This is a genomic window from Rhizobium sp. Root1203, assembly GCF_001424945.1.
Lineage (GTDB): Bacteria > Pseudomonadota > Alphaproteobacteria > Rhizobiales > Rhizobiaceae > Rhizobium.
The window spans coordinates 223370-281040 of sequence record NZ_LMCW01000012.1; the positions used below are offsets into that span (position 1 = coordinate 223370).

Genomic DNA, 57671 nt, shown 5'->3' on the forward strand with positions numbered 1-57671 from the left:
GATGGCGGCAAGGGCCAGAAGATCGACTACCTGATGTGCATGCCGGATCGCTGCGTTGCGCAGGTCCAGCTGACGGATGCCATGATCGCGAGCCTCAAGAAGGGCACCGACCTGGTTCTCACCTCGATCAACTTCCGCCGTGCGCCGAACCCCATCAAGATTTCGCTTGAAGGCTTTACCGGCGCGTTCGACGGCGAGGCGGTTTCTGCTTCCAAGCTCGCTGAAAGCCAGAAAAGCCTGCAGGACAGCATGCAGAAGAAGGCCGACGAAGCTCGCAAGAAGCTTGAAGACGCACAGAAGGCTGCCAAGGCTCAGTAATCTGGGGCCAGACGGAATTCATGAGAAACCCGGCCTCGCGCCGGGTTTTTTCATTGGCCTACACCCAAAGAAAAACCCCGCCGCAGCGGGGTTCATCAGTAGGGCCCGACGTTAATGGGTGAGGTTCATCTTGGGTTTGAACTGCCCCGTCGGTGCCATATCGAAAATCTGGTAGACCTGCTCGTTGCGAAGCGGGACGCCGCTTTCGTCGTTGACAAGGTTCTGCTCGGATACGTAGGCAACGTATTCATTCTCGTCATTTTCGGCGAGCAGGTGATAGAAGGGCTGGTCCTTGCTTGGGCGCACTTCGGCGGGGATAGAGTTCCACCATTCTTCCGTGTTCGCGAATTCCGGATCGACATCGAAGATGACGCCGCGAAACGGAAATACCTTGTGCCGGACCACTTCGCCGATACTGAACTTAGCTAGTCTTTCTTTCATGGTACGACTTCCTTTCATCACCCAATTTGGTGATTGGCATCGCTCAAATCAAGATTTGTGCGAGATCGCGTCACATGAATGTCACATCTGCCGGCAGCATAGATGACATCGTGCAGGCAAGAAAGCCCCGGCGCCATGGCCGGGGCTCTCCGATTTTCGTTATGCAGAATAGTACATGTCGTACTCGACCGGGTGTGGCGTCATGTCGAAGCGCATGACCTCGGCCATCTTCAGTTCGATGAACGAGTCGATCTGGTCGTCGTCGAAAACACCGCCGGCTGTAAGGAACTTGCGGTCCTTGTCGAGGCTTTCGAGTGCCTCGCGCAAGGAGCCGCAGACAGTCGGGATCTTCTTCAGTTCCTTCGGCGGCAGATCGTAGAGATCCTTGTCCATGGCCTTGCCGGGATGGATCTTGTTCTTGATGCCGTCGAGGCCAGCCATCAGCATCGCTGCGAAGGCGAGGTATGGGTTTGCCATCGGATCGGGGAAGCGGACTTCGACGCGTTTGGCCTTCGGGTTGGTGCCGAACGGAATGCGGCACGAGGCCGAGCGGTTGCGGGCCGAATAGGCGAGCAGCACGGGTGCTTCATAGCCAGGGACAAGACGCTTGTAGGAGTTCGTCGACGGGTTGGTGAAGGCGTTCAGCGCCTTGGCGTGCTTGATGATGCCGCCGATGTAGTAGAGGCACGATTCAGACAGGCCAGCGTACTCGTCGCCTGCGAAGGTTGGCTTGCCGGCCTTCCAGATCGACTGGTGAACGTGCATGCCCGAGCCGTTGTCGCCGAAAATCGGCTTCGGCATGAAGGTTGCCGTCTTGCCGTAGGCATTTGCGACCTGATGCACCACGTATTTGTAGATCTGCATCTTGTCGGCGTTGCGGACGAGCGTGTCGAACTTGATGCCGAGTTCGTGCTGGGCGGCAGCCACCTCATGGTGATGCTTTTCAACGACGACGCCCATTTCGGACAGGACCGTCAGCATTTCCGAGCGCATGTCCTGGCAGCTGTCGATTGGCGGAACCGGGAAGTAGCCGCCCTTGACGCGCGGACGGTGGCCAAGGTTGCCGGTCTCGTATTCGGTGTCGTCGTTCGATGGCAGTTCGGTCGAATCGAGCTTGAAGCCGGTGTTGTAGGGGTCGGCCTTGTAGCGGACGTCGTCAAAGATGAAGAATTCGGCTTCCGGACCGACGAACACGGTGTCGCCGATGCCTGATGCCTTGAGATAGGCTTCCGCCTTCTTCGCAGTGCCGCGCGGATCGCGGTTATATGCCTCGCCCGAGACGGGATCGAGAATGTCGCAGAGGATGACCATGGTGGACTGCGCGAAGAACGGATCCATGTGAACCGTTTCGGTGTCCGGCATCAACACCATGTCGGATTCGTTGATGGCCTTCCAGCCACCGATCGAGGAGCCGTCGAACATGACGCCATCGGCAAACATGTCTTCATCGACGCAGACGACATCCATCGTAACGTGCTGCAGCTTACCCTTGGGGTCGGTGAAGCGCAGGTCGACGAACTTCACGTCGTTGTCTTTGATTTGCTTAAGAATTTCGCTTGCGGTCGCCATTAAATAGTTCCTTTATTTGAGATGACGATACGTAGGGCTAGATGGCATCGACGCCGGTTTCGCCGGTGCGGATACGAATAACCTCTTCGATATTGGATACAAAAATCTTGCCGTCGCCAATACGGCCGGTTTGCGCGGCCTTGCGGATCGCGTCGATGACGGCTTCCGCATTTTCGTCGGCGAGGACGACTTCCACCTTAACCTTGGGCAGGAAATCGACGACGTATTCCGCGCCCCGGTACAGTTCCGTGTGGCCTTTCTGGCGACCGAAGCCCTTCGCTTCCGTGACTGTAATACCCTGCAGGCCAACTTCCTGAAGGGCTTCCTTCACTTCGTCCAGCTTGAAGGGCTTAATGATCGCTTCGATCTTTTTCATGAGAAAATGACTCTCCGCTTCTCCCGTTACAGCAGGTTCATACCCGCTCGCCGGTATGATGCAGTTATCGTGCCAGTTGGAAAGCGGAATCTTCGTGGAAATGGCCGGAACATCTGGAAAATGCTATGATTTCACGAGATTTCTGCACGGATTCAGGCTGAAATTCTGAAATTAAGGCGATGAAAGCTTCATTTCGGATCGGATTGTGGAATATTCACGTTCTCTGAATAAGCGTAGAGCCATTCATTGTGTGGGTAAAAAATATGCAAACGGCTAAAATTTAGACGCCATGTTTTTCGGAGAAGTGGTTGTTATTTAGGCTGTTTCTGGTTGAATGGGGGAATGACCGAACGTCTTTCTTCCTTGCTTCTCTCGCCCGCTGAAATGGCTGCCGTGGATGCGGCTGCAGCCGCATCCGGCATCAGCAGTTTTGCACTCATGCAGCGTGCCGGGGGAAGCGTCGCCGCAGCACTTCTTCACTATCATCCCGGCGCTGTTCGCGCGGTTGTTTTCTGCGGTCCAGGCAACAATGGCGGAGACGGCTATGTGGCAGCGCGCTGCCTGACGGAGAGCGGTGTGCGCGTTGACGTCTTCCATCTCGGCGATCCCACAACGCTGAAGGGAGACGCGGCGCAGGCGCGCTCGCTCTTCATGGTGCCGACGCTTCCGATCGAGGACTATCGCCCGGAGGCCGGGGATGTTGCGATCGATGCCCTGTTCGGGGCCGGCCTGACGCGTGCTGTTCCGCAGGCTGTCGCCAACCTCGTCAGACTCGTTGCCGACGCCGACGTCCCGGTGCTCGCCGTGGATCTGCCCTCCGGCATAGACGGACGGACGGGCAGGGTGCTGGGCGCGGCTTTTTCGGCCGAACGGACCATCACCTTCATGACAAGGAAACCGGGCCATGTGCTGTTGCCGGGCCGCGAGCTTTGCGGCGATGTGGAGGTGGCCGATATCGGCATACCGGTGCGGATCGTTCGAAGGGAGGCAGGAGGAAGGATCGCCGAGAACGGCCCTGCCCACTGGGCGCACATGGTGCAGCCGCCCGGCCGGGAAACGCACAAATACAAGCGCGGCCACTTGGTGGTGTTTTCCGGAGAAGCCGCCAAGACGGGTGCCGCGCGAATGTCGGCAATGGCCGGGCTGAAGGCGGGAGCCGGACTTGTGACGATCGCGTCGCCAAACGAAGCGGTCTCCGAAAACGCGGCCCACCTGACCGCAGTTATGCTGCACGGGATCGACAGTGAGGCCGATCTCCTCGGCTGGCTGCGCGATGAAAGGCTGCAGACCTTCGTTCTCGGGCCGGGCTTTGGGGCGGGCGCGAAGGCACGGAGTTTCGTCGCGGCGGTTCGACAGCGTCACCTTGTCCTCGATGCCGACGGGATCTCATCGTTTCGCGACGATCCGGCTGAGTTGTTCTCCCTCTTCGCCGGAGGGGAGCCCCGGCTTGTCCTGACGCCGCACGAAGGGGAATTCCACCGTCTCTTTCCCGATATTGCCGATGACGAGACGATGGGCAAGGTCGACAAGGCACAGGCGGCTGCGCTCCGCGCCAACGCTGCAATCATCTACAAGGGGGCGGATACCGTGATCGCTTCGCCGGACGGACGCGCATTGATCAACACCAATGCGCCGATCTGGCTTGCCACGGCTGGATCCGGCGACGTGCTCGCAGGCATTGTCGGAGCGTTGTTGGCGCAGGGAATTCCGGCCTTCGAGGCGGCAGCAGCCGGTGTCTACCTGCATGGCGAAGCGGGAATGCGTGCCGGAAAGGGTCTGACGGCGGAAGACCTCGTATCGTGCGTTCTACCGCCCTGACGAGGAGCCGGAGATTTCTTCCTGCAAGGCGATTGCGCCGAACGGTGCGTTGATCTTTCCTTCGTGAATCATGAAGGCGAAGACGTCGCGAGGTTCCTTGCTTACCTTCCTGCCCTTGTCGATCAAAGGCAGGTCCGCGGGCACGCCGCCTTCCGCCCATGTCTCAAGGCGTTTCCCCCATCCAGCAAGGTCGCCGGGTGGATAGCAGGTTCTGATCTCGTCGGACCCCTTCTGCAGCCGCGCATATACGAAATCCGCGGTGACATCGGCAATCATGGGGTAGTCAAAATGCTCGGCGCAGACTGGCGCCACGCCGTATTTTTCAAGCAGGGCTACAAACTCGGGGACCTTGAAAGAGTCGTGGCGCACTTCGACCACGTGCTTCAGCGGCAGGCTGTCCTGCCTGTCCGGCAGCAGCTTGAGAAAAGCCTCGAAATCATCCGGATCGAATTTCTTGGTCGGCGCGAATTGCCAGAGGATCGGCCCGAGATGAGACCCGAGCTCCGTCAACCCCTGCGTCAGGAAACGCTCCATCGATTCACCCGCTTCCGCCAGCACGCGCCGGTTGGTGACGAAGCGGCTGGCCTTCAGCGAGAAGATGAACCCTTCCGGCACATCGGCTCCCCATTTGGCAAACGTCTCCGGCTTTTGCGAACTGTAGTAGGTCCCGTTGATCTCGATGACCTTCAGCTGGCGGCTCGCATAATGCAGCTCATCCTTCTGCTTCAGGTTGCCGGGGTAGAAATGATCCCGCCACGGCTCGAAGGTCCAGCCGCCGATACCGACCCGTATGTTGCCGGATTTTGTCATTAAGTTCCTCCTCTCAGCATTATTCCGCCGCGGCGACGGCTTTCCTCACCGGACGCCGTTCCAGCAGTTCTTTGAGGAACCGGCCGGTGTAGGAGCGCTGCTCCTTGACGATCGCCTCGGGCGTACCGACTGCAACGATTTCGCCGCCGCCGTCTCCGCCTTCGGGACCGAAGTCGAGGATCCAGTCAGCCGTCTTGATGACTTCAAGGTTATGCTCGATGACCACCACGGAGTTGCCCTGATTGACGAGTTCCTGAAGCATTTCCAATAATTTGGCCACGTCATGGAAATGCAGGCCGGTCGTCGGTTCGTCCAGAATATAGAGCGTGCGGCCGGTCGAACGCTTCGACAGCTCCTTGGCAAGCTTGACGCGTTGCGCTTCGCCGCCGGAGAGCGTGTTCGCCTGCTGGCCAACCTTGATGTAGCCGAGACCGACGTCCTTCAGGGCCTGCAGCTTGTCGCGAACTGCGGGAACGGCAGCGAAGAAATCGACGCCTTCCTCGACCGTCATGTCGAGCACGTCGGCGATCGACTTCTGCTTGAAGGTGACATCCAGCGTTTCGCGGTTGTAGCGCTTGCCGTGGCAGACGTCGCAGGTGACGTAGACATCCGGCAGGAAATGCATCTCGATCTTGATGACGCCGTCCCCCTGGCATGCCTCGCAGCGTCCGCCCTTAACGTTGAAGGAGAAGCGGCCCGGCTGGTAGCCACGTGCCTTCGCTTCCGGCAGACCGGCAAACCAGTCGCGGATCGGCGTGAAGGCACCCGTGTAGGTCGCCGGGTTGGACCGCGGCGTGCGGCCGATCGGCGACTGGTCGATATCGATCACCTTGTCGATATGTTCGAAACCGTCGATGCGGTCATGATCGGCCGGGTTTTCTCGGGCACCCATGACGCGGCGGGCGGCGGATTTATAAAGCGTTTCGATAAGGAAAGTGGATTTGCCGCCGCCCGAAACGCCGGTCACGGCGGTGAATACGCCGAGCGGGATGGCCGCCGTGACATTCTTCAGGTTGTTGCCGCGTGCGCCGACCACCTTGATCTCCTTGCCCTTCTTGGGCTTGCGCCGCTCGTCGGGAACGGGAACGCCGAGCTCGCCGGAGAGATATTTGCCAGTCAGGGACTTCGGGTTTGCCATGATGTCCTGCGGCGTACCATGGGCGATCACCTGACCGCCATGGATGCCGGCCGCCGGGCCGATATCGACCACGTCGTCCGCCGACAGGATCGCATCCTCGTCATGCTCGACAACGATGACCGTGTTACCGATATCGCGAAGGTGCTTCAGTGTGTCGAGCAGCCGGGCATTGTCCCGCTGGTGCAGGCCGATCGAAGGCTCGTCGAGGACGTACAGGACGCCGGTCAGACCCGATCCGATCTGGGAGGCGAGACGAATGCGCTGGCTTTCGCCGCCGGACAGGGTTCCCGAATTGCGCGAGAGGCTGAGATAGTCGAGGCCGACGTCGTTGAGGAAGCGCAGGCGCTCGCGGATTTCCTTCAGAATACGGACGGCGATTTCGTTCTGCTTGGCGGTGAAGGTCAACGGCAGCGTTTCGAACCAGTCGCGGGCGACGCGGATCGACATCTGGGTCACCTGGCCGATCTGCAGAGTGCCGATCTTCACCGCCAGGGCTTCCGGCTTCAGGCGGAAGCCGTTGCAGGAGGGGCAGGGTGCCGCCGACATGTAGCGTTCGATTTCCTCGCGGGCCCAGGCGGAGTCGGTCTCCTTCCAGCGGCGCTCAAGATTCGTGATGATGCCTTCGAAGTTCTTGTGCGTCGTGTACGAGCGTGCGCCGTCGGCGTAGTGAAATTCGATCTTCTCGTCCGTGCCGTTGAGGATGACGTCCCGTGCCGTCTCGGAAAGATCGCTCCAGCGCGCTCCGAGCTTGAAGCCGTAGTGCTTGCCGAGGGCTTCGAGCGTCTGATTGTAATAGGGCGACGATGACTTGGCCCACGGCGCGATTGCGCCGTCGCGCAGCGTCCGCTCGGTTTCAGGCACGATGAGGTTCGCATCGATTTTCTGCTGCGCGCCAAGCCCGTCGCAAGTCGGGCAGGCGCCGGCCGGATTGTTGAAGGAGAAGAGCCGCGGTTCGATTTCCGGAATAGTGAAGCCGGAGACCGGGCAGGCGAACTTCTCCGAGAACAGGACACGCTCATGGGTTTCGTTGAGCGACTTGTTGGCAGAGCCCCCGGCCGCTGTATCCTCCGGCGGCAGCGGCTTGTCGGCGAACTCGGCAACGGCAAGGCCGTCGGCAAGCTTCAGCGACGTCTCGAGGCTGTCGGCAAGGCGCGCCGCGACGTCGGCACGCACGACGATGCGGTCGACCACGACGTCGATGTCGTGCTTGTACTTCTTGTCGAGCGTCGGGGCTTCGGCAATTTCATAGAACTGGCCGTCCACCTTGACGCGCTGGAAGCCCTTCTTCATGAGCTCCGCAAGTTCCTTCTTGTACTCGCCCTTGCGGCCGCGCACGAGCGGCGCAAGGATGTAGAGGCGCGTGCCTTCGCCGAATTCGAGAATGCGGTCGACCATCTGGCTGACAGTCTGGCTTTCGATCGGCAGGCCGGTTGCCGGCGAATAGGGGACGCCAACACGCGCGAAGAGCAGTCGCATGTAGTCGTAGATCTCGGTCACGGTGCCGACCGTGGAACGCGGATTGCGCGAGGTCGTCTTCTGCTCGATCGAGATTGCCGGCGACAGCCCGTCGATCTGATCGACGTCGGGCTTCTGCATCATCTCCAGGAATTGACGTGCATAGGCAGAAAGACTCTCGACGTAGCGGCGCTGTCCCTCCGCGTAGATCGTGTCGAACGCAAGCGAGGATTTGCCCGAACCGGACAGCCCCGTCATGACGATCAGCTTGTTGCGCGGCAGATCGAGGTCGATGCCCTTCAGATTGTGCTCACGCGCGCCGCGGATGGAAATCGTCTTCAATTCGCTCATCGTCTTCTGCTTCTGTGCTGGAACAAGCCCCTTATTTAGTGATGCCGGCGGGCGAGTCGAGGCTGAATGTCCATATGGGTGCAAGGTTTTCGATTCGGTTGACAGGATCATAGGGATAAACTAGAACAAATAAAGAACAAAATTCCTTGTGGATGAACCTGCCGTAAGCGCCCATTGCGCGGCCTCTATGGTTTATGGTGCATCGATTGTTTCAAGCGCCGCCGGGCAGGGCGGCAGGTAGGGTGAGAAGTATGGCTGGTAGCGTAAACAAGGTCATTTTGATCGGAAACGTGGGCGCAGATCCCGAAATTCGTCGTACGCAGGACGGCCGGCCGATCGCCAATCTGCGTATTGCAACGTCGGAAACCTGGCGCGACCGAAATTCCGGCGAGCGCCGCGAAAAGACGGAGTGGCACACCGTCGTGGTCTTCAACGAAGGCCTCTGCAAGGTTGTCGAGCAGTATGTGAAGAAAGGTGCCAAGCTCTATATCGAAGGCGCACTGCAGACCCGCAAGTGGCAGGATCAGCAGGGCCAGGATCGCTATTCGACGGAAGTCGTGCTGCAGGGCTTCGGCTCCACGCTGACAATGCTTGATGGCCGTGGCGAAGGCGGCGGAGCAAGCTCCGGTTCTGGCTTCGGCGGCGGCCGTAGCGGCGGCAGCGATTTCGGCGGTGGCGACGATTACGGCGCTCCATCGCAGTCGTCCGGCCGCAGTGCCGGCGGCAGTGGCGCCGGCACTGGCGGGAACTTCTCGCGCGATCTCGACGACGACATTCCGTTCTGATCGAGAGATCCGTCCGGAGGTTTTTGACGGCGCACCCTGGGTGCGCCGTTTTGATTTGTGGTGTCAGCCAGCCGGAGCCAGGTTCATGACGGACTTGACGCCATCGACCACGAATTGGGTGGCAAGGGCTGCCAGAATGACGCCGAGCAGGCGCGTCAGGATTGCACGCCCTGTAACGCCAAGGAACCGGTCGAGCCGGTCGGCGATGAGCAGCGCAAGGAACAGCAGCAGAAGGCTTACGGCGATGACGATGATCAGCTGTGCCCGTTCGAAAGAGCCCTGCATCGAACCGGATATCAAGATGGTCGCCGAAATTGCACCCGGGCCTGAGATCAACGGGATTGCCAGCGGAAAGACGGAGATATTGTGGATGTGATCGACAGTGATCGCCGTCGTGCTGGTCTTCTCCTTGCGGTCCTGCCGCTTCTCGAAGACCATTTCGAAAGCGATCCAGAAGAGCAGCAGGCCGCCGGCAATACGGAAGGCCCCGATCGAGATGCCGAGCACGCCGAGGACGCTCGCGCCGAAAAGGGCGAAAACGGCAAGAATGATAAAAGCGATGATCGTACCGCGCATGGCGACCTGCTTGCGCTGGCCGCGGCTCATGCCGACGGTCAGCCCGAGAAATATCGGTGCCAGACCCGGCGGATCGATGGTGACGAGCAGCGTCGTGAATGCATTGATGAGTTGGTCGGCGCTTGCCATCGTCTCTCCGTGAGCCCATATAGCGGCTCGGTGTCGGGCGATTGTGATGCGGGGAAATCAAATTTGCAAATGGCTCTGCCCGGATAGCGCGAATGCCGCTCCGAAAGGCTCGATTTGCCCTCGTTTGGCTGCAAAAGCCTGTTCAAAACCCCTGCCAAAATTGGCGTATCAACAGCCTTTCCGTTATAAATCTTCAAGTGATTCTAGAAGAGATCGTGATCTGTTTTGACTGAGCAAACACCCCCCGGCGGCGGGAAGCTCCCGCCAGGCATCGAGCCCATCTCCATTATGGAGGAAATGCAGCGGTCGTATCTCGATTACGCGATGAGCGTCATCGTCAGCCGCGCGCTTCCTGATGTGCGTGACGGCCTGAAGCCCGTGCATCGGCGTATCCTCTATGGCATGTCCGAGCTCGGCATCGACTGGAACAAGAAATACGTCAAATGCGCCCGCGTTACCGGGGACGTGATGGGTAAATTCCATCCGCACGGCAACTCGGCGATTTATGACGCCCTTGCCCGCATGGCGCAGGATTGGTCTCTTCGCCTCCCGCTGATCGACGGGCAGGGCAACTTCGGTTCGGTCGACGGCGATCCTCCGGCGGCCGAACGCTACACCGAATGCCGTCTGGAAAAGGCAGCGCATTCTTTGCTCGACGATCTCGACAAGGAAACGGTCGATTTTCGCGACAACTATGACGGCACGCTCTCGGAGCCTGTCGTGGTTCCCGCGAAATTCCCGAACCTTCTGGTCAACGGGGCCGGGGGTATCGCAGTCGGCATGGCGACCAACATTCCGCCACACAATTTGGTTGAAGTCGTCGACGGCTGTATCGCGCTGATTGAAAATCCTGCGATCGAACTGCCTGAGATCATGCAGATCATTCCTGGGCCCGATTTCCCGACAGGTGCCAAGATCCTCGGCCGCGCCGGCATCCGCTCGGCCTATGAGACCGGCCGCGGTTCGGTCATCATGCGCGGCGTTGCCGCCATCGAGCCGATGCGCGGCGATCGCGAACAGATCATCATCACCGAGATTCCGTTCCAGGTGAACAAGTCGACGATGATCGAGAAGATGGCCGAGCTGGTGCGGGACAAGCGCATCGAGGGCATCTCGGACCTGCGCGACGAATCCGACCGGCAGGGTTATCGCGTCGTCGTCGAGCTGAAGCGCGATGCCAATGCCGAAGTCATCCTGAACCAGCTCTACCGCTATACGCCGCTGCAGACCTCATTCGGCTGTAACATGGTGGCGCTGAACGGTGGCAAGCCGGAGCAGCTGACGCTGCTCGACATGCTGCGCGCTTTCGTGTCCTTCCGCGAGGAAGTCGTTAGCCGCCGAACAAAATTCCTGCTCCGCAAGGCACGGGAACGCGCCCACGTCTTGGTCGGCCTGGCGATTGCCGTTGCCAATATCGACGAGGTCATCCGGGTTATCCGGCAGGCTCCGGATCCGCAGACCGCGCGCGAGCAGCTGATGACGCGCCGCTGGCCGGCGTCCGACGTCGAGAGCCTGATCCGCCTGATTGATGACCCCCGTCACCGCATCAACGAGGATATGACCTACAACCTCTCGGAAGAGCAGGCACGGGCGATCCTCGAGTTGCGTCTCGCTCGTTTGACGGCGCTTGGCCGCGACGAAATCGGCGACGAACTCAACAAGATCGGCGAGGAGATCAAGGACTACCTCGACATCCTGTCATCGCGCCTGCGCATCCAGACGATCGTGAAGGACGAACTGACGGCGGTTCGCGATGAATTCGGCAGGCCGCGCAGGACCGAAATCCTCGACGGCGGCCTTGAGATGGACGATGAGGATCTCATCGCCCGCGAGGACATGGTCGTTACCGTCTCGCATCTCGGCTATATCAAGCGTGTCCCCTTGACGACCTATCGGGCCCAGCGCCGCGGCGGCAAGGGCCGCTCCGGCATGACGACACGGGATGAGGATTTCGTTAGTCAGCTATTCGTCTTGAACACGCATACGCCGGTTCTGTTCTTCTCGTCGCGCGGCATCGTCTACAAGGAGAAGGTCTATCGTCTTCCGATCGGCACGCCGACTTCACGCGGCAAGGCGCTGATCAACATGCTGCCGCTGGAACCCGGCGAACGCATCACGACGATCCTGCCGCTGCCTGAGGACGAAGACAGCTGGGATACGCTCGACGTCATGTTCTCGACGACGCGCGGCACGGTCCGCCGCAATAAGCTGTCAGACTTCGTCCAGGTCAACCGAAACGGGAAGATCGCGATGAAGCTCGAGGAGGAGGGCGATGAAATCCTTTCTGTCGAGACCTGCACCGAACATGACGACGTCCTCCTGACGACGGCGCTCGGTCAGTGCATCCGCTTTGCCGTCGATGACGTGCGTGTTTTCGCCGGCCGTAATTCGATCGGCGTGCGCGGTATCAACCTCGGGGACAACGACCGGATCATCTCGATGACGATCGTTGGCCATGTCGATGCAGAACCGTGGGAGCGTGCGGCCTACCTGAAGCGCACGGCGACTGAACGGCGCCTGGCGACAGGCGACGCTGAGGAAATTTCTCTGGTTGGTGAGGAAGTGACCGAGGAAGGGCAGCTCAGCGACGAGCGCTACGAGGAACTGAAGGCGCGCGAACAGTTCGTACTGACAGTCTCCGAGAAGGGCTACGGCAAACGCTCGTCTTCCTACGACTTCCGGATCTCCGGTCGAGGCGGCAAGGGAATTCGTGCTACCGACACGTCGAAAACCGGCGAAATCGGTGAGCTTGTGGCGGCGTTCCCTGTCGACGACGGTGACCAGATCATGCTGGTTTCCGATGGCGGACAGCTGATCCGCGTGCCGGTCGGCGGCATCCGCATTGCCAGCCGCGCAACGAAGGGCGTTACCATCTTCTCGACGGCCAAGGATGAGAAGGTCGTCTCCGTCGAACGCATCAGCGAGCCGGAGGACGACGTCGAAGACGTCGTGGAGAACGGCGACGACACGGCGGCGAATGGCGATGTCGTCACGCCTGCCGCTGGTGACGAGGCTCCCGAAACGGAAGCGTGATCCGGCTCGGGGTAGACGGTGTCCCCGAGCCCTGACTGAGCAATGACAGCGAACCAGCCTGGGCCATATCCGATGGATTGATCCAGGCTTTTTTGTGCGCTGGGGCAGGGAAAGTACCCTGGTGCAATTTGTCTTGAGCGCGGCGGCCATCCCGTATCATGCGGGGCTGCGATCCGCCGAGCGAAAACATGAGGCGGGACTTGGAGGAATAGGTTTGTGTCCACCCTGAATCTCGAAGAAATCTTGAGCGAGCTCCGTGCACGGGAGCCAATTTTTTATCGTCGGCAGTTCGGGACCAGCCGGGAAGACCTTCTCCGAATGACCGCCGACGATTTCTGGGAGATCGGCGCGAGCGGCAAGATATATGAGCGCGAGTTTGTTATCGCCAATCTTCTGGAGCGCTACAAATCGCCAGAGCCGGACGATTGGACCTGCGAGGAATTCTCTGTGCGCCAAATCGCCGAGGACCTCTACCAACTCAACTATGTCCTGCGTCAGCCCGAGCGCCTCACACGCAGAACGACACTCTGGCGTCAGGAAGGTGGAGGGTGAAGGATCCAATTCCATCAAGGCACTGACATAGCCTAAGATTGGTGCCCCAACGGCACACACGCGCGCGCTGTCCGTCACTGCCGGTGGCGTGTGGTCAACCGGCATGGGATCGAAAAGCCAATCGGCAACCTTCCTGTTTGCGCAGACGTGAGCGCCAGGATGCCTCCTCCCTAGGCAGACAGCTCTGCGAACGCTGGTTGTGATCGAACGCTGGTTGTGATCGCCTTCGCATCAACAGCATCCCATCAGAAAGGCCGTATCGTTTCCGATACGGCCTCTTGAAGTCACTTGGCAATTCCCGTCCGCTTACCGGGCTTCCTCAGTTCAGGCGACCCGCCGCATGCGCGAGCATCGTGTAGACCTTCCCGGTGTCCGATGTGAGGTAGGATTGGGTGATCGTTTTGTCCTGGTCCGTACGAGCGACGTCGGCAAGCAGCTTTTCGAAGTCGGCGATATATCGACTGACGGCGGTGCGGAATTCCGGCTCGCGATCGTACTTGTGCTTGATCTCGTCGAAAGTCTGCTGGCCCTTCAGCGTGTAGAGCCTGCGTGTGAAGACATCGCGTTCGCCGCGCTGATACCGACGCCACAAGTCTACGGACGCGTCGTGATCGATTGCACGGGCAATATCGACGGAGAGCGAGTTCAGGGATTCGACGACGTGGCGCGGATTGCGACTGTCGGTGCCGCGCTGCGCAGCGGGAGCAGGAGCCGCAGCAGATGTCTCGGCCCGCGGCGCGGGTTGACGCGCAGGAGCTTCTTCCGCAGCTTCATCACGCGAAGCGCCACGCAGCAGGTCGCTGATCCATCCGCCGGAGGCCTGCGTCGTGGCAGGAGCAACGGCCTGCGGGCGCTGCTGTGCTGCGGGGACTGAAGCAGGCGGCGTCAGCGTTCCACGCAGGCCGAAACCTTCGATCGCCGCTGTGGGGATCGAGGTGGCGGCCGGCGCCGGCGCCGGTGCCACGACAGGTGCCGGTTGTGGTGCGATGGTCGCCTGAGCTGGACGCGGGGCAGGCTGGGCCTGCGTTGCAGGTTCGGAAACTTCCAGATGCTGTGTGGAGCGACCGACGATGTGGGAAATATCCTGCAGCGCCTTGATCTGTTCCGAAACGGCGCGACGCATCGCGGCAGCGCTTTCCTTTGCTTCTTCCGGAAGATCGAATGCGCCGCGCTTCAATTCGCTGCGGGTCATGTCGAGTTCCTTGCGGATATCGCCGGCAGAGCGGCGAATTTCCTCGGTAGCCCCGGAGAAGCGCGACACGGCTTCATCGACCGCCTCGCGCAGCGATTCACGCAGCTGCTGTGCTGCGCCATCCGATACGCGACCGGCTTCGCCGAACATGCGCTCGACATCCGAAAGGGACGCCGTCAGGCCACCGCGAAGGCGATTTGCAAGGTCGCCGGAGCGACGCTCCGCGTTACTGAAGGTGCTGTCGATCGTCGTATTGGCATCTTCGCTTGCCTTCGCGACGGCGCTGCGCATCGTCTCGGCGGCTTCGGTCGCGCGCTTTTCCGCTTCCGAGAGGGTGGTTCCGATATCGGCGAAAGAGGACTGGATACCCTGTCGCAGGTTGCCGCTGATCTGGCTCGAGCGCTGCTCGGCGCGATCGAAGGCGGATTCGACCATGCCGCCAAGCGCCCGCATCGTCTTTTCGATTTCCTCCGAGCGCTGGACCAGACCGACTGAGAGGTTCTGCAGTGCGGATTCGCGGTCTTCCAGCGTCGAGACGAGGTTGGACTGTGCCGCCGCGAGCAGGCCTGATGCCTGACCGAGCACCTTCGAGTGTTCGTCGAAGCGGCCGATGATGCTGCCGACCTGAGCGAGCGTCTGGCCCGATATATCTGACAGACGATCCACCTTACCTTCGAGAAGGCGGGTCGACGCCGATACCATGTCCGCGGCCTTGGATGCGGATTCGGTGAATCGAGAGGTCGTGTCGCCGAGACGGCCATCGACGGCCGTCAGATCCTCTGCGGCGCGGCTCATCATCTGGCCCATTGCAGCGCTGTTGTCGGACAAGCGTTCGATCAGTCTGTTGACGTTGGACAACAGGCTGTTCTCCATCGCGTCCACCGCGGAGGCGGCGCGCTCCGTGCGGGCTGCGATCGCATCGATCAATGCCGCATTCTCTGTTCGCAGGAGCTCGGCGCTCTGCTGGGTTGCGGCAACGATCTGGGAAGCCGCCTCCTTGCCGGTCTCGGCGTAGCGGTCGATCAACGGGCGGGCGGTTTCATCGATGATCCGCGACAGCTCCGAGGAACGTCCGGCGAGCATCGAGTTGAGCTCGCGGGTGCGATCGTCAAGCGAGGCGCGGATGGAATTTCCACGCGCTTCGAGTGCACGGTCGACCTCTGCCATGGTGGAAGCGATTTCCTGGCTGGCGGTTGAGATGGTCGTCCGAATATCCGTGCCGTGGCTCTCGAACGTTGCCTGCGCGTCGCTCAGGGCATGGGAGATGGCACCGACCTGGCCACTGACGAGCGTCTCGGCTTCAGCGACCTTGTTGATGATCGCGTTCCCGGCCTCAGAGAAGGTTTGCGCAACCGCTGCTGCCTGACCGGCAAGCCGGTTCTGCGCTTCGGAGACGCGGCTGACGATCTGCTCGGAGCGCGCCTCCATCGTGCGTGCGAATTCACTGCTTCTTGAATCGAGCCCTTCGGCGAACTGCTGACCGGTCTGGCTGAGGCTGGCGGCGGCACGCATCGCTTCCTCGTCCATGCCTTGGGTCGTGTCGGCAACCGCGCTGCGAAGCGATGCGGCGAGCCCTGCTGCCTTGCCCTCGATGGTGCGGTTGACGGCGTCCAGGCCGAGGGTCAGCGCGCGGTCCATTGTCGACAGACGCTCGTCGAGATGGGTGGTGCCGCGATCCAATGCGTCGCCGATGCTTGTCGTGCGGGCATCGAGCCCAGCCGTGAGATTAGCGGCGCGGTTGTCGATCTCGGTAGCCAGATTGCGCGCCCGGCCATCGATCGTCTCCGCGAGTTTGGAAACACTGCTGTCGAGTGCTGCCGCGATACGGCCAGTTGCTTCGTCGCCGAGCATGCCGAGACGGGAGACACCGCCGGAGAGCGTTGCGGAGAGTCGCTCGCCCGCAGCGTCGACTTCCAGCGCTACGCCGCCGACGCCATCGCGAATGCGGTTCTCGAGTGTCGCCAGGCCAGCCTCCACGCGCGAGCCCGTCTCGGCGAAGCGACCGGTCATGCTGTCGATCGAATGGTCGAGATGGGAGGCGAAGCTCTCGGTGGAGCGCGAAATCTCGCTTGCCGCATCCTGGAAGCGGCCCGCAATGTGGCCTGTACTGTCGCGAAGGCGTTCCTCCAGCGCCTGTGCGCTGGTGTCGATCGTCGAGCGCAGGGACGCTTCTCGGTCCTCGAGCGTCATTTCGAGCATGCTGACGCTGGTGGCGAACGATGCCCCGATTGTCGTCGCCTGTTCGGCCAGCGTGTCGCTGACCTGGGCATTCGCCTCGTTGAGCGTCAGGGCGATCGCCTGCGTGCGGTCGTCGAGCGTTGCGCGTATGCGATCGTGAGCAGAGCCCAGCCCGTCTTCTATGCGCGCAGCGACATGGCCCGTCAGAGCTTCGAAGCGATCCGCCGCAGCGGCAAGGCCACCCTCGATACGGTGAGCGGCAGCGCCTGTCACGAGGTCGATGCGGTCGGTCCCGCTCGTGAGCGTGCCGGTGAGGGCGGACGCATGATCGGTCAATGCGCGATCGAGGCGGTCCTGGTTTTCGGCGTAGGCATCGCGGATTTCCTGAGCCTTGTCGGTGAATGCGCCGGCAACGCGCGCTTCGGCACCCGCGACGGAATCGAGCAATGCGTTGGTGCGGGCTTCGAGCGCTTCGTCGAAGCTGTTTTGGCTGTCACTGAAGGAGATTGCCAGCGACATCGCCTTCTCGGCAAGAGTGTCCGCCAGACGATCGTGGACCGTAGCGATTGAATTGGTGATCGAATTTGCGCGATGGGCGAGCGTATCGTCGATCCGATTATGCCCTTCGCTGAGAGAGGCCGCCAACGCGGCGGCACGCTGGTCGAGCGCATGCGCGATACGGTCGTGTCCGCTGGTCAGGGAGCTTGAAATGCTGTCCGCGTGGTGGCCGAGGGTGTCCTCCAGACGGGAATGACCCTCGTTGAGAGAGATGGCAAGCGCCATCGCCCTCTCGTCGAGCGCATCGGCGAGCTTTTCCTGGCTGCTTGCCAGGGAGCCTGTCATCGCCGCTGCGTGTTGGCCCAGCGTGTCTGCCAGCCTGCTCTGGCTCTCCTCGAGCGAAATGGCCAGCGTCATCGCCTTTTCGTCAAGCGTTTCCGCAAGACGGTCGTGGCCCGCTCCGATCGAATTGGCAATCGCATCGACGCGGTTTCCGAGCGTTTCTTCGAAACGGCTCTGGCTTTCGTTCAAGGAGATGGCCAAAGCCATTGCCTTGTCGTCCAGAGTATCCGCCAGTCGCTCGTGACTGCCGGTGACGGCTCCGATAATCGCTTCCGACCGGCTTGCCAACGTGTTCTCAAATCGGCTGTGATTGTCCGACAGCGCATCCACGAGGGCTCCGCTGCGTGCCGACATGACGCCGTCAATTCGCTCGTGGGCGGAGTCGAGCGCATGCGTGATGTCTTCCGCCCGCTTCGAGATCATCATGTTCAGATCGTCGGCGCGACCGAAGGCGGAAGTGATCTGCTCCGTACCTGCGGAAACGGCCGTGCTCAAATCCGAAGTTGCCGACAGTAGCGTATCGCGGAATTCGGCAGAGCGGGCCGATAGATTGTTGTGCAGGTCGGACGTGCCGGAGGCCAGCGCCAGCGAGATTTCGGAGGTTGCGTGGGCGAGTGCGGAGGTCATCTCCGTCGTGCGGGCACCGATGGCGCCGGCGACTTCCTCGACCTTGCTGGAAAGGCTGCTCTCGAGGACCTCGTGGCCCGTAGACAGAGCCGTGGTCAGCGCGAAAGACTGATCGGTCAGCGAAGCGCCTATGCGCTCAATGCTCGAGCTCAGAATGCCGTTCAGCGAGTCAGATCCACCGGTCAACGTGTCGTTGATCCGATTGAGGCTTTCCATCAGCTTGCTGTCGAGCGACCCGGCACGCTTGTCAAAGGCACTGGTGAATTCTGCGACGCGGTCATCGAACGAGGTGGAGAGTTGCGCGACGGTTGCCTGAAGCCTTTCGTCGAAGAAGCCCGAGCGCAGGTCGAGATCCATGATCGTGTCATCCACGCTCGCCTGGAGGCTCTGCCGAAATGTCGTGCCGCGTTCATCGAGGGCGTTATTGAGCTTGGCCAGTACGTCGTCCAGCGTGGTGCCGATGGTGCGTTCGCCACCGGTCAGACTCTCATTGATATCGCGGGTGCGCGCGATCAGGATTTCGTTCAGCTGGCGCGCGCGATCATTCAGGGCCGAATTCAGCTTCTCGGCGTTGCTGTCCATGGTGGACGCGCGAGTCTCGAACTGGCTCAGGATCTGGTCGCCGCGATCGCTGAGGGTGGACGTCAGCGAATCCAGCCGTGTATCGAACTCGTTCGTCAACGCGAATCCGGAAGAGGTCAATGTCTGGAGGAGCGAGTCGGTCTTGGCAGCGAGGAGCGTTCCCAGTGACTGGATGGCGGATTCCGACTTTTCGGTAATCGTCGCGGCGCGCGTGTCGATCATCGAGGCGAACGCTTCGCCTGAGGTCGCGAGGCGAACGGAAATTTCTTCGGTTGCGAGGGACAGGTCTTCGCGAAGCTGATCGTGGACGCCGACGATCGAGGTACGAATGCGTTCGGCGTGGTTGACGATGGCCTCGCGTTCCGAGCCCAGTTCGTGGACGAGACCGCGGACCCTCAGTTCGTTGTCGGCGTAGCTGCGTTCGAGCGCGTTGACCTCGGAGTGGACAAGCGTCTCGAGTTCGGAGGCGCGTGCGATCGTGCGCTCGATGCCTTCGTTCATGGCCGACACCTCACGGCGAACGGCCTGTCCGACGGTCATGATGCGCTCGGAGGCGATGGTCTCCGGTTCAGACAGACGAAGGGCCACTTCCGCCATGGAGCGCGCAGCATTGCGCATGTCCTGAGCGCGCGACATCATGATCGCGAATGCGTAGAAAAGGAGTACGGGAACGATGATGCCGACCATACCCGCGATCACGCCGGGTAGCGCAACCAGATCGGCGAACGAGCGAATCTGCCAGATCTGCGGAGAATAGAGCAGAGCCATCAGGCCGAGGCCGCCGACAATCCAAAGAAGCGAAACGACGGTCGCGTTGCGGATCGCGGGGCGGGTCGAGCCGCCGTCCAGTGATTTCAGCAGCGAGGCCGGGGTCACCCGGTTGGCATCGTTGGCAGCGAAGGCGGGCGCACGCGATCCCTGTTCGGGGGGGCGGGGCGGTGCAGCACTGCCGCGCCGGCGCGGTTTTTCATCCTGGCTCTGCTGATTGCGCGTGCTTGGCTTTTCGGACACTGGTGCCTCCGGGGCGTCGGGCTTTTTACCTACAAGAGACGGCGTATTATCGTCCTCGAAGTCGATCTGAAGGGCCTCGTCCAATGCCTTGAACGCCTTGTCCTCGATCGATTCGTTGTACTTGTTATTCGCCATTCCGTTACGCCTCGTTACATCTCAGCCGGTTCAACACGCATCCAGGCTTCCGCCAAGCCTGGATCAAACCTTCGCCTCTGAGCTTATCCGACCAGCTACAGCGCGCCGATAAGCATATCATTTCAGAGTGGATAGCTGCTTTTTCATACAGACGGTATCAAAACACTACCATTATCCACTTGGCGAGCAAAGGTATCTGCCACAGAGCTCGCCCAGTCGTACCGTAGTGACACATCCGGGCCTGCTAGACAATTAATGGCTTAGGTCAAATCACCAGATATTAACGGTTGATTAACACTCATTGCCGAGGCGCGGGCCTTAAAAACCAAGGCTTTAGGAATGTTTAACGGATGTTAACCATAACGCGAGAAATCCGCCCTGAATGCGCCCGAATTTAACGCGATTGCCACTGCGCCCCCGCACCATCAATCCAATTGCGGGATTACGACGGAGAAATGGCATGGCAGCAGTCAGTATTGCGTTCGCGGCGCCCGATAATTGCAAGGGACCAGCCCCTTCGCAACAGCGGCCAGTCGATCTTGTTCACCTTGCAAACCAGACGATGGGCGACAAGACGCTGGAGCTGGAGGTCCTGCAAATGTTTGCCCGGCAGGCGCGCGCTTGTCTTCACGACATATCCTCGGGCGATCTGAAAGCCGTGGCGTCGGCTGCCCATCGGCTCAAAGGCGCGGCCAGCGCCGTGGGTGCATTCCGGGTGTCGCGGGCCGCCGAAGCGCTTGAGGGCAATTGCGGCGACGCAGCCAACATGGCGGCGGTGGGTGTCGCCGTCATCGAGGCTGAAAATTTCATCCTGAAACTCTGCCGCTGATCGCCTCTGTTGCTGGCGGATGGATGCGCCCGCTGATCCGTCCCGGAACAGCGGGTCTTTTTATGCGTGCCTCAGTGGCGCATTTTGACAAGCGTGTCGCTTCTCAATCTGGAATGAATTGACGGCGGCGGTCGATGTTGACTGCCTCGCCGATTTGTTGGAAGTAAAATCCAGACCCTCCCACTGAATATTACCGGAAATCACCATGCCCAAACTGACCATTGTCGCTTTCGACGGCACGCGCTTCGATCTTGATGTCGATCAGGGATCGACAGTCATGGAAAATGCCGTGCGCAACTCTGTGCCGGGCATCGAAGCGGAATGCGGCGGCGCCTGTGCTTGCGCGACCTGTCATGTCTATATCGACGAGGAATGGACCGAGCGCGTTGGCCCGCCGGAAGCCATGGAAGAGGATATGCTGGATTTTGCATTCGACGTGCGTCCGACATCGCGCCTTTCCTGTCAGATCCGCATGAAGGCTGCGCTCGACGGCCTGACGGTTCACGTTCCCGAGCGCCAAGCCTGATCGGCAGCCAAAAAAAGCCTCGCTGGCCGAGAGACAAGCGAGGCGAGGTAGGCGCATTACCTACGGAAGAGGGAGGACCATCCGCGGCTTCGCAACGCGCCAGGAGAACCCAGGAACGAAAGCTCGGGCTAACGGAGCTGAACTTTCGAATGCCTGAATATTAGCGCGTTGTGTTTCATTAAGCTAGGGTGAGAAATAACCAGTAAATCGCTGGGGCGTGGTGGGTTTCGCACAATTTTCATTGTGCGGCTAAACATCAACGGTCGTTTTTCGCTGGAGAATCAGCTATTTTGCGCCGCCTGAAGTTTTCAGCCGGTTGTTGAGCAAGCGAATCATTCGCTTCTGAAAGTTCACTGCCTCGACCTGGTCGAATCGCGCCTGCAGGCGGTCGTGCTCTTCGATTGCGCGGTTCGAAACCTCGGTCACAAGCGCCTGCATTCGTTCGCAGGTCGGCCGTGGCGGCAGGGCGAGTATCTTTTGCTCCATCGCTCGCGCCTGAGCCTTGGCAATCTCCGCATGACGCTCTTCGTGGCGCTTGATATCGCTCGACAGCGCGTCCCAGATCATCGACAGCTGCTTGCTTGCGCCCTTTCGCTTATTCCAGCGCGGCAGGATGATCTTGGTGTGGACCGTGACCCGGGCGCTGCGTACGCGGCAACGCCCGCCTTCCTGCACGTAGGTGGCGTCGCCGCCAAACCGGATCTTCGTCGCTCCGGGATGGCGGGCGGACGATCCGTTGGCGGTCGGTCCGCGAGTGCTTAGCTGTTCGTCGAGTTCGTCGGCGGTTTTGCCCTTGATATCGAAATAGGAATAGCTCTTCGTCGCGACGACGCCTGCGGCGGCCGGACTGCCAACTGAAACCATGGAAAATGCAAGGAGGAGGGACATATAACGCGGCACGGACAGCATTCTGCAAACACTCGTGTTGAAGTTTGCCGGAGCTTGGGGCATAGCCACGACCAGCGCAATACGGGTCGCTGTTTTTTCGATCGATAGGATGAATGCGGTTGACACAGCTTGGGAGCAGGTTCTGGCGCGTCGGGCATGGCCGCGAGATCGAGGTCGGTTCCCGCGCCGTGATCATGGCCATCGTGAATGTGACGCCGGATTCCTTTTCCGACGGCGGACGCTACGAAAGTGCCGATTCGGCCGTTGTTCATGCGCTGCAGGCGGTTGAAGCCGGGGCTGCGATCATCGACATCGGCGGCGAATCCACGCGTCCGGGCGCCGATATCGTCAGCGCTTCGGAGGAACAGGCGCGGGTGCTGCCGGTCATCGAAGCGCTCCGCGCGAAGACAGACGCGCTGATTTCCATCGACACCTATCGCGCGCAGACGGCGCGGCTGGCGCTCGGCGCCGGGGCTCACATCGTCAACGATGTGTTCGGTCTCCAGAGGGAACCTGATATCGCAGACGTTGCCGCCGAGGCCGGTGCAGGGTTATGCCTTATGCATACAGGTCGCGATCGGGACAAGCTTGACGATGTGATCGCCGATCAGTTCTTCTTCCTGGAGCGGTCGCTTGAGATCGCGGCGCGCGCCGGCTTCGCACGCGACCGTATTGTCCTCGACCCCGGTTTCGGTTTTGCCAAGGATACCGAGGAGAATTTGGAACTGATGGGGCGTTTCGGCGAGCTTCATCGCTTGGGCTGCGCTCTGCTTGCGGGCACGTCGCGCAAGCGCTTCGTTGGCGCGATCACAGGGCGAGAAGCCGCGGACCGGGACGCAGGCACGGCGGCAACGAGCATGTTCCTGCGCCTTCACGGGGCCGCGATTTTTCGGGTACACGATGTCGCAATCAACAAGGACGCATTGGCCGTCGCCGATGCTATGCTGGCGGTACGCGACGAGCTTGAGCGGAAAGGCATGGCATGAGCACCGCATATACGATTACCCTGCAGAATTGCGCCTTCTTCGCCCGGCACGGCGTCCACGACGAGGAGGAGTTCCTCGGGCAGCGATTCTTTGTAGACGCCGAACTCGATGTGATCGCCGGAGATGCGCTTGAGAGCGATTCGATCGACGATACCGTGAACTACGGGATTGCGTTCACGGTCATCGAGGAGATCGTGACCGGCAAGCGGCGCTATCTTATCGAGGCGCTGGCCCTCGATATCGCGAAGGGGCTCTGTGAGAAGTTCCCCCAGATCACGCGCGCAAAGATCACCGTGCGCAAGCCGAACGCACCCGTTCCCGGTGTCCTGGATTTCGTCCAGGTGAGCGTCGAACACTTTGTCTGAGGCCGTTTTTCAGACCGCGACGCTCGGTCTCGGCGGCAATGTCGGCGACCCGGTACATGCCATGGCGACGGCGCTGCGCGCGCTTGACGCGCGGGCGGACTGTCGTGTCAGCGCCGTCTCGCGGCTTTATCGCACGCCGCCATGGGGGAAAACGGATCAATCCTATTTTTTCAACTCCTGTGCGCAGGTCGACACGTCACTGGCACCGGAAGCGCTGCTGGACGTCTGTCTCGGCATAGAGCATGGAATGAAGCGGGAGCGTATCGAGCGGTGGGGTCCCCGAACACTCGATATCGATATCCTGACCTATGCGGACGTGAGCCAGGATGCACCGAGGTTGGAGCTTCCGCATCCGCGCATGACAGATCGCGGGTTCGTGCTAATGCCGCTCGCCGATTTTGCCGCCGATCTCCTGGTAAACGGAATTGCGGTTGGCGAGTGGCTGGCACGGACCGATGTCGCGGGGATCGAAGTGGCGGATCAGAATTCAGGCTGGTGGCACGTCGCGTGACGTGGACAGCGGTGAAGACCGCCGCTTGTCCAGATTGGCTGCCTGTGCGGCAACTACTCGACAGAACCTACCGTGATCTCGTCGACCTGGCGCGTAAGCGTCAATCCGATCACCGGGATCATCTGGCTTTCAACCTTGACCGAGACGGTTACGTTCATCGTCTTGTCGTCGCGGATGCGGGCAATCATCGCGCCGTTCAGCTTCGCGCGGTTGAGGCCGACCACAACGGTATCGTCGGTGACGGTGCCCGAAACGACATCGAGGCCCTTGCCTGCAGCGCCATCAAGGAATTTTCCCTTGTAGCTGCTACCCGACTGGGAAATCAACGCGGTCATCGGCTGCTTGAATACGCCGACCCTGCAGCTTCCGTCGAGTTTGATGCCGTTGCCGCCATCTCTCACCGGCTCGCCTATCAGGTTGCAGTTGAACTTCGTACCCTTGTACTTGCCGGCGACGATTTCGCCCGGGCCTTTCCAGCTGCCGGCAACAGACTGAAAGAACGCCCTGTCGCGGGTCGCAGCGGTAGCCGCCGGAGCGGTATCGACGAAAGGCGAAAGGGCAATCGCCGCGAGGCCGAATAAAGAGAGAAACTTGCGCGAGTACATCGATTTTCCTTAGCGAACCGTATCGCTTAACTAATAGCAAGTTTTGCCGAAGAATGGTTAACGGTTGGTTTCTAAAGCGCGGAGATGGGCGCAATTGCGGGCTTTTTGATATCACCCTAGCTAGGGGTAGACGCCAGCAAGGTGTTGAAACAGACACGTGCTCTTCGGTCTTTCTCGCCGACGATCCGCAAGCGTCCAAGAAAGTTCAGCTTTTGTCGCCAGGGTTACGTCGGGACATCGTCGGCGTCAAATCGCCGATGAAGTCGCCGATTCCCGGACGCTTCAAAGCGTGAAACGCCAACGGCCGGCAGAGGTCCATCGCTGCAATGCCTATGCGCGCGGTCATCAGGCCATTGACAACGCCTTCGCCAAGGCGAGCGGACAATCTCGAAGCGAGACCATGGCCGAGGACTTGTTGCACGAGGCTGTCGCCGACCGCGATCGAGCCCGTGACGGCGAGATGGGCGAGAACGTCCCGCATAAGCCGAAGCATCCCGAGCGTACCCGGTCTGCCGCCATAGAGCTCTGCCATCGCACGAACGAGCCTTGCTGCCTCATAGAGGACGTACAGCAGGTCGACGATGGCACGCGGGCTGACGGCGGTGACGATCGAGACGCGTTTGGAGGCATTGACGATCAGGCCGCGCGCCTGCCGGTCCAGTGGCGCAAGGAGCTCCCGCTCCGCCAGCGCGATGAGATGCGGGGCGTCAATGATGTCGCCTTCGGCGGCCTTCAGCGTCGCCCGGCCCCTGGCTGTCTCGGCTTTGCCGGCGAGCAGGGTTTCTAGGCTTTTCACCAGCGCTCGTGCCTTGGCTGGCTTGGTTTCGAGGATCGCCTCCTCGGCTTCCGCCTTGATCGTCTGCACGGCAGCCAGCCGCATCATGCCGGCAGTCTCCCTGACGACGATGGCGACGACAGCCAGGATACCGATCGCCAACGCGGCGAGAGCCGCGTATCCGAGCCAGTCGGCGCGGGTGAAGAGGTTATGGATAAGGCTGTCCGTCCAGAGACCAAAGGCAAGCGAGAACAACACACCGAAGGCGCCGAGCGCGATCTTGCCGAAGGATGTACCGCGCTTGCGGGGCACGGCGACAGGAAGGGGCGGCGTGTCCCTCTCCGGGTTGAGAAACGGGTCGTCCTCGTCGGCGGTCAGGACGATCTGATCGCCAAAGCTTGCTGGCTTGCGAACTGGCCCCTTCGTTTCGGTGCGTAGCGGCTGAGCGTTGTCCTCATAGGCGAAAGCCGCCGGGACGCGGCGCGGTCTCGGCGGCTGATCGGAAGGCGGCTTGATCATGCGAGGCGGTCTCCGAACAGGAATTGCATGGCCCGATCGAGGCGGATATGCGGTACGGAAAGCGTGATGCCGCCTTCGGCCTCCTCGATATGCGGAGGACGAAACCGGATCACGTTCACATCAGGCAACTGGACATCGCGATTGCCCGATTCAATGCTTTCGAAGAGAGCCTCGGGATTTTCGGGAAGGTCGCCTGGAAAAATCGCCGTTTTCTTGAGGCCGTCAAAGCGTTCGCCGGCGATCGTCTCTCCATCCATCGGCGTTCCCACAATGACCGGCAGATCGTGGCCATCGCGCTTGACCGTGGCTTCGCGCGTTGCCCGGACGGAGGCAAGCGCCATGACATCGATGCCGGCGCCCGCCATGCCGATGCGCTGGACGGCGCGGTCGACAAGGCGCCGGGTCAGGGCGTCCAGCCGGTGATGGCTTTCGTGATGCAGATGATCGGCTTTGGTTGCGGCGACGAGAACACGATCGATGCGGCGGCCGAGGATGGAGGACAACAGGGAATTCGTACCGGGCCTAAAGCATGCCAGAACATCCGTCAGCGCGCGTTCCAGATCCTGTACGGCTTCCGGCCCGCGATTGATCGCCTGGAGAGCGTCGATAAGAACGATCTGTCGGTCGAGACGCGCGAAATGCTCCCGGAAAAAAGGTTTGACGACGACTGACTTATAGGCCTCGTAGCGCCGCTCCATCATCGCCCAGAGGGAGCCTTTTTCAGGCCTGGCATCCGGCGGGAGGACAAGAGGCGCGAAGGTGAGGGCCGGAGAACCGTCCAGATCGCCGGGCAGAAGAAAGCGGCCTGGTGGAAGCGTCGAAAGCGAACGTTCGTCTGCCTTGCAGGCTTTCAGATAGTCGGCAAAGGCTGTCGCGAGGTCACGTGCAAGCATTTCGTCGGCCGAGGCTGTGACGTCGCACCGGCGCGTCAGCGCCAGCCACTCCCGCGAGAGTTCGCCGCGGATACCGCTTCCCGCAAGCGCAATGGTCTCTTCGCTGAATGCGCGATAGTCCTTTGCGAGCAGCGGCAGATCGAGCAGCCATTCGCCGGGGTAGTCGACGATATCGATCGACAGCCTGCCAGGAGAGAAGAAGCGGTTCCAGCCGCTTGCGCTCTGATAGTCAAGGGTGATGCGGAGCTCGGAAATCGCCCGCGTCGAATCTGGCCAGACGCGGTTCTTCACCAGGGATCGAATGTGGTCCTCATACTGGAAGCGCGGTACCGCATCATCGGGTTGCTGTTCCAGGCGCACGGCCGAGACGCGGCCCGACTGCACCGGTTCGAACAACGGCAGCCGCCCGCCGTGCAGCAGATTGTGCACCAGCGAGGAAATGAAAACCGTCTTGCCTGAGCGTGAAAGTCCGGTCACCCCCAACCGGATGGTCGGATTGACGAGACCTGTGGCGCGGTCGGAGAGGTTCTCCAAGGCGATGCGCGCGTCGTCTGCGAAGGATGTCAGGCTGGGGGGCAAGGCGAAATCCCGATTGGATGGTAGAACGCCATATAGGAACCGGCATGCGATAGGAAAAGGAGCGCCGTCAGGAGGTCAGTCGATCACGAAGTCGACAAGGCGCCAACCCGTGGCGCCATTGTCACTGTCGAGCACAGCAAGACCGGCCGTGGGAAAACCGGTCGGCAGCGCCTGAGACAGCGCCCGATGCCCGATCAAAGCCTCCAGCGTCTGCTCCATCGTGGGGTTGTGGCCGATGAGCATCACGGAATTTACCGATTCCTGGGCGCCGATGATTTCAAGGTAGATGTCGGGGGAGGCGTTGTAGAGCGCATCGACGAATCGAATATCGACGGTCGATCCCATGGCGCGGTGGATTGCATCGGCCGTGTCGCGGCAGCGCAGCGCGGTCGAACTCAGCACTAGGTCGGGCCGGTACCCCTTGTCAGCTGCTTTGTCGGCAACGATCTCGGCGTCCGCGTAGCCTTGCTCGTTCAACGGGCGATCGAAATCGCTCTGCCCAGGGGCCGCCCAGGCAGCTTCCGCATGCCGCAAAAGATAGATCCGGGACGGCGGAGGCAGGATTGCGGTCATAGGAAAATCCACGCTCGAGGAAGCTTTTTCAGTAGCGGTTGCTTAGGTTCCGCGTCAACCATGCTGGCGAATCCCGAGAGCAAGTTACGGCAAAACCTGTAGTGGCTCCAGCCATATGAGATATGCCTCAAGCAAAATAATGACGCAAAAATAGTCTGTTAGCTCAAAAATGTGACGGATTTAAAAATCTGTTTACCTAGCGTATTGGGCTTGAATCAGACGTGGTGCTCGGGATATACAGCCGCCAGATGAGATGTTCTTCAGGAGAATCGCGTTGAGTGAGAAGATCGATCTTAGCAACTACGTACCCTCGGAAGAGGAAGAGTTTATGAACGGCAATCAGCGGGCCTATTTCAGGTCGAAGTTGGTAGCCTGGAGAAACGACATCCTCAGAGAGGCGCGCGAAACGCTCGACCATCTGGCCGAGGAAAGCGCAAACCACCCGGATCTCGCCGACAGGGCGTCTTCCGAAACAGACAGGGCCATCGAGTTGCGTGCCCGCGATCGCCAGAGAAAGCTGATATCCAAGATAGATGCAGCGCTCCAGCGTATCGAGGACGGCACTTACGGCTACTGCGAGGAAACCGGTGAGCCTATCGGCCTCAAGCGTCTCGACGCCCGCCCGATCGCAACGCTTTCCATCGAGGCGCAGGAGCGTCACGAGCGTCGCGAGAAGGTCTATCGAGACGAATAGGCCCGGCAAATCCAACCTATCAAGAGGCACTGCGGCGATCGCAGTGCCTTTTTTCGTTTCCGGAGTGGCAAAGCGATCTTGCCGAACCTGCTATTTGTCCCGGTTGACGCTCATCTCGCCGAAGATGCGGGCAACCTCGTTCTGAAGGGCTGCGTCGGCGCCGGTGATGGGTGCCATCTCCGGATCACGGCGGGGCAGGTTGCCGGGACCCTGGCCCGGTAAGGGGCGGATTGGCGCAGTCTGGGCAGGAACGATACGCTCTGCCGCAAGCGTGCTTGTCATCTCTTCTTCAAGAACGCGCTGGAAATCGCTCGGCTGTGCTGAGGGGGGGGCCGCCGGCGCGCCAATGGGATTGACTGCCGGTGAGGTGCTGGGCTGCATAGCGGCCGGGTGCCTGTTGGCCGGGCGAATCAGCTGAGGTTCGACCCGTTGGGGAGTGAGAACCCGCTGGCGAGCGGAATCGAGAATTTCGGCTGCGGCCGACGCCTCGATAGGTGGCGATTCCCGCGAGGCGAAGGTCTGCTGCTGTGGGCGCGGCTCAATGGAGGGAGCGGATGAGGGCACAGGACGAGGCGAACGTTCGCCCTCCACGGCTGCCGCTTCCGCCGGCTGGCGCGGCTCTGGAACGGGCGTTGGTTTGATCGCCGCAGGCTCCGGCACATACTCCTCGACGGGAGCCGGGCTGCGGGCCATCGCCGGCTTCGGGGCAGGAGGCGCAACCGGATCTGCGTCGGCGATCATCATCACCGGTTGTTCCTTTTGTTCCGCAGCCGGAACGCGCGCAGGCTCCGCTTCCGATTCGACGCGCGGCAGAATTCTGCTTTCGATCACGATATCGGTCGGCCCGCCGATCATCACCAGGTGCTCGACATCGTCCCGGCGGACGAGAACCAGGCGGCGACGCGCATCCACAGCCGCCGCATCGAGAACCTGCAGCCGAGGCTGACGGTTGCGTCCGCCCCGGACAAACGGCGACGGTGCCCGGCTGCGGATGATCAAGAGCACTACGACGAGGAGCAGCAGTGCGATGCCAACGCCGCCGGCAGCAAGAAGGAAGCGACTGCCATAAGCGCCTATCAGGTCATCGAACATCTTCACGTACTCCCTTCGCGGTTTTCAACCACATGACGACTTTTCCGCTTCGTAAACAAGGGATACGCGCCTTGTCCAGTCAGTCGAACGGCCATGTGGATTAGCACCTGCCTTCCAACAGTGCATTTAAACGGGAAAAGTGGCGCTGTTGCTTGTGAATTCAATCACTCTTCATGGTTAGCGGTGTTTTTGGTGGAGCAGCAAGTTGCTAAGAAGAAAGAAGCGCCTGATTCCTGCTTGTTCCCTATGTTGCGAGGGACGACGGGCAGGCAATGCGAGGGACTAGATGACGAAACCGCGTCAGGCCGACAACTTTAGCGAACCGCTCGTGGAGCGTGGAGGGCGCGCAGGGACGGCGTTGCGCATTCTTTTGCTCGCGCTGGTGCTGATCGGCGCCGCTGCCGCCTTCGTCGTCTTCAAGAATTCGCTCGACAACGAAATGGTTCTGGGCGTCCTCGGGGTGCTGGCCATGGTTGGCATTTTCTTCCTGGTCTCGTCGATCATCGGCTTTATCGAGGTCATGCCGCAACATCAATCCGACAGTCTGGCGCGTGCATTTCTGAACAGCCATCCCGATGGTTCGCTGATTACCGACGAGAAAGGCCGTATCGTTTACGCCAACGCCGCTTACGGGGCGTTGACCGGTGCCCGCAAACCCACCGAGGTGCAGACTCTCGAGGCGCTTTTGTCGCGCCACCGTGAATCGAACGAAGCTCTCTATCGCCTTTCCAACGGATTGAGAGAGGGCAAGGAGGGGCGCGAGGAATTCAGGCTTTTGAGGGCCCTGGGGCCGTCGATCAACGGATCCGGCGCGCATTGGTATCGCCTGAAAGCACGCGTTCTGCAGAGCGAAGAACGCGGCGGCAAGCCGCTGCGGATCTGGCAGATCAGCGACATTACGTCGGAAAGAGACGATCAGGAGCGCTTTTTCAAGGAGTTGCAGAACGCAATCGACTACCTCGATCATGCCCCCGCCGGATTCTTTTCCGCCGGGCGCAAGGGTGAGATCTTCTATCTGAACGCCACCTTGGCCGAATGGCTCGGTATCGATCTCACCAAGTTCATTCCGGGCTCGATGACGATCGGCGATCTGGTGGCCGGCGAAGGGTTGGCGCTTATCCAGTCCGTCCAGGCCGATCCGGGTCTCAAGAAGACCGTGACGCTCGATCTCGATCTCAAGAGATCCACAGGCCAGAGCGTCCCCGTGCAGATCGTTCACAGCGTCACCTCGATGCGCGACGGTGCGCCGGGCGAAAGCCGGACGATCGTGCTGACGCGTCGTCAGGGCGGCGAAGGCGACCAGTCTGCGTCTGCCGCGTCAATGCGCTTTACGCGCTTCTTCAACAATACGCCGATGGCGATCGCCTCGGTCGACGGCAATGGCCGCATCCTGCGGACAAACGCTCCGTTCCTGAAGCTTTTCTCCGGTATCGTCTCCCGCGACGATGTCGAGAACGGCGCGTTCTTCGAGACGATTGTGCAGGACATCGACAAGCCGCGGCTGCAACACGCGCTGGCGGCAGCAAAGGACCGTCAGGGCGATATCCCACCGATCGATTCGAAAACGCAGGCCGACGATTCGCGTCATTTCCGCTTCTATGTGAACGCCGTGATCGATCAAAGCGACGAGGCGCCGGAAGAGGCTGCCATCGTCTATGCCGTGGAGGTGACGGAACAGAAAGCGCTCGAGGCGCAAATGGCGCAGACGCAGAAGATGAATGCCGTGGGCACTCTGGCGGGCGGAATAGCGCATGATTTCAACAACGTTCTGACGGCTATCCTGCTCTCGTCCGACCACCTGCTGCTGCAGGCGCGGCCGGCGGATCCGGGCTTTGCGGACTTGATGGAGATCAAGCGCAACGCAAATCGTGCCGCGGTCCTCGTGCGGCAACTCCTAGCCTTTTCGCGCAAGCAGACGATGCGCCCAACGGTGCTCAACCTGACGGATTTGGTCGGCGATCTCAGGATGCTTGTCGACCGGCTTCTTTCCGGAACGAACGTCAAGCTCGACGTGGAGTACGGGCGTGACCTGTGGCCGGTCAAGACCGATCTTTCCCAGTTCGAGCAGGTTCTCATCAATCTCTGCGTCAATGCCCGGGATGCCATGCCGCAAGGCGGCAAGCTAACGCTGCGCACGAAGAATGTGACGGCAGACGAGGTCGCGGCCTTCAACTATTCCTACATGCCGCACGAGGACATGGTGCTGGTCGAGGTTTCCGACAACGGGACCGGCATCGCGCCCGAAATCATGGACAAGATCTTCGAGCCGTTCTTCACAACCAAGGACGTGGGCAAGGGAACCGGTCTCGGCTTGGCCATGGTCTACGGCATCGTCAAGCAATCCGGTGGCTATATCCAGCCGGAGTCCGAAATCGGCAAGGGCACTACGTTCCGAGTCTTCCTGCCGCGCCACATCGTCGACCCGGCGATCGCCGCAGAGGCGGAGGCGTTGACCCTTGCTGCCGGAACGCTCGTCCAACCGGCGCCGGTGCCCGAGCAGCCCGAAGATCTAACCGGTTCGGCAGTCATTCTGCTGGTCGAGGACGAAGAGGCTGTGCGTCGTGGCGGCAAGCGAATGCTCGAAACGCGCGGCTACACCGTTCATGAAGCGGGTTCCGGTGTCGAAGCGCTTGAGATCATGGAGGAATTGGACGGCAAGGTCGATATCGTCGTCTCAGACGTGGTGATGCCTGAAATGGATGGGCCCACGCTGTTGCGCGAACTGCGCAAGACATACCCGGATCTGAAGTTCATTTTCGTCTCGGGCTACGCCGAGGATGCGTTTGCCCGCAACCTGCCGCCGGAATCGAAATTCGGCTTCCTGCCCAAGCCATTCTCGCTGAAACAGCTCGCCGTCGTCGTCAAGGAGACGCTGGACAGCTAGGGGAGGCGCACCAGCGCCTCCCTGATCGATCAGGCCGTCAGTGCGACAGCGATTTCCGCCGCCAGGCGGGCGTTGTTTTCGACAAGCGCGATGTTTGTCTTCAGGCTCTGGCCGTCGGTCAGATCGAAGATGGTGCTGAGCAGGTAGGGGGTCACGGACTTGCCGCTGATCTCGTCGCGCTCGGCGCTGTCGAGTGCTCGCTCGATGTAGATTTCCATCTCTTCGCGCGCGATTTCGTCCGCCTCAGGCACCGGATTGGCAATCAGCATGCCGCCGTCTATGCCGAGCTGCTCGCGAACTGTCTGGAAATTGGCAATCGCTGCCGGACTGTTCAGCGTCAGCGGGCTGCGCAAGCCCGACGAGCGCGACCAGAAGGCTGGGAACTCTTCGCTTTCATAGGTAACGACCGGGACGCCCGCCGTTTCGAGGACTTCCAAGGTCTTGGGGATATCGAGGATCGCCTTTGCGCCAGCGCAGACGACGATGACACCGGTGCGACCGAGTTCCTCAAGGTCGGCTGATATGTCGAAGCTGTCTTCAGCGCCGCGATGGACGCCGCCGATGCCGCCCGTCGCGAAGACCTTGATGCCGGCGCGCTCGGCCGCGATCATGGTCGCGGCGACCGTCGTCGCACCATGGCGACGTTCGGCGATCGCGAAGGCGAGGTCGGCGCGCGAGACCTTCAGAACGTCTTTCGCCTGCGCGAGCTGTTCGAGCTCTTCGGCTTCCAGGCCGATGTGCAGCGTGCCGTGGATGACCGCGATGGTCGCGGGCACCGCACCCTGTTCACGGATGATCGATTCGACGCTTCGCGCCATTTCGATGTTGCCGGGATAGGGCATGCCATGGGTGATGATCGTGGATTCCAGGGCCACGATCGGGGCGCCGCGCTGCTTGGCGCTGGCGACTTCCTTCGAATAAGCGATCGGCAGGAGTGGGGACACGGGCTTCGTCATTGTATCTTCCATTTCATTCTTTGGTGCTTCAATGCAGAATTCTTGGCTCAGGGACAAGAGCAAGCGTCTGCTTCAGCAGATCAGCGGAGAGATTTTCGTTCACGGCGTGCGGCGATTGAACGGTGAGAGCCGCGGCCGCCGCTCCATCTCGGACAGCGTCCGCGAGCGGCAGCCCACGCATGAGCGCGGCAATGAAGCCGGCGGCGAGCGAATCTCCGGCGCCGGTGACGTCCGCCACATCGGGGACGTCGGCCGGCTGCAGCGCAACGACCCGACCATTGGCAAAGGCGATCAACTCACGCTGCCCGCGGGTCACCACGCCGCCCTTGAGGCCGGTGTCACCGAGCAGTGACGGCCAGTGCGAAGGGTCGTTCGGCCGCTCGCCGGTGAGTGCCGCGGCTTCCGCTTCATTGAGGAAGAGATAGTCGATACCCTGCATGCAGCGTTTCAGCTTGACGACTTTTGCCGGCGAGATCGCGATTGCGCCGACCGGCTTGCCGAGCGCATTGGCGCGGGCGACGATGGCGGCCAGCGTGTCTTCCGGAAGGTTGGCGTCGAAGACGATGAAATCGGCGGCGGCAAAGGCTTCGCGGACCGCGCGGATCGACAGGCGCCGCGGCACGAACATGCGATAGAGATCCATATCCGCGAGCGCAATGACGAGGTTGCCGTCGCGTTCGATGATCGCGGTATAGCTCGGAGTCTTGCGGTCGAGGAAAACAAACGGCCGATCGTCAATGCCGGCATAGTCGGCAGCTTCGCTCACCATTTCGCCGGTCGGGTCGCCGCCGCGCGGCGAGATCATCGTGACGTCGAAGCCCAGTCGGGCGAGATTGCGCGCTGCATTGAAGCCGCCGCCGCCCGGCTCCTCGAACCAGGAACCAGGATTGCTGGCGCCTTCAGAGGTCTCTCCGGAGATGCGGCCGCGCCTGTCGATGTGGGCTCCGCCGAGAACAAGAATCTTCTTTCGCATGTCACCGTCCCCTGCTGCCGGAGGATCCGAATCGTCCGGCAGCATGGTGGAGCGAAGAGCCGGGACGCGCATGCGTAAGCCCTTGCTTTCCATCGATAAAACAAATGTAGAACACGGGACATTTTACCTTTTTCTTTCAATCGGTTGCACGGCACTTGCGGCATGAGAACAAATGCGGTACAAAATCGATATCGGCGGCGACATTGCTTGAGCGGCTTCAATAACCTAAAGGTGGATCGAATGTCACAGAATACATTGCGGCTTGTAGAGGACAAATCGGTGGACAAAAGCAAGGCACTTGAAGCGGCACTCTCACAGATCGAGCGGTCGTTCGGCAAGGGCTCTATCATGAAGCTCGGCTCGAACGAGAGCGTCGTCGAGATCGAGACTGTTTCGACGGGCTCTCTCGGCCTGGATATCGCACTCGGAATCGGCGGCCTGCCCAAGGGGCGCATAGTCGAGATTTACGGTCCGGAAAGCTCTGGCAAGACGACGCTGGCGCTGCAGACCATTGCGGAAGCGCAGAAGAAGGGTGGCATCTGCGCCTTCGTCGATGCTGAACACGCACTCGATCCGGTCTATGCCCGCAAGCTCGGCGTCGATCTGCACAATCTTTTGATCTCGCAGCCGGATACCGGCGAGCAGGCCCTTGAAATTACCGATACGCTGGTGCGCTCAGGCGCCATCGACGTGCTTGTGGTGGATTCGGTTGCCGCACTGACGCCGCGTGCTGAAATCGAAGGCGAAATGGGTGACAGCCTGCCGGGTCTCCAGGCACGTTTGATGAGCCAGGCGCTGCGCAAGCTCACGGCTTCGATCTCGAAGTCGAAGACCATGGTCATCTTCATCAACCAGATTCGCATGAAGATCGGCGTCATGTTCGGTTCGCCCGAAACGACGACAGGCGGCAACGCACTGAAGTTCTATGCCTCGGTCCGCCTCGACATCCGCCGTATCGGCGCGGTCAAGGAGCGCGAAGAGGTGATCGGCAACCAGACGCGCGTCAAGGTCGTCAAGAACAAGATGGCGCCTCCCTTCAAGCAGGTGGAATTCGACATCATGTATGGCGAGGGCGTCTCCAAGACCGGCGAACTGGTCGACCTCGGCGTCAAGGCCGGGATCGTCGAAAAGTCGGGTGCATGGTTCTCCTACAACAGCCAGCGTCTCGGGCAGGGCCGCGAAAATGCGAAGATCTTCCTGCGCGACAATCCTGAGGTGATGCGCGAGATCGAGACGTCGATCCGCCAGAATGCCGGCTTGATTGCCGAGCAGCTTCAGAATGGTGGTCCCGATGCCAACGAAGGGGACGGCGAAGGCTAAGTCTTCCGCTGCCTGCGAATAGTTGAAACCGGCCGCATTCCTTCATCAGAATGCGGCCGGTTTTGTTTGTCTGCTGGACAGTGGTTAACGCGGACGATAAAAGCCACTGACTTTACGTTTTGACCTGCCTTTGGCAGCATTGAAGGGCATAGCATGAGCGGTGTGAATGATATCCGGTCGACCTTCCTCGACTATTTCAAGAAGAACGGCCACGAGATCGTTCCGTCGAGCCCGTTGGTGCCGCGCAACGACCCGACATTGATGTTTACGAATGCAGGCATGGTCCAGTTCAAGAACGTTTTTACCGGTCTCGAGCAGCGTCCCTACAAGACCGCATCGTCTGCACAGAAGTGCGTGCGCGCAGGCGGCAAGCATAACGATCTGGACAATGTGGGTTATACCGCGCGCCACCACACGTTCTTTGAAATGCTCGGCAACTTTTCCTTCGGTGACTACTTCAAGGAACGCGCGATCGAACTCGCGTGGAACCTGATCACCAAGGAATTAGGTCTCGATGCCAAGCGCCTGCTGGTCACCGTCTATCATACGGACGACGAGGCATTTGGCCTGTGGAAGAAGATCGCCGGGCTGTCGGACGACAAGATCATCCGTATTCCGACCAGCGATAACTTCTGGGCGATGGGCGATACCGGTCCGTGCGGTCCCTGTTCGGAGATTTTTTACGATCACGGCGATCATATCTGGGGTGGTCCTCCCGGTTCGCCGGAAGAGGACGGCGATCGCTTCATCGAGATCTGGAACCTCGTCTTCATGCAGTACGAGCAGCTGACGAAGGAAGAGCGCGTCGACCTGCCTCGTCCGTCGATCGATACCGGCATGGGTCTTGAGCGCGTTGCGGCTGTTTTGCAGGGCAAGCACGACAACTACGACATCGATCTGTTCCGAGCCTTGATCGAGGCTTCAGAAGAGGCAACCGGGGTCAAGGCCGAGGGCGAGCGCCGTGCCAGCCATCGCGTCATTGCCGACCATCTGCGTTCCTCGGCGTTCCTGATCGCCGACGGGGTCCTGCCGTCAAACGAGGGTCGCGGCTATGTTCTGCGCCGCATCATGCGCCGCGCCATGCGCCATGCGCAGTTGCTGGGCGCCAAGGATCCGCTGATCTGGCGGCTTCTGCCGACGCTGGTCCAACAGATGGGCCGCGCCTATCCAGAACTGGTGCGTGCCGAATCCCTGATTTCCGAAACGCTGAAGCTCGAAGAAACCCGCTTCCGCAAGACGCTGGAGCGCGGTCTTTCGCTGCTTTCCGACGCTACGAGTACGCTCGGCAAGGGCGACATGCTCGACGGCGAGACGGCGTTCAAGCTTTACGACACCTACGGCTTCCCGCTCGACCTGACGCAGGATGCATTGCGCGCCCGCGAGATCGGCGTTGACATATCGAGCTTCACCGATGCGATGGAGCGCCAGAAGGCAGAAGCCCGCTCGCATTGGACGGGGTCGGGCGACAAGGCGACCGAGACCATCTGGTTCGAACTCAGGGACAAGAACGGAGCGACCGAGTTCCTCGGCTACGATACCGAGAGTGCCGAAGGCGTCATTCAGGCCATCGTCAGGGACGGCGCGTCCGTCGCTTCGGCCGCCGTCGGCGACAAGGTGCAGATCATCGTCAACCAGACGCCGTTTTATGGCGAATCCGGCGGGCAGATGGGTGACACCGGTGTCATCACGTCGGAGACGGCCAAGATTGAGATCATCGACACACAGAAGAAGGGCGAGGGCCTCTTCGTTCATATCGGCAGCGTTGTCGAAGGTTCGGTGAAATCCGGCGACGAGGTGGTGCTGACGGTCGATCACGCCCGTCGTTCGCGGCTGCGGGCCAACCATTCAGCCACTCACCTGCTGCATGAGGCGCTACGCGAGGTTCTCGGCACGCACGTTGCCCAGAAGGGTTCGCTGGTGGCGCCCGAGCGGCTGCGCTTCGACGTTTCGCATCCGAAGCCGATGTCGGCTGAGGAACTCAAGGTCGTCGAGGATATGGCAAACGAGATCGTTTTGCAGAACGCGCCCGTCACGACGCGCCTGATGAGCGTTGACGACGCGATCGCGGAAGGTGCGATGGCGCTCTTCGGCGAGAAATACGGCGATGAGGTTCGCGTTGTCGCCATGGGGCAGGGCGTGCGCGGTCAGAAGGCGGGCAAGGCCTATTCGATCGAACTTTGCGGCGGCACCCATGTCGCGGCGACCGGGCAGATCGGCCTTATCCGTGTTCTCGGTGAAAGCGCGGTCGGAGCCGGCGTTCGCCGTGTCGAAGCGGTCACCGGAGAGTCAGCGCGCGAATATCTGGCCGAGCAGGACGAGCGTGTGAAGTCGCTTGCTGCATCGCTCAAGGTCCAGCCGGGCGAGGTGCTTTCGCGCGTCGAAGCGCTCATCGACGAGCGCCGCAAGCTGGAGCGTGAGCTGGCCGATGCCAAGCGTAAGCTTGCCATGGGCGGCGGGCAGGGCGGCTCAGCGGATGCCGTCCGCGACGTGGCCGGTGTCAAATTCCTGGGCAAGGCGATCTCCGGTGTCGATCCCAAGGATCTGAAGGGACTGGCCGATGACGGCAAGGTAAGCCTGGGTTCGGGTATCGTAACCCTGATCGGCGTTTCCGAAGACGGCAAGGCAAGCGCCGTCGTCGCCGTTACGGAAGATCTCGTCGGTCGCTTCAGCGCCGTCGATCTGGTTCGGGTCGCGTCGGCTGCCCTCGGCGGCAAGGGCGGCGGCGGCCGTCCCGACATGGCTCAGGCAGGCGGGCCCGATGGCTCGAAGGCCGACGAGGCAATCGAGGCCGTGGCGGTCGCTCTGGCGAGCTAATCTGCCGTGTGTAAATTTTTTGAAGGCGGGGCAGGTCCCCGCCTTTTCTTTTTGTTGCCGTCGCATTCCGCAGGATTTGTCAAATCAGGCTATGGTTTTCTGCACCAGATCGAATTTGCATGAGGTTCTGACATGACTGTCGATACGGCATGGGCGCTTTACGAAAACCGTCTGAGGCGGGTTTCAGCCTATATCCACGATCATCTCGACGAAGAGCTCGATATGGAGAAGCTTGCCGAGATTGCCTGCATGTCGAGCTATCACTGGCACAGGATCTATCGTGCGATCCATGGAGAAACGCTTGCGGCCACCGTCAAGCGGCTGCGTCTCCATCGTGCGGCGGGCGATATCGTCGGCACGGGTCTCGATGTCCGCGAGATTGCCAAGCGATCGGGCTATCCCAACGTCCAGTCCTTCAACCGCATCTTCAAGTCGGTCTACGGCATGCCTCCGGCGCGTTACCGGAAAGAGGGAAGCCATGCAGCCTTCGAAGCCTCACCTAACGGAAAGACACAAGCGATGTTCGACATTACCTTACGGAAGATCGAGCCGGTCCAACTGATCGGCGTTGCGCATACCGGCTCCTACATGCAGATCGACAGGGCGTTCGAGACCCTGTTCGGCACGCTTCATGCGCGTGGACTGGCAAGGCCCGGCATGCGAATGATCGGCGTCTATCTCGACGATCCCGATATCGTGCCGGAAGAGAAACTGCGTTCGATCGCCTGTGTCAACAGCGACAGCGCGATCGTCGCGGAGCCGCCTCTGGAACGGCGAGCGCTCGATGGCGGCGAATATGCCGTGCTGCGCCACAAAGGGCCATATGCCGACATGCACAAGTCCTATCGGTGGCTCTATGGGGAATGGCTTCCAAAGTCCGGCCGGCAGCTGCGCGACAGCGTGATGTTCGAGGAGTATCTCAACAATCCGCGCGAGGTACCGCCGACCGAGCTTCTCACCGACATTCACATGCCGCTCATCTGAGCCTCAAGCGCTCTTCTGCAACGTCTTCATGGCCTCGTCGTCGACTGCGGCCGCACGGATATAGCCGGCGCGGTCGGTGACGCGGCCGAGATAATCCATGAAGGCCTGGCGCTTCTCGATGGTGCCGAAGCCCAGGCCCCAGCCGATGTGGGAGCCGACATAGACATCGGCGGCCGTGAAGCGGTTGCCGGCAATATAGGGTGAGGCGCTCACGGCCCTTTCCAGCGTGTTCATTACATCGGCATAGCTGCCATATCCCGCCATCCGACTTTTGTCGGGCGGCGTCTGGAAGCCGAGCGCGCGGTTCGTAACGGCAGCCTCCAGGGGGCCTGCGGTGAAAAACATCCAGCGATAGTAGCTGCCGCGTTCATCGGGTCGCGGCGCGAGCCCGGCGTCGGGGAAGGTTTCAGCGAGGTACGCGCAGATGGCAGCGCACTCCGTCACGACCGTCTTGCCGTGCCGGATGGCGGGCACCTTGCCCATCGGGTTCACTGCCAGGTATTCCGGCGCCTTGATGGTTCCGTCGAAGGTCAGGACCTTCATCGTATAGGGGACGCCGGTTTCCTCCAACATCCAGCGGGCGATACGTCCACGCGACATGGGGTTGGTGTAGAAAATCAGTTCGTCTGCCATTCTCTCCTCCTTGTTCCTGGTCCCGCTCAACCGTTCGCGAGCACCTGCACTGGTCTTGCATGGTGGCGAGCGAGGATAAGGTAGTGCAGTATTCAGGAAATGCTCGTCATCTCACAATGCCTTGCGGTATTGGATGAAGCCGGAGCGCTCGGCGATCCTGTCGTAAAGTCTTCGTGCGGTTGCGTTTGTTTCGTGGGTCATCCAGTAGAGGCGGCCCGCGCCATTTTCGCGGGCAAGGTCGGCGACTGCGTCGATCAGCGCCGCACCCATTCCGAGGCCCCGCTGCGTATCGTCGACAAAGAGATCCTGCAGATAGCAGGTCCATTTTGGAAGCCAGCAGGAGCGATGGAAAATCGCGTGGACTATGCCGACCAGTCGGTCGTCGCCATCGAATGCGCCCAGCGCGTACATCTCTTCCGAGGCATCGTGGAAGCGGCTCCAGGTGAGGTCGGTCGTCTCCGGCGGAATGACGACTTCGTAGAAGCGCTGGTAGCCGACCCAGAGCGGTTCCCAGGCGGCCCGATCGGATGGCTGCAGCGCGCGAATCTCAATGGTCATTTCCGGTGTTTCCCCAACGTGTTGCTGAAAATGAAAACGGCGGGGAAAATCCCCGCCGCCACGTTTGCATATCGTCGATGGCTTATGCCATTGCCTTCTGAAGATTCTCGTCGATCTTGTCGAGGAAGGCAGTGGTGGAGAGCCAAGGCTGATCCGGGCCGATGAGCAGCGCCAGATCCTTGGTCATGAAGCCGGACTCGACGGTGTCGACGCAGACCTTCTCGAGCGTCGCGGCGAACTTCGCGAGCTCGGTGTTGTCGTCGAGCTTGGCACGGTGCGCGAGGCCACGGGTCCAGGCGAAGATCGAGGCGATCGAGTTCGTCGAGGTTTCCTGGCCCTTCTGGTGCTGGCGGTAGTGACGAGTGACCGTGCCGTGTGCCGCTTCGGCCTCGACCGTCTTGCCATCCGGCGTCAAGAGGACCGAGGTCATCAGGCCGAGCGAACCGAAGCCCTGTGCGACGGTATCGGACTGCACGTCGCCGTCGTAATTCTTGCACGCCCAGACGTAGCCGCCGGACCACTTGAGCGCGGACGCGACCATGTCGTCGATCAGGCGGTGCTCGTAGGTGATGCCGACTTCCTTGAACTGATCCTTGAATTCGGTCTGGTAGACCTCTTCGAAGATATCCTTGAAGCGACCGTCGTAGGCCTTGAGGATGGTGTTCTTGGTCGACAGGTAGACCGGCCACTTGCGCATCAGGCCGTACATCATCGACGCGCGGGCGAATTCGCGGATCGACTCGTCGAGGTTGTACATGGCCATGGCAACACCGGCGCCCGGTGCGTCGAAGACTTCTCTTTCGATTACCTGGCCGTCCTCGCCGACGAACTTGATCGTCAGCTTGCCCTTGCCGGGGAACTTGAAATCGGTGGCGCGATACTGGTCGCCGAAGGCGTGACGGCCGACGACGATCGGCTTGGTCCAGCCGGGAACCAGACGCGGAACGTTCTGGCAGATGATAGGCTCGCGGAAGATAACGCCACCGAGGATGTTGCGGATCGTGCCGTTCGGGCTCTTCCACATCTGCTTGAGGTTGAATTCCTTGACGCGGTCTTCGTCGGGCGTGATCGTCGCGCACTTAATGCCGACGCCGTGCTTCTTGATTGCGTTGGCGGCGTCGATCGTTACCTGGTCGTTGGTGGCGTCGCGATTTTCAACGGAGAGGTCGAAATAGTCGATGTCGAGGTCGAGATACGGATGGATCAGCTTATCCTTGATGAGCTGCCAAATGATGCGAGTCATTTCATCGCCGTCGAGATCGGCGACGGGATTTGCGACCTTGATCTTCTTCATGTATCTGCCTCGTTAGATTATAAAGGACTGATGTCCCGGGTGGGTTATATAAAATCCCGAGCGCTATAGCATTGTGAGCCCGGAGTGCAAAGCCGGAAGCAGCCCGGATCGCGCTTTTTGAGGGCATTGCCAAGCGGACGAAAATGGGTAGTCTCCGGCGCGAAACCACTGCCTGGACATTCATCATGAAGAAGATCTCACTCGTTTTCGCAGTCGTTCTTGGACTGAACGCTCCTGTGCTCGCTGCCGACACGACGGCGCCGGTCAAGGAGATCATGGACGCCACCATCAAGAATTGGTCGGGCACGGATGCCGATTGGATCGACATCTTCGACGCGAGCCGGCTGACGCGTCTCTACAGCAAGGATTTCGTCACGAAGTACCAGGCCGCCGTCCAGAATCCCGCAGCCGACGAAGACGGAATCTCTCCTTTCGACTACGACGTTATCGTCAACGGCGAGGATGCCTGCCCCCTGCAAGATCTTGCCTATACACCCAAGCCGGCGGCCAACGGCGCGACCGAAGTGGTCGTGACGTTCAAGAAGGCGACGTGCATGGACGACGGGTCGGACAAGCAGGCGGTGACGACGGTGCGCTTCCAGGTGATCGACGAGGGCGGCAAGCCCGTCATCGACGACGTCATCACTCAGGGAGATCCGGGCCAGCCACCGAATTCGCTCAAGAACACGATGGTGCAGATCGCCAAGGGTGAGTGACAGACAAGATTGATTTGATTTTGAAACCGGCAACGGTATGTGAGCGGTAGGTGTGAGACGCCAATCCTCTGCTGGGGGCCTGACTGCTTGTTTTCCGGTTTTGACTTCCGAGATTGGCTGCTTGCCAACGATCCGGCGCTGTCGCGCTTACGCATGGCGTCGCGCGTCACATTGACGATCGTGCTGTCGTTTGCGGCACTTCTCGCGATTCACTACCTGCTGTTCCCCCTTCCGACGGCGTCATTCGGCCTCGGCATCGTGCTATCCATCGAAGGCGGCGTCGCGGTGCGTGACAAGGGCGATACGCCGCAGCTGGTCACGCGGCTCCTCGGTTGTGCCGCGAGCATTGCCGTGGTCGGTCTCGCCGCAGGCCTGGAGGCGCACAGATACATTTCAGACTGTGTGTTTCTCCTCATAATCTTTCTCGCCGCCTCAGCGCGGGTATTCGGCGCGAGAGGGCATGCCATCGGCATGTTTGCCTTTACGTCCTATTTCATGGGCGCCTACTTCCGGCCAACGATGGCGGAACTTCCGCTGGTCGCGATAGGTCCCGTCGTGTCGGCCCTGATCGGGCATGCGGTCCGCTCGGTGGTGCTTCCGGACGACTGGCGTCGCGATCTTCTTCGCTCACTCGAAAGTGTGCGCGGCCGCATCAACCAAATTCTTTTCAAGATCGCGGCGCTGGCGGTGGACGGCCACGTATCGGAAGCCGACCGCCAGGAACTCAATCAACTCGAGGAGCGGCTGAAGGAAGTGGTGCTGATGGCGGAAAGCTTCATTCCGCGGCCGCCAAGCGGTGTACTCGACGCAGGAACGGAACCGGCCGGTGAGCTTGCGATCCGGCTCTTCGATGTGCACCTTGCCGCCGAGAGCGCGATTGTGCTTTGCTCTCAAAGGCTACCGTCGTTCAGGTCGGTGCATGCGACGATCGAAGGTAAGCCAATCGAGCTGCCGGATGAAGCGCCTGCCGATGATCAGCAGCGGGAAACCTTGCAAGCGCTTGTTCGTCTCGGCGAGGCGCGAGCCCAGCTCGCCAACACGATAATCCAGGGATACGAGACCGGCTTTGGCGAGATTGCCGCGGTGGCCGAAGTTCCGGCGCAGCCTGAAAAGCTCGATTTCTCACTGCGCAATCCCCTGATCCGCTCAGCGCTCCAGATTACCCTTGCGTCAGCTCTCGCGATGACGCTCGGCCTGGCGCTCTCGCGCGAGCGATGGTTCTGGGCGGTGCTGGCGTCCTTCCTGGTCTTCACCAACACGAATTCGCGCGGAGACACCGCGATGAAAGCCCTGCAGCGCTCGATCGGGACGCTTTTCGGCATCGCAATCGGTCTGGTGCTTGCAACTTTGCTCAGCGGTCAGATGGCCGCGGCCCTGGCGGTGACGGGGCTGTCGATCTTCCTGGCCTTCTATTTCCTGCAGACTTCCTATGCGACGATGACCTTCTTCGTATCGATCGCGCTGTGCCTGGTCTACGGCATGATCGGCTCGCTGACCGTCGACCTGTTGCTGCTGCGTATCGAGGAGACCGCGCTCGGAGCGGCAGCCGGGACGCTTGTCGCCTTCCTAGTCTTCCCGGCGCGCACGCGCGGCGCACTCGATGTGGCGGTTCAGAAATGGTTTGCGGATTTGGACGACCTGCTGACAGCTGTCGCCGGTTGCGAAACGAGGAATGCGCTGATCGCGCTGTCGCAAAAACTCGATGCGGCTTATCGGGACCTCACGGCGGCAGCACGACCGTTAGGGTCAACGTGGTCCGTTGTCACCAGGCCGGGACATATCCGGCAGACGCTGGCGATCTTTCTGGCCGCTACCTATTGGGCACGCATCATGGCGAAGAACCACGATCCGTCGGGCAAGGATCCGGACGCCCGGCAGCTGATCGAGGCGGACCTCGCGCGGGCCGCCGCCGCCGCGAAACGTCGGTCCGAATGCTTCTTCGTCAACCGAAAGACGTCCGGGACAACCGGCCGGCATCTGCCGGTGTCGCGCGCCGGATCGCGCCTTGGCGCGGAAATGATAGGTTCGACGCTCGACCGGCTTTACGCCGACGCATAAGCCTTTACGTTTCGGGCAGTCTTGGGTATTTCCGCGCATAGCAAAAGGATCCAGACTTCATGGCAGGCACGAACAGCGAGCGGCAACTTTTGACGGAAGGCCCCGTCATCATTCTGGTCGAGCCGCAAATGGGCGAGAACATCGGCATGGTGGCGCGTGCCATGGCGAATTTCGGTCTTGCCGAATTGCGGTTGGTCAACCCACGCGACGGATGGCCCAACGAGAAGGCTCAGGCCGCCGCATCGAAGGCCGATCATGTCATCGAAGGCACCAAGGTCTACGATACACTCGAGCAGGCTTTGGCCGACCTGAACTTTGTCTATGCCACGACGGCGCGCGAACGCGACGGATTCAAGCCGGTGCGCTCGCCCGTGGTTGCAGCCGAGACGTTGCGCGCACGTTTCCGCGCAGGCGAGGGGACGGGCATTCTCTTCGGTCGCGAGCGCTGGGGACTGACGAATGAGGAGGTGGCGCTGGCGGACGAGATCGTGACTTTCCCGGTCAATCCTGCCTTTGCATCGCTCAATATCGCGCAGGCGGTGCTGCTGATGTCCTACGAGTGGATGAAATCGGGAATGGAGGATGTCGGCGCCGTGCCTTTTCAGGCGATGGGGCAGACGCAATCGACGAAGGATCAACTATTCGGTCTCTTCGATCAGCTCGAAGACGCGCTCGACGCTCGCGGATATTTCCACCCAGCCGGGAAAAAGCCAAAGATGATCGACAATCTAAGAGCCGTCCTCTCGCGTCGCGCTTTCTCCGCGCAAGAAATCAGCGTGCTGCGCGGCGTCATTTCCTCCCTGGATCGCTTCTCGCGCAAGAACCCGCGCGGCGGTCGCTTCCCCGCAGACGCCAAGGAACGGCAGAACGATGACAGCACCGGCGAATGAGCTTAAACCCGTCCTGGTCTTCGATTCCGGGATTGGCGGTCTGACGGTGTTGCGCGAAGCGCGGGTGCTTATGCCCGAGCGCGGTTTCATCTATGTCGCCGACGATGCCGGCTTTCCCTACGGGGGATGGGATGAGCAGGCGCTGAAGGAAAGGGTGATCGAGCTCTTTGCCAGGCTGTTGCGCGACCATGATCCGGAAGTCTGCATCATTGCCTGCAATACCGCCTTCACGCTCGTTGGCGCCGATCTGCGGGCAGCCTTTCCGAGCATGACTTTCGTGGGCACCGTTCCGGCTATCAAGCCTGCCGCCGAACGGACCCGCTCCGGGCTGGTTTCTGTACTGGCGACGCCGGGGACGGTCAAGCGCGCTTATACCCGCGATCTGATCCAGTCGTTTGCACAGCAGTGCCATGTGCGCCTCGTCGGCTCGGAAAATCTTGCCCGGATGGCGGAGTCCTATATTCGTGGTGATCCGGTTTCGGACGAGGCCGTGATCTCGGAGATCGACCAGTGCTTCGTAGAGATGGATGGGCGAAAGACCGATATCGTCGTGCTCGCCTGCACCCATTATCCGTTCATGGCGAATATGTTCAGGCGGCTTGCGCCATGGCCGGTCGATTGGCTCGACCCAGCGGAGGCGATTGCCCGGCGGGCGCGTAGCCTCGTGCCACATGTCGCGGATGCCGTTCATCCGGACAATTTCGACTTTGCCCTGTTCACCTCCGGCAACCCGGATTTCCCGACGAAACGGCTGATGCAGGGATTCGGTCTCAACACCCGCTGAAGGGCGTGCAGTCTGACCCGCGTTTGGGAGGCTTTTCCCGCGTAAGTGCTTTGCAAGCGCTTTATTTCGCCGAGCCGATCGCGCAAGGTTGCCGACGGGGAATCGCTGGCGCGCTTCGGCGCGCCCCGGCGCGACAAGAGGATGTTCCATGCCATTTCAAAGACTTGTTATGTTGATTTTCTTCCTGCAGCCAATCGCTTTTGGAAGCTGGCTGCCGCGCATTCCCGATATTCAGGCAAAGCTTGGCCTTGGGCCTGCCGATCTCGCAATCGCACTGCTCGGCATGCCGGTAGGGATCTTGATCACGCTGCCGTTTGCCGGTCGCTTCGTATCCCGGATCGGCGGGCGGGCTACGATCATCTATGGCTTTGTTGCGTTCCTCGCGGTCGTATCCCTGCCTGTCTTCGCCGAAAGCATCGAAATGCTGTTCGTCGCGCTCATGATCGTCGGCGTCGCGTTGTCGACCCTCGAGCTTGGCCTCAATGTGGAGGCCGATCGCGCCGAGAAGACGACGGGCCTCGTGATCATGAGCCGCTGCCATGGCTTCTGGAGCCTGGGCATCATGGCAGGCAGCCTGATCGGCGCGGGCGCCATGGCACTTCAGGTGTCCGCGCAATGGTCGATTCCCGTGGTCGCATTGCTTGTGCTGCCGTTGGCGCTTTCGATAAGTGCGCAGCTGCCGGCCGAGGCCAAAGCCGCTGCAGCGGCGAGTTCCGCAGCCGCGCCGGTTGCCCCTTTCAAGCTGCCGAGCCTCGCATTGCTGGGGATCTGCGCCTTCACGTTCGGCATCACCATGACGGAGGGCGCAATTGCCGACTGGTCGGCTGTCTACCTGAAGGAGGTTCTCTCCGCCGGCGGTGCTGCCACGGGCCTTGGTTATTCCGTTTTTGCTTGCCTTGTGGCCGCGGGCCGCTTCGGCGGCGACACCATGAAGGCGCGGTTTGGAGCGGTCGCGATTGCGCGCGGCTGCGGCTCTGCCGCGCTGGTCGGTGTGTTGATCGTGTTGTTTGCGCCAAGCACCCTGGTGGCACTGATCGGTTTCGGTGCGATCGGGATCGGCGTTTCCGTCGGCTTTCCGCTTGCCGTCACCGCGTCTGCGGGTCTGACGGACAGGCCCGCTGCCGCGAGCGTCGCCATCCTGTCGTTCATGGCGCTTCTAGGTTTCCTTGTCGGGCCGCCGGTGATCGGTTTCGTCGGAGAGTTCTGGGGACTGCGGACCGGGTTGGCAATTCTGCTCGTTCCGCTCACCATCAGCCTCGTATTTACGAGGATGTTGACGCCGCGCACGGGCGAGAGCGAGGCAGGCGTTCTGGCGGATGAGGCGGCCTGACCGCTTCCATGATTGGCTGTGCGATTGGCTGTGGGTTTCGCTCATCGGCAGCAGCATCTCACCGCGAATCTGCTAAAGGGTGATGTTGCTTTCGTAAGGGGAATTGGACTTGCAGGTTGGTATCGATATGGGAATGGGGTCCGGGGGAAATCCGGCTACGCTCGATATCGAGGAGCTTCTGGCGACCCGCCTGCTTGTGCAGGGCAACTCCGGCTCGGGCAAGTCGCATCTGCTTCGTCGCCTGCTCGAGCAATCTGCCCAGTGGGTTCAGCAGGTCATCATAGATCCCGAAGGCGACTTCGTCACGCTCAGCGACAAGTTCGGCCATGTCGTGGTCGACGGCGAGCGCACGGAGGCAGAGCTTGCCGGGATCGCCAATCGAATTCGCCAGCATCGCGTTTCCTGTGTCCTGACACTCGAGGGCCTTGATGTCGAGCAGCAGATGCGTGCAGCGGCGGCGTTCCTCAACGGCATGTTCGATGCCGAACGCGAGTATTGGTATCCGGTTCTTGTCGTGGTCGACGAAGCGCAGATGTTTGCGCCCTCGGTTGGCGGCGATGTCTCCGAGGACGCTCGCAAGATGTCCCTTGGCGCGATGACGAACCTCATGTGCCGCGGCCGCAAGCGCGGACTGGCGGGAGTCATCGCCACCCAACGTCTGGCAAAGCTTGCAAAGAACGTGGCGGCTGAAGCTTCGAACTTCCTGATGGGCCGCACCTTCCTCGATATCGACATGGCGCGTGCGGCCGACCTCCTCGGCATGGACCGCCGGCAGGCCGAAATGTTCCGGGATCTGAAGCGCGGCAATTTCGTGGCGCTCGGCCCGGCTCTGTCTCGTCGGCCGCTGCCGATCCAGATCGGCACGGTCGAGACATCGGCACGCTCGTCGAGCCCGAAGCTGATGCCGTTGCCGGATTCACCCAATGACGTCGAGGACCTGATCTTCACGCCGGATCCCGAGGAACTCCAGCGGCCCCTGGTGCGACGCGCTCCACCGGCGCCGAGGCCGACCACGGATATACTCGCTGAACTTGCCCGCTCGACGCCGCCGGCGGCGACGCAGCCTGCCGAAGTGCGAACGAGTCAGCCGGAGATGTCCGCCGAGGATCGCGAAGAACGGCTTTCGGCGGTTCTCAGTGAAATTCTCGATGATCCAGGCTCCGGTTTCCGCACAGATTCGGTTCTCTATCAGGAATTCCTCGTTCGCCTGCGCATGCGCCGTGTCCAGGGACCGCCGATGTCGTTGCCGGCTTTTCGTCGGAGAGTCGCCATTTCAAGGTCAGGCGTCGACGCGGTGACCGCGGAGACCGACGCGTGGGCCACAGCACTGGCGCTTTCGACAGGGGTGACCGACGATCTCCAGGGGGTTTTCCTGATCCTGGCAAAGGCCGCGATCTGCGGCGAAGCATGCCCATCGGACGCCCGGATCGCGCGTGCCTACGGAACGCATTCGGCGAGGCGGGCCAGACGTCTGCTCGGGTATTTCGAGGAGCAGGGCACTGTCGTCGTGCACACCGACTTTTCGGGCAAGCGCATCGTTGCCTTTCCCGATATGAACTGTCAGACGGCACCTGGCGATGCCAACGCACCTGACAATGACGAACTGCGGTCAGCCGCTGAATAATCGGATCCAATTCCCTATATTTGGAGGCGGGTGGGCAGACGTCCGTTTGCACCTTCGATGCAGGTTGCAGGAGCACACGAATTGGTTGCTTTTGTCACATGCGTTTCATCTTGCCGCGAGATAAGGCGCGCGTGCCCTTTTGGGGTCGCACGCTTTGTCAAAGGAGATGTCAGCCATGCGAAACAGAGTTCGTCACCATGTGTCACAGGCGCTCGCCGTAGCCTTGCTCGCCACCGTCACCGTTCAACCCGGCTATGCCGGCGATGCAACTGGAAAGCTTCTTGAGCGTGGCGCAAGCGCGGACCTGAGCGTGCCGGGCGGCGCCCGCCGCCTGTCCGGGGATCTGACGGAAGCATTCCGTGCGGCAATCGTCGATGGTCGGCCGAAGAACGTGATCCTGTTGATCGGCGATGGCATGGGCGATTCGGAAATCACCATCGCGCGTAACTATGCCGTCGGCGCCGGCCAGTATTTCCCGGGTATCGATGCCCTGCCGGTAACGGGCCAGTATACGCACTACTCGCTCGACAAGACGACGGGCAAACCGAACTATGTGACGGATTCGGCCGCGTCGGGAACGGCTTGGGCCTCCGGTGTCAAGAGCTACAACGGCGCTATCGGTGTCGATATTCACGAGACTCCGCATGAAACCCTGCTCGAGAAAGCCAAGGCGGCCGGTCTCGGTACGGGCAATGTCTCGACCGCCGAACTCCAGGACGCGACGCCTGCCGTGCAGATCGCTCACGTTACCAATCGCAAGTGCTACGGCCCGGAATCGACCTCCGAGAAGTGCGCATCCAACGCCCTCGAGAATGGCGGTAGGGGTTCGATTTCCGAACAACTGCTCAATGCGCGGGCCGACGTGACGCTCGGCGGCGGCGCGAAGAGCTTTGGTGAAACAGCCAAGGCCGGAGACTGGAAGGGCAAGACGCTTCGCCAGCAAGCGGAAGAACGTGGCTATGTCATGGTTTCGACACTTGATGGGCTGCAGGCCGTGAAAGAGGCGAACGACGGCGCGCCATTGCTCGGCCTATTCGCGGACGGCAATATGCCGGTGCGCTGGGAAGGTCCGCAAGCCAGCTATCACGGCAATGTCGACAAGGAACCGGTCGTCTGCAAGGTCAACGACAAGCGCACGGCTGCGACCCCGACCCTGGCGCAGATGACTGCGAAGGCAATCGAACTTCTGCGCGGCAACGACAAAGGCTTCTTCCTGCAGGTAGAGGGCGCATCGATCGACAAGCAGGATCACGCGGCCAATCCCTGCGGCCAGATCGGCGAGACGGTCGATCTCGACGAGGCGGTCCAGGAAGCGTTGAAGTTCGCCCGCGAAAAAGGCGATACGCTGGTCATCGTCACTGCCGACCACGCCCATTCAAGCCAGATCATCTATCCGGATGCCAAGGCACCGGGCTTGACGGAAGCGTTGATGACGAAGGACGGCGCCGTGATGGCAGTGAGCTATGGCAACTCCGAGGAAGAGGGCGACCAGGGCCACACCGGTTCCCAGTTGCGAATTGCCGCCTACGGTCCGCGGGCTGCCAATGTGACCGGCCTGACCGATCAGACCGACCTGTTCTACACGATCAGCGACGCACTTGGCTTAAAGACTGAAACCATCGGCATGAAGTAGTCCAACGGCATCCAGAAATGCGCGGAACACGGGCGCGCCGGGATGGATTGTCATTGACATTCAACCCACTTCCCCATAAAGACCGCGCCAGCACGGGGCAGCAATGTCCCGTGTTTCATTTGACATGTCCCGTGGATCTTTCCAGTTGGCGTAACTGGAAAATCCTGTCGGGCCTCCCAAAGGGGCCAAAGGAGGGCGTGTTTCCTTCGAGCGATTTGGTAACAAGTCGCCGTAACATTCTGAAAGGAAATACGATGAGCAAGCGCGAATCGTCCAAGTACAAAATTGACCGCCGTATGGGCGAGAACATCTGGGGTCGTCCTAAGTCCCCGGTGAACCGCCGCGAATACGGCCCGGGCCAGCACGGTCAGCGCCGCAAGGGCAAGCTTTCTGACTTCGGTGTGCAGCTGCGCGCCAAGCAGAAGCTCAAGGGTTACTATGGTGACCTGCGCGAGAAGCAGTTCCGTGCGATCTTCGCTGAAGCCGACCGCCGCAAGGGCGACACTTCGGAAAACCTCATCGGTCTTCTGGAATCCCGCCTGGACGCGATCGTTTACCGCGCAAAGTTCGTTCCGACCGTTTTCGCTGCCCGCCAGTTCGTAAACCACGGCCACGTGACTGTGAACGGCGTCCGCGTCAACATCGGTTCTTACCGTTGCAAGGCCGGCGACGTGATCGAAGTTCGTCAGAAGTCGAAGCAGCTCGTTTCGGTTCTCGAATCCGTTGGCCTGGCTGAACGCGATGTTCCCGAGTACATCGAAGTCGACCACAACAAGATGGTTGCTACTTTCGCTCGTGTACCGGCTCTCAGCGACGTACCGTACGCTGTTGTCATGGAACCGCATCTGGTGGTCGAATTCTATTCGCGTTAACGCATAGCTTCGGCAATCGAAATTCGATTGCCGAAAGGCCTATGCGTCTCCAAAGAGCTGCTGCGTCCTTTACGCGTCTTCGACGCTTGGCGCAGTAGAGCGCGAGGCGTTTTCGCATACGGAAAAGCCGCCTCTCGGGGCGGCTTTTTTGTTATCTGGAGAGAGACGATGACGGATTTGCAGGCAGTCCTCGACGGCATTTACACCGAACTCCTGCCGAGGCTCGGCGAGGGCAAGGTGGCGGACTATATTCCCGAGCTCGCCAAGATCGACCCGATGCAGTTCGGGCTGGCGGTGGTCACCGTCGATGGCAAGGTCTACACGGTAGGCCGTGCGGATGTTCCATTTTCCATCCAGAGCGTTTCCAAGGTGTTCATGCTGACGTTGGCGCTTGGCAAGGTCGGCGAGGGATTATGGAAGCGGGTCGGTCGCGAACCATCCGGTTCCGCGTTCAATTCGATCGTACAACTCGAGCATGAGGCGGGGATTCCCCGCAATCCGTTCATCAATGCGGGGGCGATCGCCGTTGCGGATGTCGTCATGGCCGGGCACGCGCCTCGCGAGGCTATCGGGGAGCTGTTGCGGTTCGTGCGCTACCTGGCAGACGACGAGTCGGTTACCATCGACGAAAAGGTTGCAAGATCGGAGACGCAGACCGGGTTTCGGAATTTCGCGCTCGCGAATTTCATGCGCGCCTATCGTAATCTCGACCACCCCGTAGATCATGTGCTGGGCGTCTATTTTCACCAATGCGCATTGTCGATGACCTGCGAGCAGCTTGCGAAGGCGGGGCTGTTCCTGGCTGCGCGCGGGAGCAACCCGGTGACCGGGCATTCCGTGGTCTCGCCCAAGCGGGCGCGGCGTATCAATGCCCTGATGCTGACCTGCGGCCATTACGACGGTTCCGGCGACTTCGCCTATCATGTCGGTCTGCCGGGCAAGAGCGGCGTCGGTGGTGGAATTTTTGCCGTCGCGCCTGGAATCGCATCGATCGCGGTCTGGTCTCCGGGCCTGAACAAGGTCGGAAACTCCCAGCTTGGCGCTGTGGCACTGGAGATGCTGGCCGCTCGCACAGGTTGGTCGGTTTTCGGTGATTGATGCTGGGTTGGGCCGGCGCTTTCTGCTAGAGCAGGTCTGACCCCTGATTGGATGGGAAAATGAACATCGTCGCTGACATTGCCGATGAGCTGGAAACACTGGATGGCCAGGGTGGGATCGCGCATGCGCTTTTTGCCGATGCACCGAGTTCGGTCTCGTTCAACAAGATGCGCAAGCGCCTGCTGCGTCAGGTTCGCCAGGCCTTTGACGATTTTGCCATGCTCAAGGGACAGAAGCGCTGGCTGATCGGCGTTTCCGGGGGCAAGGACTCCTATGGGTTGCTTGCACTGCTTCTCGATCTGCAATGGCGCGGACTGCTGCCCGTCGAGCTGATCGCCTGCAACCTGGACCAGGGGCAGCCGAATTTCCCCAAGCACGTGCTGCCTGACTACCTGACCAGGGTCGGTGTCAAGCACCGGATCGAATACCGCGATACCTATTCGATCGTGAAGGAGAAAGTGCCAGCGGGTGGGACTTATTGCTCGCTCTGTTCGCGGCTCAGGCGCGGCAACCTTTATCGTATCGCGCGGGAAGAAGGCTGCGATGCGCTGGTGCTTGGACATCACCGCGAAGATATCCTTGAAACCTTCTTCATGAATTTCTTCCACGGCGGGCGACTGGCGTCGATGCCCGCGAAACTCCTGAACGACGAAGGCAACCTGATGGTGCTGCGTCCGCTTGCTTATTGTGCAGAGGACGATATGGCGAAGTTCGCGGCCGCCATGCAGTTTCCGATCATTCCCTGCGATCTGTGCGGCTCACAGGACGGCCTTCAGCGCAACGCGATGAAAGACATGCTCGCCGACATCGAGCGACGCATGCCTGGTCGCAAGGATACGATGCTCCGGGCGTTGGCCCACGTGAACCCCTCACACCTGCTCGACCCAAAGCTTTTCGATTTCGCGGCCCTGATGGCCGGGGAACCGACGCCGAAGAGTGAGTAACCAGCGCTCACGCGCATAGAAGGACATCCCATGGTTCCCACGATAGATGTAACGACGCTTGCCGATCTTCTGAGGCGTGCGGCGAAGGCGGAGATATTGCCGCGATTCCGCCGGCTTGGCAGCAACGACGTGCGCGCCAAGAGCGAGGCTACGGATCTGGTGACAGAAGCGGATCTGCAGGCGGAGCGGATGATCAAGGCGGAGGTCGCCCAGCTTTGGCCAACCGCCGCCTTTATCGGGGAGGAATCGGTGGCGGCCGACCCGGCCCTGCTCGGAATGCTCGAGGGCGCGGACCTTGCCGTGGTGGTGGATCCCGTCGACGGTACTTTCAACTTCGCATCCGGCATCCCCGCGTTTGGCGTCATGGCCTCAATCGTGGCGAAGGGCGAGACGATTGCCGGCATCATCTACGATCCGATGGGCGATGACTGGGTGATCGCCGAAAAGGGTGGCGGCACATGGCTTCGGCGGCCTGACGGTGACGCAGAGCGGCTTTCGGTGGCGCGGCCGGTTGAACTCGGGCAGATGGTCGGGATGGCTTCGACCGGATTTCTACCGCTGAACAAGCGCGCTGAGATCCTGGCAAACCTGGCCAAGGTGCGTTTTCTCTCGAACTATCGCTGTGCGGCGCACGAGTACCGGTCGTTCGCAGGCGGGCATGTGCACTACCTCATGTACAACAAGTTGATGCCTTGGGATCACCTTGGCGGTACGTTGATATCCCAGGAAGCCGGTGGCTATGCCGCCCGCTTCGACGGTTCTGCCTATCTGCCGCATCATCTCGACGGCGGATTGCTGATCGCGCCTGACAAGGAGAGCTGGGAGCTGCTGCGCCGTGAGGTTTTCACGGTCTGAGGAGGCTAAGCCCGCCGAGTTGGCGGGCTTTTTTGTATTCAGAAGTGACCTGCACCCGGATCGAGCTTCGGATCGTCGCCGGGGTGCGTGAAGAGCTTGCCGCCTTCAGCCCACAGCGTGGCAGCGATGCTGATGGCACCGAAGAGGGCGAATCCGCCAAACAAGGGCTGCACCGTGCCGTTGAAGAGCTGGCCGACGCCGCCCCCCAGGATGGCGCCGAAGGTCGTCGAAACGAATCCGGTGATCGCCGTCGCCGTGCCGGCCAGGTTGCCCATTGGTTCGAGGCTGATGGCCGTGAAGTTGGTGGCGATGACGGCGAACATCATCAGCAGGACGGTGAACAGCGCGTAGGCAAAGGCGAAGTCAGGTTTGCCGCCCAGCGCTGTTACATAGCCGATCGCAGAAACAATCGTGAACAGGATCATGGCGACGTGGGAGATGCGGCGCATGCCGAACTTGCGCACGAAAAAACCGTTCGCGAAGTTTGCAACTGCGATACCGCCCGCCGTTGCCGCGAAGGCGATCGGCAGCCAGTCGCCGAGTCCATAGACTTCACCGAAAACCTGCTGGACGGAGATGACGTAGGCACTGATGACCGCCGTGAACATCGTCAGGCCGATCATGTAGCCGCAGGTGATCTTGTTGGTCAGAACCGTCTTGAAGCCATCGACTACAGAGGCGGCGGAGAGCGGCATTCGTTCTTCCGGCGGCAGCGATTCCTTGAGACGCAGCAGAGCCCACACGAAGAGTATGGCGCCGACGACGCCCAGCAGAATGAATATCCAATGCCAATTGGCATAGGTGATGATCAGCTGGCCGACAGATGGGGCAACGATCGGCACGATCATGAAGACGATCATGACGTAGGACATCACGCGCGCCATCTCGCGTCCGCCGAAGCAATCGCGCACGATTGCCATGGTGGTGATGCGCACGGCGGCGCCGCCGAGGCCCTGAACGAATCGCATGATGAGGAGCATTTCGAAGCTGCGGGTCGCAGCTGCCGCAAACATGGCGAGGACGTAGACGGCGAGACCGCCGAGCAGAATGTTTCGGCGACCAAATGTATCGGACAGACTGCCGAAGATGATCTGAGACACGCCGAATCCGAGGAAGAAGACAGCGATCACGAGCTGGGTGTCATTGGCATTCACGACGCCCAGCGAATGGCCGATAGCCGGGAGGGAAGGCAACATGCTGTCGATCGCCATTGCGACGCTCGCCGTCATGATCGCGATCGTCACGACGAATTCGATGAAGCCCATGCCGATACGGCGCGACCCCTGATTTTCGGTGTGAAGTTTATGTGGCGGCGTCATAATGAAGATCCTGGGTATGAAATTGCGTCAATCATTCAAACAGACGGATTGTGCGGCTGAAAGAGACGGCCCTTTTCGGCTATCAAAACGAAGAGGAGGCCGATGATCGACACGGTGAAATAGCCTGCGACCATCGGCAGCGCCGTTCCATTGAATGCCTGGCCAATACCGGCGCCGATAAGAGCGCCCCCGACGGTGCTCATGAAGCCGAGCACGGAGGAGGCGGTGCCAGCCACGTGACCGAGTGGCTCCATTGCCAGCGAGTTGAAATTCGAGCCGATCCAGCCGAATTGGAACATCGCGAGGCCGAAGAACCCGATGAAGAACGGGAACGGCATCGGGTGCGGGCCGACGAGAAGGGCCACCAGCCAGATGGTGTTGATGGTGATGAAGCCCAGCAACGCCCCGTGCGAGAGACGCCTCATTCCGAACCTGCCGACAAGGCGCGAATTCAGGAAAGACGACAGCGACATGAAGATCGCTACGCCAGCGAAGGCGAATGGGAAATAGACGCCGAGATCGTAGATTCCGACGTAGATCTGCTGGGCGGAATTGATGAATCCGAACAACGAGCCGAATATGAAGGTGGTGGCAATCGTATAGCAGAGTGCGATGCGATTGGTCAGAACCAGCTTGAATCCGCCGATGACAGCGCGGGCCGTGAAGGGACGGACGTTGGCGGCGTGGAGCGTTTCGGGCAAACGGATGTAAGCCCAAATCGCAATAAGTGCAGCCATTGCAGCGATGAATACGAATATCAAATGCCAGCTGCCGAAGAACATGATGATCTGGCCGCTGCCGGGCGCTATGACCGGAACGATCATGAAGACCATCATGATCAGAGACATGACCTCCGCCATCTGCCTGCCGCCGTAGACGTCGCGGACGATGGAGATGGTGATGACGCGGGTTGCGGCCGAACCGATGCCCTGAACGAAACGGAGAATGAGGAGACCCGCGAAAGATGGGACCAAGGCAATGCCAAGGGCGGAACAGATGTAGATGACAAGGCCGATCAGAAGCGGAATGCGACGGCCGAAGCGATCCGAAAGCGGACCATAGAAGAGCTGCGCCGCGCCGAATCCGAGGAGATAAGTCGAGACGACGAACTGCCGGTGATTTTCGCTTTCCACGCCCAGGCTTGCGCCGATTTGCTGAAGGGCGGGGAGCATGATGTCGATCGCGAGCGAGTTGACCGCCATCAGGAAAGCGGCAAGCGCAATGAACTCACCTTTGCCCATGGGCAATCTGCCCGCGTGCACGGCTTGTGAAGAATCTGTCACAATGAAATTCCCATAAACAGGCCAAGGCGCTGTTCAGCACAGCGCCTCGGACTCGAAATGCAGATTTGGAAACCGGACGGACGCCCGGTGACCGGTCA

General features: G+C 60.7%; 46 protein-coding genes (1 of these 46 cut by a window edge). 26 read left to right on the top strand and 20 right to left on the bottom strand.

Going from position 1 to position 57671, the window contains the following annotated elements; all coding sequences use genetic code 11:
- Window positions 1–318 carry the 3' portion of an invasion associated locus B family protein gene (locus ASC97_RS11630; protein ID WP_057469325.1) on the top strand. 330 nt of this gene lie to the left of the window's left edge, so the window shows 318 of its 648 coding nt (coding positions 331–648); its start codon lies beyond the left edge, outside the window; it ends in the stop codon at window positions 316–318.
- Between the two features lie 111 nt (window positions 319–429).
- On the opposite strand, the gene hspQ is transcribed toward ASC97_RS11630, so the two are convergent.
- The 3 genes from hspQ to ASC97_RS11645 all read right to left on the bottom strand — a co-directional run bounded on the left by hspQ (window position 430) and on the right by ASC97_RS11645 (window position 2704).
- Entirely contained in the window at window positions 430–759 is a 330-nt protein-coding gene (gene hspQ / locus ASC97_RS11635; RefSeq protein WP_037061240.1) for a heat shock protein HspQ, read from the bottom strand.
- A gap of 159 nt (window positions 760–918) precedes the next feature.
- Window positions 919–2328, bottom strand: coding sequence for a type I glutamate--ammonia ligase (gene glnA / locus ASC97_RS11640; protein ID WP_057468507.1), 1410 nt, complete (start codon window positions 2326–2328; stop codon window positions 919–921).
- Between the two features lie 37 nt (window positions 2329–2365).
- Window positions 2366–2704 (bottom strand): P-II family nitrogen regulator, encoded by a 339-nt coding sequence (locus ASC97_RS11645; RefSeq protein WP_018900556.1) that lies wholly within the window; start codon window positions 2702–2704, stop codon window positions 2366–2368.
- 342 nt (window positions 2705–3046) lie between these two features.
- Between ASC97_RS11645 and ASC97_RS11650 the strand changes: the two genes are divergently transcribed.
- On the top strand, window positions 3047–4522 hold the full coding sequence (locus tag ASC97_RS11650) for a bifunctional ADP-dependent NAD(P)H-hydrate dehydratase/NAD(P)H-hydrate epimerase (protein WP_057468508.1): 1476 nt from the start codon (window positions 3047–3049) through the stop codon (window positions 4520–4522).
- On the opposite strand, the gene ASC97_RS11655 is transcribed toward ASC97_RS11650, so the two are convergent.
- Both ASC97_RS11655 and uvrA read right to left on the bottom strand, forming a co-directional pair.
- The gene (locus ASC97_RS11655; RefSeq protein WP_057468509.1) at window positions 4511–5332 is read right to left on the bottom strand and encodes a DUF72 domain-containing protein; all 822 of its coding nucleotides are present in this window, start codon (window positions 5330–5332) and stop codon (window positions 4511–4513) included. The genes ASC97_RS11650 and ASC97_RS11655 overlap by 12 nt on opposite strands.
- A gap of 19 nt (window positions 5333–5351) precedes the next feature.
- Window positions 5352–8276, bottom strand: coding sequence for an excinuclease ABC subunit UvrA (uvrA, locus tag ASC97_RS11660; protein ID WP_057468510.1), 2925 nt, complete (start codon window positions 8274–8276; stop codon window positions 5352–5354).
- Between the two features lie 251 nt (window positions 8277–8527).
- Between uvrA and ASC97_RS11665 the strand changes: the two genes are divergently transcribed.
- A complete protein-coding gene (locus tag ASC97_RS11665; protein ID WP_057468511.1) occupies window positions 8528–9061 on the top strand; it encodes a single-stranded DNA-binding protein in 534 nt (177 codons plus the stop codon).
- 63 nt (window positions 9062–9124) lie between these two features.
- On the opposite strand, the gene ASC97_RS11670 is transcribed toward ASC97_RS11665, so the two are convergent.
- Window positions 9125–9766, bottom strand: a complete 642-nt coding sequence (locus ASC97_RS11670; protein WP_057468512.1) for a MarC family protein — start codon at window positions 9764–9766, stop codon at window positions 9125–9127.
- A 225-nt stretch (window positions 9767–9991) separates the two neighbouring features.
- On the opposite strand from ASC97_RS11670, the gene gyrA reads away from it, so the two are divergent.
- Entirely contained in the window at window positions 9992–12799 is a 2808-nt protein-coding gene (gene gyrA, locus ASC97_RS11675; protein ID WP_057468513.1) for a DNA gyrase subunit A, read from the top strand.
- Window positions 12800–13015: 216 nt separating this feature from the next.
- The gene (locus tag ASC97_RS11680; protein WP_082529976.1) at window positions 13016–13351 is read left to right on the top strand and encodes a DUF4440 domain-containing protein; all 336 of its coding nucleotides are present in this window, start codon (window positions 13016–13018) and stop codon (window positions 13349–13351) included.
- Between the two features lie 319 nt (window positions 13352–13670).
- Here ASC97_RS11680 and ASC97_RS11685 read toward each other — a convergent pair whose 3' ends face one another.
- A complete protein-coding gene (locus tag ASC97_RS11685; RefSeq protein ID WP_057468514.1) occupies window positions 13671–19916 on the bottom strand; it encodes a hypothetical protein in 6246 nt (2081 codons plus the stop codon).
- A gap of 460 nt (window positions 19917–20376) precedes the next feature.
- Here ASC97_RS11685 and ASC97_RS11690 point away from each other — a divergent pair, with 460 nt between their 5' ends.
- A complete protein-coding gene (locus ASC97_RS11690) occupies window positions 20377–20745 on the top strand; it encodes an Hpt domain-containing protein (protein WP_057468515.1) in 369 nt (122 codons plus the stop codon).
- A gap of 205 nt (window positions 20746–20950) precedes the next feature.
- Window positions 20951–21271 (top strand): 2Fe-2S iron-sulfur cluster-binding protein, encoded by a 321-nt coding sequence (locus ASC97_RS11695; RefSeq protein ID WP_037128298.1) that lies wholly within the window; start codon window positions 20951–20953, stop codon window positions 21269–21271.
- Window positions 21272–21556: 285 nt separating this feature from the next.
- Here ASC97_RS11695 and ASC97_RS11700 read toward each other — a convergent pair whose 3' ends face one another.
- Window positions 21557–22180 (bottom strand): DUF922 domain-containing Zn-dependent protease, encoded by a 624-nt coding sequence (locus tag ASC97_RS11700; protein WP_057468516.1) that lies wholly within the window; start codon window positions 22178–22180, stop codon window positions 21557–21559.
- Window positions 22181–22272: 92 nt separating this feature from the next.
- On the opposite strand from ASC97_RS11700, the gene folP reads away from it, so the two are divergent.
- From folP to folK, 3 genes are read left to right on the top strand one after another with little or no spacing between them, the layout of a single operon-like run.
- Window positions 22273–23145 (top strand): dihydropteroate synthase, encoded by an 873-nt coding sequence (gene folP, locus ASC97_RS11705; RefSeq protein ID WP_057468517.1) that lies wholly within the window; start codon window positions 22273–22275, stop codon window positions 23143–23145.
- A complete protein-coding gene (gene folB, locus ASC97_RS11710) occupies window positions 23142–23510 on the top strand; it encodes a dihydroneopterin aldolase (RefSeq protein ID WP_057468518.1) in 369 nt (122 codons plus the stop codon). The genes folP and folB overlap by 4 nt, the downstream gene beginning before the upstream one ends.
- A complete protein-coding gene (gene folK / locus ASC97_RS11715) occupies window positions 23503–24021 on the top strand; it encodes a 2-amino-4-hydroxy-6-hydroxymethyldihydropteridine diphosphokinase (protein WP_057468519.1) in 519 nt (172 codons plus the stop codon). Before folB ends, folK begins: the two co-directional genes overlap by 8 nt.
- Window positions 24022–24074: 53 nt before the next feature.
- Here the strand turns inward: folK and ASC97_RS11720 are convergent, their stop codons facing one another.
- The 4 genes from ASC97_RS11720 to ASC97_RS11735 all read right to left on the bottom strand — a co-directional run bounded on the left by ASC97_RS11720 (window position 24075) and on the right by ASC97_RS11735 (window position 27965).
- On the bottom strand, window positions 24075–24626 hold the full coding sequence (locus tag ASC97_RS11720; protein WP_057468520.1) for a hypothetical protein: 552 nt from the start codon (window positions 24624–24626) through the stop codon (window positions 24075–24077).
- Between the two features lie 205 nt (window positions 24627–24831).
- Window positions 24832–25920, bottom strand: a complete 1089-nt coding sequence (locus ASC97_RS11725) for a YcjF family protein (RefSeq protein WP_057468521.1) — start codon at window positions 25918–25920, stop codon at window positions 24832–24834.
- Window positions 25917–27392: a YcjX family protein gene (locus tag ASC97_RS11730; protein ID WP_057468522.1), complete on the bottom strand. Its 1476-nt coding sequence runs from the start codon at window positions 27390–27392 to the stop codon at window positions 25917–25919. Before ASC97_RS11730 ends, ASC97_RS11725 begins: the two co-directional genes overlap by 4 nt.
- A 75-nt stretch (window positions 27393–27467) precedes the next feature.
- Window positions 27468–27965: a SixA phosphatase family protein gene (locus tag ASC97_RS11735; RefSeq protein WP_057468523.1), complete on the bottom strand. Its 498-nt coding sequence runs from the start codon at window positions 27963–27965 to the stop codon at window positions 27468–27470.
- A 274-nt stretch (window positions 27966–28239) separates the two neighbouring features.
- Here ASC97_RS11735 and dksA point away from each other — a divergent pair, with 274 nt between their 5' ends.
- The gene (gene dksA / locus ASC97_RS11740) at window positions 28240–28659 is read left to right on the top strand and encodes an RNA polymerase-binding protein DksA (protein ID WP_057468524.1); all 420 of its coding nucleotides are present in this window, start codon (window positions 28240–28242) and stop codon (window positions 28657–28659) included.
- 90 nt (window positions 28660–28749) lie between these two features.
- Here the strand turns inward: dksA and ASC97_RS11745 are convergent, their stop codons facing one another.
- Window positions 28750–29751 carry a flagellar biosynthetic protein FliO gene (locus tag ASC97_RS11745; protein WP_057468525.1) on the bottom strand — a complete coding sequence of 334 codons (1002 nt, stop codon included), beginning with the start codon at window positions 29749–29751 and terminating at the stop codon, window positions 28750–28752.
- Between the two features lie 286 nt (window positions 29752–30037).
- On the opposite strand from ASC97_RS11745, the gene cckA reads away from it, so the two are divergent.
- Window positions 30038–32635, top strand: a complete 2598-nt coding sequence (gene cckA, locus ASC97_RS11750; RefSeq protein WP_057468526.1) for a cell cycle histidine kinase CckA — start codon at window positions 30038–30040, stop codon at window positions 32633–32635.
- A 29-nt stretch (window positions 32636–32664) separates the two neighbouring features.
- On the opposite strand, the gene ASC97_RS11755 is transcribed toward cckA, so the two are convergent.
- Together ASC97_RS11755 and ASC97_RS11760 are read right to left on the bottom strand one after the other, a co-directional pair.
- Window positions 32665–33591, bottom strand: coding sequence for a pseudouridine-5'-phosphate glycosidase (locus tag ASC97_RS11755; protein WP_057468527.1), 927 nt, complete (start codon window positions 33589–33591; stop codon window positions 32665–32667).
- Between the two features lie 28 nt (window positions 33592–33619).
- Entirely contained in the window at window positions 33620–34564 is a 945-nt protein-coding gene (locus tag ASC97_RS11760; RefSeq protein ID WP_057469327.1) for a carbohydrate kinase family protein, read from the bottom strand.
- Between the two features lie 240 nt (window positions 34565–34804).
- On the opposite strand from ASC97_RS11760, the gene recA reads away from it, so the two are divergent.
- The 3 genes from recA to ASC97_RS11775 all read left to right on the top strand — a co-directional run bounded on the left by recA (window position 34805) and on the right by ASC97_RS11775 (window position 39682).
- Window positions 34805–35884 carry a recombinase RecA gene (gene recA / locus ASC97_RS11765; RefSeq protein ID WP_057468528.1) on the top strand — a complete coding sequence of 360 codons (1080 nt, stop codon included), beginning with the start codon at window positions 34805–34807 and terminating at the stop codon, window positions 35882–35884.
- A gap of 153 nt (window positions 35885–36037) precedes the next feature.
- The gene (gene alaS, locus ASC97_RS11770) at window positions 36038–38698 is read left to right on the top strand and encodes an alanine--tRNA ligase (protein ID WP_057468529.1); all 2661 of its coding nucleotides are present in this window, start codon (window positions 36038–36040) and stop codon (window positions 38696–38698) included.
- 132 nt (window positions 38699–38830) lie between these two features.
- Complete coding sequence (locus ASC97_RS11775) at window positions 38831–39682, top strand: AraC family transcriptional regulator (protein ID WP_057468530.1); 852 nt, start codon at window positions 38831–38833, stop codon at window positions 39680–39682.
- Window positions 39683–39685: 3 nt separating this feature from the next.
- Here ASC97_RS11775 and ASC97_RS11780 read toward each other — a convergent pair whose 3' ends face one another.
- From ASC97_RS11780 to ASC97_RS11790, 3 genes are all read right to left on the bottom strand, one after another.
- Window positions 39686–40315, bottom strand: coding sequence for a glutathione S-transferase family protein (locus tag ASC97_RS11780; RefSeq protein ID WP_057468531.1), 630 nt, complete (start codon window positions 40313–40315; stop codon window positions 39686–39688).
- Between the two features lie 111 nt (window positions 40316–40426).
- On the bottom strand, window positions 40427–40873 hold the full coding sequence (locus ASC97_RS11785; RefSeq protein WP_057468532.1) for a GNAT family N-acetyltransferase: 447 nt from the start codon (window positions 40871–40873) through the stop codon (window positions 40427–40429).
- An 82-nt stretch (window positions 40874–40955) separates the two neighbouring features.
- Window positions 40956–42167, bottom strand: a complete 1212-nt coding sequence (locus ASC97_RS11790) for an NADP-dependent isocitrate dehydrogenase (protein WP_057468533.1) — start codon at window positions 42165–42167, stop codon at window positions 40956–40958.
- 185 nt (window positions 42168–42352) lie between these two features.
- Between ASC97_RS11790 and ASC97_RS11795 the strand changes: the two genes are divergently transcribed.
- From ASC97_RS11795 to ASC97_RS11845, 11 genes are all read left to right on the top strand, one after another.
- On the top strand, window positions 42353–42883 hold the full coding sequence (locus tag ASC97_RS11795) for a hypothetical protein (protein WP_057469328.1): 531 nt from the start codon (window positions 42353–42355) through the stop codon (window positions 42881–42883).
- 87 nt (window positions 42884–42970) lie between these two features.
- Window positions 42971–44941: an FUSC family protein gene (locus ASC97_RS11800; RefSeq protein WP_057468534.1), complete on the top strand. Its 1971-nt coding sequence runs from the start codon at window positions 42971–42973 to the stop codon at window positions 44939–44941.
- Between the two features lie 59 nt (window positions 44942–45000).
- Complete coding sequence (locus tag ASC97_RS11805) at window positions 45001–45831, top strand: RNA methyltransferase (RefSeq protein ID WP_057468535.1); 831 nt, start codon at window positions 45001–45003, stop codon at window positions 45829–45831.
- Complete coding sequence (murI, locus tag ASC97_RS11810; protein WP_057468536.1) at window positions 45812–46615, top strand: glutamate racemase; 804 nt, start codon at window positions 45812–45814, stop codon at window positions 46613–46615. The genes ASC97_RS11805 and murI overlap by 20 nt, the downstream gene beginning before the upstream one ends.
- A gap of 148 nt (window positions 46616–46763) precedes the next feature.
- Window positions 46764–47945: an MFS transporter gene (locus tag ASC97_RS11815; RefSeq protein WP_057468537.1), complete on the top strand. Its 1182-nt coding sequence runs from the start codon at window positions 46764–46766 to the stop codon at window positions 47943–47945.
- A 109-nt stretch (window positions 47946–48054) separates the two neighbouring features.
- Window positions 48055–49569 (top strand): ATP-binding protein, encoded by a 1515-nt coding sequence (locus tag ASC97_RS11820; RefSeq protein WP_057468538.1) that lies wholly within the window; start codon window positions 48055–48057, stop codon window positions 49567–49569.
- Window positions 49570–49744: 175 nt separating this feature from the next.
- A complete protein-coding gene (gene phoA / locus ASC97_RS11825) occupies window positions 49745–51202 on the top strand; it encodes an alkaline phosphatase (RefSeq protein ID WP_057468539.1) in 1458 nt (485 codons plus the stop codon).
- Between the two features lie 254 nt (window positions 51203–51456).
- The gene (gene rpsD, locus ASC97_RS11830) at window positions 51457–52074 is read left to right on the top strand and encodes a 30S ribosomal protein S4 (protein WP_037061313.1); all 618 of its coding nucleotides are present in this window, start codon (window positions 51457–51459) and stop codon (window positions 52072–52074) included.
- A 168-nt stretch (window positions 52075–52242) separates the two neighbouring features.
- Entirely contained in the window at window positions 52243–53172 is a 930-nt protein-coding gene (locus ASC97_RS11835; protein ID WP_057468540.1) for a glutaminase, read from the top strand.
- 59 nt (window positions 53173–53231) lie between these two features.
- Window positions 53232–54116, top strand: coding sequence for a tRNA 2-thiocytidine(32) synthetase TtcA (ttcA, locus tag ASC97_RS11840; protein ID WP_057468541.1), 885 nt, complete (start codon window positions 53232–53234; stop codon window positions 54114–54116).
- Window positions 54117–54146: 30 nt separating this feature from the next.
- Window positions 54147–54971 carry an inositol monophosphatase family protein gene (locus ASC97_RS11845; RefSeq protein ID WP_057468542.1) on the top strand — a complete coding sequence of 275 codons (825 nt, stop codon included), beginning with the start codon at window positions 54147–54149 and terminating at the stop codon, window positions 54969–54971.
- Between the two features lie 38 nt (window positions 54972–55009).
- Here the strand turns inward: ASC97_RS11845 and ASC97_RS11850 are convergent, their stop codons facing one another.
- Together ASC97_RS11850 and ASC97_RS11855 are read right to left on the bottom strand one after the other, a co-directional pair.
- Window positions 55010–56290, bottom strand: a complete 1281-nt coding sequence (locus ASC97_RS11850) for a multidrug effflux MFS transporter (protein WP_057468543.1) — start codon at window positions 56288–56290, stop codon at window positions 55010–55012.
- Between the two features lie 35 nt (window positions 56291–56325).
- Window positions 56326–57531, bottom strand: a complete 1206-nt coding sequence (locus tag ASC97_RS11855; RefSeq protein ID WP_057468544.1) for a multidrug effflux MFS transporter — start codon at window positions 57529–57531, stop codon at window positions 56326–56328.
- Window positions 57532–57671 lie beyond the last annotated feature (140 nt).

Coding starts and splice junctions, on each gene's coding strand:
- ASC97_RS11780 (WP_057468531.1), bottom strand. CDS start 40,315: ATGGCAGACGAACTGATTTTCTACACCAACCCCATGTCGCGTGGACGT.
- ASC97_RS11805 (WP_057468535.1), top strand. CDS start 45,001: ATGGCAGGCACGAACAGCGAGCGGCAACTTTTGACGGAAGGCCCCGTC.
- ASC97_RS11845 (WP_057468542.1), top strand. CDS start 54,147: ATGGTTCCCACGATAGATGTAACGACGCTTGCCGATCTTCTGAGGCGT.
- ASC97_RS11775 (WP_057468530.1), top strand. CDS start 38,831: ATGACTGTCGATACGGCATGGGCGCTTTACGAAAACCGTCTGAGGCGG.
- ttcA (WP_057468541.1), top strand. CDS start 53,232: ATGAACATCGTCGCTGACATTGCCGATGAGCTGGAAACACTGGATGGC.
- glnA (WP_057468507.1), bottom strand. CDS start 2,328: ATGGCGACCGCAAGCGAAATTCTTAAGCAAATCAAAGACAACGACGTG.
- folP (WP_057468517.1), top strand. CDS start 22,273: ATGCGGTTGACACAGCTTGGGAGCAGGTTCTGGCGCGTCGGGCATGGC.
- ASC97_RS11700 (WP_057468516.1), bottom strand. CDS start 22,180: ATGCTGTCCGTGCCGCGTTATATGTCCCTCCTCCTTGCATTTTCCATG.
- ASC97_RS11760 (WP_057469327.1), bottom strand. CDS start 34,564: ATGCGAAAGAAGATTCTTGTTCTCGGCGGAGCCCACATCGACAGGCGC.
- hspQ (WP_037061240.1), bottom strand. CDS start 759: ATGAAAGAAAGACTAGCTAAGTTCAGTATCGGCGAAGTGGTCCGGCAC.
- uvrA (WP_057468510.1), bottom strand. CDS start 8,276: ATGAGCGAATTGAAGACGATTTCCATCCGCGGCGCGCGTGAGCACAAT.
- alaS (WP_057468529.1), top strand. CDS start 36,038: ATGAGCGGTGTGAATGATATCCGGTCGACCTTCCTCGACTATTTCAAG.
- ASC97_RS11745 (WP_057468525.1), bottom strand. CDS start 29,751: ATGTTCGATGACCTGATAGGCGCTTATGGCAGTCGCTTCCTTCTTGCT.
- ASC97_RS11795 (WP_057469328.1), top strand. CDS start 42,353: ATGAAGAAGATCTCACTCGTTTTCGCAGTCGTTCTTGGACTGAACGCT.
- ASC97_RS11835 (WP_057468540.1), top strand. CDS start 52,243: ATGACGGATTTGCAGGCAGTCCTCGACGGCATTTACACCGAACTCCTG.
- ASC97_RS11815 (WP_057468537.1), top strand. CDS start 46,764: ATGCCATTTCAAAGACTTGTTATGTTGATTTTCTTCCTGCAGCCAATC.
- ASC97_RS11755 (WP_057468527.1), bottom strand. CDS start 33,591: ATGACGAAGCCCGTGTCCCCACTCCTGCCGATCGCTTATTCGAAGGAA.
- ASC97_RS11655 (WP_057468509.1), bottom strand. CDS start 5,332: ATGACAAAATCCGGCAACATACGGGTCGGTATCGGCGGCTGGACCTTC.
- murI (WP_057468536.1), top strand. CDS start 45,812: ATGACAGCACCGGCGAATGAGCTTAAACCCGTCCTGGTCTTCGATTCC.
- phoA (WP_057468539.1), top strand. CDS start 49,745: ATGCGAAACAGAGTTCGTCACCATGTGTCACAGGCGCTCGCCGTAGCC.
- ASC97_RS11690 (WP_057468515.1), top strand. CDS start 20,377: ATGGCAGCAGTCAGTATTGCGTTCGCGGCGCCCGATAATTGCAAGGGA.
- ASC97_RS11695 (WP_037128298.1), top strand. CDS start 20,951: ATGCCCAAACTGACCATTGTCGCTTTCGACGGCACGCGCTTCGATCTT.
- ASC97_RS11725 (WP_057468521.1), bottom strand. CDS start 25,920: ATGATCAAGCCGCCTTCCGATCAGCCGCCGAGACCGCGCCGCGTCCCG.
- cckA (WP_057468526.1), top strand. CDS start 30,038: ATGACGAAACCGCGTCAGGCCGACAACTTTAGCGAACCGCTCGTGGAG.
- ASC97_RS11645 (WP_018900556.1), bottom strand. CDS start 2,704: ATGAAAAAGATCGAAGCGATCATTAAGCCCTTCAAGCTGGACGAAGTG.
- ASC97_RS11850 (WP_057468543.1), bottom strand. CDS start 56,290: ATGACGCCGCCACATAAACTTCACACCGAAAATCAGGGGTCGCGCCGT.
- ASC97_RS11665 (WP_057468511.1), top strand. CDS start 8,528: ATGGCTGGTAGCGTAAACAAGGTCATTTTGATCGGAAACGTGGGCGCA.
- ASC97_RS11735 (WP_057468523.1), bottom strand. CDS start 27,965: ATGACCGCAATCCTGCCTCCGCCGTCCCGGATCTATCTTTTGCGGCAT.
- ASC97_RS11670 (WP_057468512.1), bottom strand. CDS start 9,766: ATGGCAAGCGCCGACCAACTCATCAATGCATTCACGACGCTGCTCGTC.
- ASC97_RS11785 (WP_057468532.1), bottom strand. CDS start 40,873: ATGACCATTGAGATTCGCGCGCTGCAGCCATCCGATCGGGCCGCCTGG.
- ASC97_RS11855 (WP_057468544.1), bottom strand. CDS start 57,531: ATGGGCAAAGGTGAGTTCATTGCGCTTGCCGCTTTCCTGATGGCGGTC.
- ASC97_RS11685 (WP_057468514.1), bottom strand. CDS start 19,916: ATGGCGAATAACAAGTACAACGAATCGATCGAGGACAAGGCGTTCAAG.
- ASC97_RS11650 (WP_057468508.1), top strand. CDS start 3,047: ATGACCGAACGTCTTTCTTCCTTGCTTCTCTCGCCCGCTGAAATGGCT.
- ASC97_RS11720 (WP_057468520.1), bottom strand. CDS start 24,626: ATGTACTCGCGCAAGTTTCTCTCTTTATTCGGCCTCGCGGCGATTGCC.
- folB (WP_057468518.1), top strand. CDS start 23,142: ATGAGCACCGCATATACGATTACCCTGCAGAATTGCGCCTTCTTCGCC.
- ASC97_RS11790 (WP_057468533.1), bottom strand. CDS start 42,167: ATGAAGAAGATCAAGGTCGCAAATCCCGTCGCCGATCTCGACGGCGAT.
- recA (WP_057468528.1), top strand. CDS start 34,805: ATGTCACAGAATACATTGCGGCTTGTAGAGGACAAATCGGTGGACAAA.
- rpsD (WP_037061313.1), top strand. CDS start 51,457: ATGAGCAAGCGCGAATCGTCCAAGTACAAAATTGACCGCCGTATGGGC.